At 45.0% G+C, this 57,435-nt stretch carries 55 protein-coding genes (1 of these 55 only partly in view); 27 read left to right on the top strand and 28 right to left on the bottom strand.

Annotation, left to right across the window (positions count from 1 at the left end; all coding sequences use genetic code 11):
• Positions 1–615: the end of a DUF4139 domain-containing protein gene (locus tag ACTXGE_RS07255; protein ID WP_443542747.1), read on the top strand. The gene continues 1,017 nt to the left of window position 1, outside the view; 615 of the gene's 1,632 nt are visible here — the last part of the coding sequence; its start codon lies beyond the left edge, outside the window; the stop codon is at positions 613–615.
• A 44-nt stretch (positions 616–659) separates the two neighbouring features.
• Positions 660–1,481 (top strand): NRDE family protein, encoded by an 822-nt coding sequence (locus ACTXGE_RS07250; protein ID WP_443542748.1) that lies wholly within the window; start codon positions 660–662, stop codon positions 1,479–1,481.
• A 304-nt stretch (positions 1,482–1,785) separates the two neighbouring features.
• Here ACTXGE_RS07250 and ACTXGE_RS07245 read toward each other — a convergent pair whose 3' ends face one another.
• Positions 1,786–2,307: an RNA pyrophosphohydrolase gene (locus ACTXGE_RS07245; RefSeq protein WP_317200062.1), complete on the bottom strand. Its 522-nt coding sequence runs from the start codon at positions 2,305–2,307 to the stop codon at positions 1,786–1,788.
• 440 nt (positions 2,308–2,747) lie between these two features.
• Between ACTXGE_RS07245 and ACTXGE_RS07240 the strand changes: the two genes are divergently transcribed.
• Both ACTXGE_RS07240 and ACTXGE_RS07235 read left to right on the top strand, forming a co-directional pair.
• Complete coding sequence (locus ACTXGE_RS07240) at positions 2,748–3,161, top strand: OsmC family protein (protein ID WP_443542750.1); 414 nt, start codon at positions 2,748–2,750, stop codon at positions 3,159–3,161.
• A gap of 10 nt (positions 3,162–3,171) precedes the next feature.
• Positions 3,172–3,597: an MAPEG family protein gene (locus tag ACTXGE_RS07235; RefSeq protein ID WP_443542751.1), complete on the top strand. Its 426-nt coding sequence runs from the start codon at positions 3,172–3,174 to the stop codon at positions 3,595–3,597.
• Between the two features lie 100 nt (positions 3,598–3,697).
• Here ACTXGE_RS07235 and ACTXGE_RS07230 read toward each other — a convergent pair whose 3' ends face one another.
• The gene (locus tag ACTXGE_RS07230) at positions 3,698–4,726 is read right to left on the bottom strand and encodes a tRNA dihydrouridine synthase (protein WP_443542752.1); all 1,029 of its coding nucleotides are present in this window, start codon (positions 4,724–4,726) and stop codon (positions 3,698–3,700) included.
• A 95-nt stretch (positions 4,727–4,821) separates the two neighbouring features.
• Positions 4,822–6,318 (bottom strand): UvrD-helicase domain-containing protein, encoded by a 1,497-nt coding sequence (locus tag ACTXGE_RS07225; protein ID WP_443542754.1) that lies wholly within the window; start codon positions 6,316–6,318, stop codon positions 4,822–4,824.
• Positions 6,319–6,334: 16 nt separating this feature from the next.
• Between ACTXGE_RS07225 and ACTXGE_RS07220 the strand changes: the two genes are divergently transcribed.
• Complete coding sequence (locus ACTXGE_RS07220; RefSeq protein ID WP_435949794.1) at positions 6,335–6,469, top strand: hypothetical protein; 135 nt, start codon at positions 6,335–6,337, stop codon at positions 6,467–6,469.
• Positions 6,470–6,523: 54 nt separating this feature from the next.
• On the opposite strand, the gene tatC is transcribed toward ACTXGE_RS07220, so the two are convergent.
• From tatC to ACTXGE_RS07195, 5 genes are all read right to left on the bottom strand, one after another.
• Positions 6,524–7,363: a twin-arginine translocase subunit TatC gene (gene tatC, locus ACTXGE_RS07215; RefSeq protein WP_435949793.1), complete on the bottom strand. Its 840-nt coding sequence runs from the start codon at positions 7,361–7,363 to the stop codon at positions 6,524–6,526.
• A complete protein-coding gene (gene tatB, locus ACTXGE_RS07210; RefSeq protein ID WP_435949792.1) occupies positions 7,363–7,983 on the bottom strand; it encodes a Sec-independent protein translocase protein TatB in 621 nt (206 codons plus the stop codon). The genes tatC and tatB overlap by 1 nt, the downstream gene beginning before the upstream one ends.
• Before the next feature lie 79 nt (positions 7,984–8,062).
• A complete protein-coding gene (tatA, locus tag ACTXGE_RS07205; protein WP_317200070.1) occupies positions 8,063–8,338 on the bottom strand; it encodes a Sec-independent protein translocase subunit TatA in 276 nt (91 codons plus the stop codon).
• An 84-nt stretch (positions 8,339–8,422) separates the two neighbouring features.
• Positions 8,423–9,244 (bottom strand): bifunctional phosphoribosyl-AMP cyclohydrolase/phosphoribosyl-ATP diphosphatase HisIE, encoded by an 822-nt coding sequence (gene hisIE / locus ACTXGE_RS07200; RefSeq protein ID WP_443542756.1) that lies wholly within the window; start codon positions 9,242–9,244, stop codon positions 8,423–8,425.
• A 176-nt stretch (positions 9,245–9,420) separates the two neighbouring features.
• Positions 9,421–9,867 carry a thioesterase family protein gene (locus ACTXGE_RS07195; RefSeq protein WP_443542758.1) on the bottom strand — a complete coding sequence of 149 codons (447 nt, stop codon included), beginning with the start codon at positions 9,865–9,867 and terminating at the stop codon, positions 9,421–9,423.
• 411 nt (positions 9,868–10,278) lie between these two features.
• On the opposite strand from ACTXGE_RS07195, the gene rpmI reads away from it, so the two are divergent.
• The 8 genes from rpmI (at position 10,279) to ACTXGE_RS07155 (ending at position 17,176) form a co-directional block, all read left to right on the top strand.
• Positions 10,279–10,476, top strand: a complete 198-nt coding sequence (gene rpmI, locus ACTXGE_RS07190; protein ID WP_317200073.1) for a 50S ribosomal protein L35 — start codon at positions 10,279–10,281, stop codon at positions 10,474–10,476.
• Positions 10,477–10,531: 55 nt separating this feature from the next.
• Positions 10,532–10,888: a 50S ribosomal protein L20 gene (gene rplT / locus ACTXGE_RS07185; protein ID WP_317200074.1), complete on the top strand. Its 357-nt coding sequence runs from the start codon at positions 10,532–10,534 to the stop codon at positions 10,886–10,888.
• Between the two features lie 199 nt (positions 10,889–11,087).
• A complete protein-coding gene (gene pheS, locus ACTXGE_RS07180) occupies positions 11,088–12,143 on the top strand; it encodes a phenylalanine--tRNA ligase subunit alpha (RefSeq protein WP_443542760.1) in 1,056 nt (351 codons plus the stop codon).
• Positions 12,144–12,237: 94 nt separating this feature from the next.
• A complete protein-coding gene (gene pheT, locus ACTXGE_RS07175) occupies positions 12,238–14,664 on the top strand; it encodes a phenylalanine--tRNA ligase subunit beta (RefSeq protein WP_443542761.1) in 2,427 nt (808 codons plus the stop codon).
• 146 nt (positions 14,665–14,810) lie between these two features.
• Positions 14,811–15,110 (top strand): integration host factor subunit alpha, encoded by a 300-nt coding sequence (locus ACTXGE_RS07170; RefSeq protein ID WP_435949788.1) that lies wholly within the window; start codon positions 14,811–14,813, stop codon positions 15,108–15,110.
• A 373-nt stretch (positions 15,111–15,483) separates the two neighbouring features.
• The gene (locus tag ACTXGE_RS07165) at positions 15,484–16,089 is read left to right on the top strand and encodes a hypothetical protein (protein ID WP_443542763.1); all 606 of its coding nucleotides are present in this window, start codon (positions 15,484–15,486) and stop codon (positions 16,087–16,089) included.
• Between the two features lie 93 nt (positions 16,090–16,182).
• Positions 16,183–16,707, top strand: a complete 525-nt coding sequence (locus ACTXGE_RS07160) for a BLUF domain-containing protein (protein WP_317200079.1) — start codon at positions 16,183–16,185, stop codon at positions 16,705–16,707.
• 31 nt (positions 16,708–16,738) lie between these two features.
• Positions 16,739–17,176 carry a BLUF domain-containing protein gene (locus ACTXGE_RS07155; protein WP_435949786.1) on the top strand — a complete coding sequence of 146 codons (438 nt, stop codon included), beginning with the start codon at positions 16,739–16,741 and terminating at the stop codon, positions 17,174–17,176.
• Positions 17,177–17,255: 79 nt separating this feature from the next.
• Here the strand turns inward: ACTXGE_RS07155 and ACTXGE_RS07150 are convergent, their stop codons facing one another.
• Positions 17,256–17,606 (bottom strand): hypothetical protein, encoded by a 351-nt coding sequence (locus ACTXGE_RS07150; RefSeq protein ID WP_435949785.1) that lies wholly within the window; start codon positions 17,604–17,606, stop codon positions 17,256–17,258.
• A gap of 398 nt (positions 17,607–18,004) precedes the next feature.
• Between ACTXGE_RS07150 and ypfJ the strand changes: the two genes are divergently transcribed.
• The gene (gene ypfJ, locus ACTXGE_RS07145; RefSeq protein WP_317200082.1) at positions 18,005–18,892 is read left to right on the top strand and encodes a KPN_02809 family neutral zinc metallopeptidase; all 888 of its coding nucleotides are present in this window, start codon (positions 18,005–18,007) and stop codon (positions 18,890–18,892) included.
• Positions 18,893–19,017: 125 nt separating this feature from the next.
• Here the strand turns inward: ypfJ and ACTXGE_RS07140 are convergent, their stop codons facing one another.
• From ACTXGE_RS07140 to trxA, 3 genes are all read right to left on the bottom strand, one after another.
• Positions 19,018–19,251 (bottom strand): hypothetical protein, encoded by a 234-nt coding sequence (locus tag ACTXGE_RS07140; protein ID WP_317200083.1) that lies wholly within the window; start codon positions 19,249–19,251, stop codon positions 19,018–19,020.
• A 241-nt stretch (positions 19,252–19,492) separates the two neighbouring features.
• Positions 19,493–20,761, bottom strand: a complete 1,269-nt coding sequence (gene rho, locus ACTXGE_RS07135) for a transcription termination factor Rho (protein WP_317200084.1) — start codon at positions 20,759–20,761, stop codon at positions 19,493–19,495.
• 465 nt (positions 20,762–21,226) lie between these two features.
• Positions 21,227–21,553: a thioredoxin gene (gene trxA / locus ACTXGE_RS07130; RefSeq protein WP_317200085.1), complete on the bottom strand. Its 327-nt coding sequence runs from the start codon at positions 21,551–21,553 to the stop codon at positions 21,227–21,229.
• A 291-nt stretch (positions 21,554–21,844) separates the two neighbouring features.
• On the opposite strand from trxA, the gene ACTXGE_RS07125 reads away from it, so the two are divergent.
• Positions 21,845–22,558, top strand: a complete 714-nt coding sequence (locus ACTXGE_RS07125; RefSeq protein WP_443542767.1) for an RluA family pseudouridine synthase — start codon at positions 21,845–21,847, stop codon at positions 22,556–22,558.
• An 85-nt stretch (positions 22,559–22,643) separates the two neighbouring features.
• On the top strand, positions 22,644–24,221 hold the full coding sequence (locus tag ACTXGE_RS07120; protein ID WP_443542818.1) for a flavin-containing monooxygenase: 1,578 nt from the start codon (positions 22,644–22,646) through the stop codon (positions 24,219–24,221).
• Here the strand turns inward: ACTXGE_RS07120 and ACTXGE_RS07115 are convergent.
• The gene (locus ACTXGE_RS07115; RefSeq protein ID WP_443542769.1) at positions 24,218–25,159 is read right to left on the bottom strand and encodes a D-2-hydroxyacid dehydrogenase; all 942 of its coding nucleotides are present in this window, start codon (positions 25,157–25,159) and stop codon (positions 24,218–24,220) included. The two genes, ACTXGE_RS07120 and ACTXGE_RS07115, sit on opposite strands and share 4 nt — an antisense overlap.
• Before the next feature lie 343 nt (positions 25,160–25,502).
• On the opposite strand from ACTXGE_RS07115, the gene rapA reads away from it, so the two are divergent.
• The gene (gene rapA, locus ACTXGE_RS07110) at positions 25,503–28,397 is read left to right on the top strand and encodes an RNA polymerase-associated protein RapA (protein WP_435951072.1); all 2,895 of its coding nucleotides are present in this window, start codon (positions 25,503–25,505) and stop codon (positions 28,395–28,397) included.
• A gap of 217 nt (positions 28,398–28,614) precedes the next feature.
• Complete coding sequence (locus tag ACTXGE_RS07105; protein WP_317200088.1) at positions 28,615–29,517, top strand: acyl-CoA thioesterase; 903 nt, start codon at positions 28,615–28,617, stop codon at positions 29,515–29,517.
• 198 nt (positions 29,518–29,715) lie between these two features.
• On the opposite strand, the gene mutY is transcribed toward ACTXGE_RS07105, so the two are convergent.
• The 6 genes from mutY to ACTXGE_RS07075 form a co-directional block, all read right to left on the bottom strand.
• Positions 29,716–30,936 (bottom strand): A/G-specific adenine glycosylase, encoded by a 1,221-nt coding sequence (mutY, locus tag ACTXGE_RS07100; RefSeq protein ID WP_443542771.1) that lies wholly within the window; start codon positions 30,934–30,936, stop codon positions 29,716–29,718.
• A 312-nt stretch (positions 30,937–31,248) separates the two neighbouring features.
• On the bottom strand, positions 31,249–31,620 hold the full coding sequence (locus tag ACTXGE_RS07095; RefSeq protein WP_443542773.1) for a hypothetical protein: 372 nt from the start codon (positions 31,618–31,620) through the stop codon (positions 31,249–31,251).
• Positions 31,610–32,608 carry a PAAR domain-containing protein gene (locus tag ACTXGE_RS07090; RefSeq protein WP_443542775.1) on the bottom strand — a complete coding sequence of 333 codons (999 nt, stop codon included), beginning with the start codon at positions 32,606–32,608 and terminating at the stop codon, positions 31,610–31,612. The genes ACTXGE_RS07095 and ACTXGE_RS07090 overlap by 11 nt, the downstream gene beginning before the upstream one ends.
• Before the next feature lie 362 nt (positions 32,609–32,970).
• Positions 32,971–33,924: a ribosome biogenesis GTPase YlqF gene (gene ylqF, locus ACTXGE_RS07085; protein ID WP_443542777.1), complete on the bottom strand. Its 954-nt coding sequence runs from the start codon at positions 33,922–33,924 to the stop codon at positions 32,971–32,973.
• 75 nt (positions 33,925–33,999) lie between these two features.
• The gene (locus tag ACTXGE_RS07080) at positions 34,000–37,065 is read right to left on the bottom strand and encodes a DUF2339 domain-containing protein (protein ID WP_443542779.1); all 3,066 of its coding nucleotides are present in this window, start codon (positions 37,063–37,065) and stop codon (positions 34,000–34,002) included.
• A gap of 166 nt (positions 37,066–37,231) precedes the next feature.
• The gene (locus ACTXGE_RS07075; RefSeq protein ID WP_443542781.1) at positions 37,232–37,969 is read right to left on the bottom strand and encodes a dienelactone hydrolase family protein; all 738 of its coding nucleotides are present in this window, start codon (positions 37,967–37,969) and stop codon (positions 37,232–37,234) included.
• 137 nt (positions 37,970–38,106) lie between these two features.
• Between ACTXGE_RS07075 and ACTXGE_RS07070 the strand changes: the two genes are divergently transcribed.
• Positions 38,107–38,637, top strand: a complete 531-nt coding sequence (locus ACTXGE_RS07070) for a YcgN family cysteine cluster protein (protein WP_443542783.1) — start codon at positions 38,107–38,109, stop codon at positions 38,635–38,637.
• A 45-nt stretch (positions 38,638–38,682) separates the two neighbouring features.
• Here ACTXGE_RS07070 and ACTXGE_RS07065 read toward each other — a convergent pair whose 3' ends face one another.
• A complete protein-coding gene (locus ACTXGE_RS07065; RefSeq protein ID WP_443542785.1) occupies positions 38,683–39,957 on the bottom strand; it encodes an Lnb N-terminal periplasmic domain-containing protein in 1,275 nt (424 codons plus the stop codon).
• A 278-nt stretch (positions 39,958–40,235) separates the two neighbouring features.
• Here ACTXGE_RS07065 and ACTXGE_RS07060 point away from each other — a divergent pair, with 278 nt between their 5' ends.
• The 4 genes from ACTXGE_RS07060 (at position 40,236) to ACTXGE_RS07045 (ending at position 45,564) form a co-directional block, all read left to right on the top strand.
• The gene (locus ACTXGE_RS07060; protein ID WP_317200096.1) at positions 40,236–41,135 is read left to right on the top strand and encodes a transporter associated domain-containing protein; all 900 of its coding nucleotides are present in this window, start codon (positions 40,236–40,238) and stop codon (positions 41,133–41,135) included.
• Positions 41,136–41,315: 180 nt separating this feature from the next.
• Entirely contained in the window at positions 41,316–42,902 is a 1,587-nt protein-coding gene (gene lnt, locus ACTXGE_RS07055) for an apolipoprotein N-acyltransferase (RefSeq protein WP_443542788.1), read from the top strand.
• A gap of 148 nt (positions 42,903–43,050) precedes the next feature.
• Entirely contained in the window at positions 43,051–43,503 is a 453-nt protein-coding gene (locus ACTXGE_RS07050) for a hypothetical protein (RefSeq protein ID WP_443542789.1), read from the top strand.
• 240 nt (positions 43,504–43,743) lie between these two features.
• Positions 43,744–45,564 carry an aminopeptidase P family protein gene (locus tag ACTXGE_RS07045; protein WP_443542791.1) on the top strand — a complete coding sequence of 607 codons (1,821 nt, stop codon included), beginning with the start codon at positions 43,744–43,746 and terminating at the stop codon, positions 45,562–45,564.
• A 79-nt stretch (positions 45,565–45,643) separates the two neighbouring features.
• Here ACTXGE_RS07045 and ACTXGE_RS07040 read toward each other — a convergent pair whose 3' ends face one another.
• From ACTXGE_RS07040 to ACTXGE_RS07030, 3 genes are all read right to left on the bottom strand, one after another.
• Positions 45,644–46,435 carry a hypothetical protein gene (locus tag ACTXGE_RS07040; RefSeq protein ID WP_443542793.1) on the bottom strand — a complete coding sequence of 264 codons (792 nt, stop codon included), beginning with the start codon at positions 46,433–46,435 and terminating at the stop codon, positions 45,644–45,646.
• Between the two features lie 134 nt (positions 46,436–46,569).
• On the bottom strand, positions 46,570–47,913 hold the full coding sequence (fabF, locus tag ACTXGE_RS07035) for a beta-ketoacyl-ACP synthase II (RefSeq protein WP_443542794.1): 1,344 nt from the start codon (positions 47,911–47,913) through the stop codon (positions 46,570–46,572).
• A gap of 257 nt (positions 47,914–48,170) precedes the next feature.
• A complete protein-coding gene (locus ACTXGE_RS07030; protein ID WP_443542796.1) occupies positions 48,171–49,454 on the bottom strand; it encodes an anhydro-N-acetylmuramic acid kinase in 1,284 nt (427 codons plus the stop codon).
• 119 nt (positions 49,455–49,573) lie between these two features.
• Here ACTXGE_RS07030 and tyrS point away from each other — a divergent pair, with 119 nt between their 5' ends.
• Together tyrS and ACTXGE_RS07020 are read left to right on the top strand one after the other, a co-directional pair.
• Positions 49,574–50,785, top strand: a complete 1,212-nt coding sequence (gene tyrS, locus ACTXGE_RS07025; RefSeq protein ID WP_443542798.1) for a tyrosine--tRNA ligase — start codon at positions 49,574–49,576, stop codon at positions 50,783–50,785.
• A 43-nt stretch (positions 50,786–50,828) separates the two neighbouring features.
• Entirely contained in the window at positions 50,829–51,065 is a 237-nt protein-coding gene (locus tag ACTXGE_RS07020) for a DUF1653 domain-containing protein (protein ID WP_443542800.1), read from the top strand.
• An 83-nt stretch (positions 51,066–51,148) separates the two neighbouring features.
• On the opposite strand, the gene ACTXGE_RS07015 is transcribed toward ACTXGE_RS07020, so the two are convergent.
• The 3 genes from ACTXGE_RS07015 to ACTXGE_RS07005 form a co-directional block, all read right to left on the bottom strand.
• Complete coding sequence (locus ACTXGE_RS07015; protein WP_443542802.1) at positions 51,149–51,985, bottom strand: alpha/beta fold hydrolase; 837 nt, start codon at positions 51,983–51,985, stop codon at positions 51,149–51,151.
• Between the two features lie 176 nt (positions 51,986–52,161).
• Positions 52,162–53,103, bottom strand: coding sequence for an alpha/beta fold hydrolase (locus tag ACTXGE_RS07010; protein ID WP_443542803.1), 942 nt, complete (start codon positions 53,101–53,103; stop codon positions 52,162–52,164).
• 54 nt (positions 53,104–53,157) lie between these two features.
• On the bottom strand, positions 53,158–54,057 hold the full coding sequence (locus ACTXGE_RS07005) for an ABC transporter substrate-binding protein (protein WP_443542805.1): 900 nt from the start codon (positions 54,055–54,057) through the stop codon (positions 53,158–53,160).
• A 160-nt stretch (positions 54,058–54,217) separates the two neighbouring features.
• Here ACTXGE_RS07005 and ACTXGE_RS07000 point away from each other — a divergent pair, with 160 nt between their 5' ends.
• Positions 54,218–54,892, top strand: coding sequence for a hypothetical protein (locus ACTXGE_RS07000; protein ID WP_443542807.1), 675 nt, complete (start codon positions 54,218–54,220; stop codon positions 54,890–54,892).
• Between the two features lie 35 nt (positions 54,893–54,927).
• On the opposite strand, the gene ACTXGE_RS06995 is transcribed toward ACTXGE_RS07000, so the two are convergent.
• Together ACTXGE_RS06995 and upp are read right to left on the bottom strand one after the other, a co-directional pair.
• The gene (locus ACTXGE_RS06995; RefSeq protein ID WP_443542808.1) at positions 54,928–55,674 is read right to left on the bottom strand and encodes an SDR family NAD(P)-dependent oxidoreductase; all 747 of its coding nucleotides are present in this window, start codon (positions 55,672–55,674) and stop codon (positions 54,928–54,930) included.
• Positions 55,675–55,700: 26 nt separating this feature from the next.
• A complete protein-coding gene (upp, locus tag ACTXGE_RS06990) occupies positions 55,701–56,336 on the bottom strand; it encodes a uracil phosphoribosyltransferase (protein WP_435949759.1) in 636 nt (211 codons plus the stop codon).
• 136 nt (positions 56,337–56,472) lie between these two features.
• On the opposite strand from upp, the gene ACTXGE_RS06985 reads away from it, so the two are divergent.
• Positions 56,473–57,177, top strand: coding sequence for a DNA glycosylase (locus ACTXGE_RS06985; protein ID WP_443542811.1), 705 nt, complete (start codon positions 56,473–56,475; stop codon positions 57,175–57,177).
• The last annotated feature ends 258 nt before the right edge of the window (positions 57,178–57,435 follow it).

The following is a 57,435-nucleotide window of genomic DNA, read 5'->3' as shown; positions in this document are numbered from 1 at the left end:
AACGGTATTATCGAGTACCGTCTGCCGCAGCGCGTAAGTATTCCAAGTGATGGTAGACGCGTGCGCACTGTACTCGATGAGCAATCAGGAGCAAGCAAGCTATGGCTGCGTAGTACGCCAAGTATAGAGACCGCAGCGTACTGGTATGCCTCAGCACCATTTATTACCCCAGCTTGGGTGGATGGCTCATTGCAACTATACCGTGATGACAATTATGTCGGTCAGTCGCGTTATAGCTATCAGACGCTAAAAGAGCAAGGCATTGGTTTTGGAATTAATCCCAATATTCTCGTCAAGGAGATCAAAGACGATGACAAACAAGGCGATAAAGGCGTGTTTAATCGCACCCAGACACTAACCACCACCCAAGCGTATCAGTTTACCAATCAGCATAATAAGGCGCGTCAGCTACAAGTATTGGGCAGCGAGCCTGTCAGCCGCGATGATGATCTCAAGGTCACGGTAACCCATACGCCGCCTGTCACTGAGCGCAATTGGAATGATAATCAAGGTATGGTCGCTTGGGAATTTACGCTACCTAGCAAGCAATCAAAGATTATACAATCGACATCACAAGTGAGCTATCCTGCGGACAAAATATTGACGGGTAATTGATATCTGGTTTTAGCCATTTACGCTTTTATGAATAAAGGATAACTATGTGTATTGTCGCTATCGCTTGGCAGCTATTTGACGATCTGCCTTTGGTTTTACTCTCTAACCGTGATGAGTTTTTGGAGCGCCCGACCACGCCTGTCCATCAGTGGGATGATGCGCCTATATATGCCGGGCGAGATAATAGGAGCGGCGGCACTTGGCTTGGCATTCATCAAAATAAAGATGCTAACGCCATACAACAAAATGGGCGCTGGGCCGCCGTTTTGAACTTTCGTGATGGCGTGCAAGCACGAGAGGATGAGCGCTCGCGCGGTGAGCTGGTGACTGAATTTTTGCGCGGCACTCAAAGTCCGATGGAGTTTGCACGGCAGATTAAGTTGCAAGAGTACGCAGGGTTCAATCTTATCGTCGGGGATGCGCAGCAAGCTGTTGCCGTCAATAATCGTGGTCATGCCCCAACGCCACTGTATGCAGGCTTGCACGTATTATCTAACGGACAGTTTGAGGACAACTGGTTTAAGACCCAAAGGCTACGTGGTCGCTTGCGTCAAGAAGTCTTGCCACTTATCGCTGAGGATAGTCATCCTGACTACTGGCAAGCGGCGGCGTTCAATGTCATGTCCGATGTAACGCCTGCGCCAGTAGGGCAATTACCAGAGACGGGAGTGGCGACAGATATCGAGCAAGCGCTATCCTCTATTTATATAGAGCCTGACAATATCTTGGCACTAACTAATGGCCTCATGCCAAGTTACGGCACGCGGACACAAAGCATCTTAACCTTGCATAATAAGCAGGATGAGTCAAAAATAAAGGCGCAATTGATTAGTCTTGAAACTGATAACCTTACTTCTAGGGTTTAAAGTAGTTCGGGAAATTTACGCTAATACTAATCTTTGTAGGCTGTGGCTTTAGCCCAGCTCAATACTTTGCAAAAGCAAAATGCTGGGCTAAAGCCACAGCCTACGCAAACATTGTCAAATAGTTGATGCTTTTTAGACCTATCACTTTTGATAAAGTTAATCGTAATTTCTAGGTTAGTATAAATTCAACAGACCCTAAACTATAAAATTTTTATTTTAAATAGATAGGTCAACATAAAAAATGCCCGCCATAATATCTGATTGTTTAGATATTACAGCGAGCATTTTTCGTTTGTGCAAGCGCTTATTCCATCAGCAAATGATTGTTCTGCTCAGGAATAATCAGCTCTTGTCTAAGGGGTAATTCGCGTGCTAGCTCCTGAAGCGCACGGCGGTAAACCCCGCGTTTAAAGTGAATCACTTGTCCGAGTGGATACCAGTAGCTGACCCATTGCCAATGGTCAAACTCAGGTTTTCCTTCATCAAAGCGAATGTGTTGTGTATTTGGCTCATCTAAGCGTAGCAAAAACCATTTTTGTTTTTGCCCAATACATAAAGGATGCTGTCCGTGGCGCACGTAGCGCTTGGGTAGACGATAGCGTAACCAATCTTGCGTTACCGCTAATAAATCGACATGACGTGGATGCAGGCCGACCTCTTCCCAAAGCTCACGATACATCGCGTCCATAGGAGTCTCGCCGCGATCGATACCGCCTTGCGGAAACTGCCAAGCGTTGTGACCTATACGTTTTGCCCACAGGACTTGTCCTTGTGTATTTGCCAAGATGATACCGACATTGGCGCGAAAGCCGTCTGCATCTATCATGACTAAACCTTTTAAATGTGATAAAAATAGCTCATTTTAAAAAGTATAATGATAGCCATCATAATTATTATAAGGTGATGGCTGTCTATACTGAGTCAAAATGAGATTCATTACCACCATTAAACCAAGAAACCGACAAAATGTGTAACGCTATTTTGCTATAAAATGTTTCACAAATTTAATCTTTTAAAATCAGTGGTTTACGCGCGATATAAATTTAGAGTTATTCACTCAGTTTCATCATAAAAACAACCAAGTCATCTACTAAAAATCTATCCACTTCTAAAAGCTACTGCTTACTCCAAAATCGATTGAATCATTAACGACATGTGACAATCACGTCATAAAATCTGGTTTTGGCTTGTGCTACACTAACCAAAGTGCAAGTTTAGACTCGCGTAGATAACATTGAGATAGCGATTAATAAAGGACGATAAATAATGTCAGAATCAAAAGCAAGCGTCATATGGCAAGACAACAAAGCCTTTATGGGCGTATCACCATCAGGGCATGACGTACAAATCGACGCCGACAAAGAAAAAGGTGCAAGCCCCATGGAGCTTATACTATTGGGACTTGGTGGCTGTGCCAGTTATGATGTGGTCGCTATTTTACAAAAGTCGCGCCAAGACGTCAGCGATGTCCGCTGCGAGTTGACCGCTCAGCGTGCCCAAACTGTACCTGCTGTTTATACGGCTATTCATATGCATTTTGTGGTCACAGGCAAAGACGTGTCTGACAAACAGATCGAACGCGCTATTAGGCTGTCAAGCGATAAATATTGTTCCGCGAGTCGAATGCTAGTGCAGGGCGGGGTAGATATCACTCACGATTTTGAAAATATCGCAGGTTAGGACAAACCCAATGAACATAATTTTTGGATTGATGTCTGATACTGCAGCTTCTGCAATATGGGCAATGGTGGTAGCTAGCCTGTTGCCTTTAATAATGGCGATAACTGCCAAAGCTTTTGGCGGTTTTAGATTGGCTGATAACGCACATCCGCGCAGATTTTTGCAAGATACGACTGGACCTGCCGCCCGCGCAAATGCCGCCCAGCAAAACAGTTACGAGACATTGCCTGTGTTTTTGGCAGCAGTAATCGTCGCTATGCTGTTCTTTGTACCGCAGTCTATTATCAATGTATTGGCATGGTTATATGTGCTGATACGGGTAGGTTACTGCGTCGCTTATATCACTAATTTGGCGACGTTTCGCTCGGTACTATGGGTGCTATCGATGGTCTGCTCACTAATGCTGTTTTATTTAGCAATTAGGATGAGTACTTAAGAAGTAAGTTGTTAGCACAGAGTGAGGCAAATCTGTTACTAGGTACTCGCTCTTAATGTCTTAAAGTTTTAACGGCTTAAAGTTTTAATGTCTTGTAGTTTTACTGATAACTGCTTTGTTTTATCGCCTCAATGATAGCGTTTTTGTTCTTTTCACGTTTGATACTATTCCATAACGGCTGAGCCTCGCTATAGCCTTTGGTCAGCATACCAAGCCACTGTTTGTAGCGACCAACGAGCACGACATCATTCTTCGCTTGCCCCTGCAAAAATGCAATCTGATGACTGGTTAAATCCTGCCATGCCAGATGAGTATGGTCTGCGTTGTCTTCTTTAACATCAACTTGAGCAACCAGATCGGGACGCGTCACCGCACCGCGACCGAGCATCAAATGATTAGTCCCTGACTGCGTCATACAGTTTTGCGCCTGCGCGCTTGTCCATATCTCACCATTAGCAATGACTGGAATTGATAGCTCATTAAAGCTCTGTATTTTGTCCCAGTAGGCAGGCGGCTTATAGCCTTGAGTTTTGGTACGGGCATGAATGGTTAACCAATTTGCGCCACTAGCGTCGATCGCTCCGCGTATATCATCTATACGACTAGTATCGGTATAGCCGAGACGTATCTTCGCTGATACGGGAATATCAGCAGGCACCGCTTTTCTGACTGCGCTGATAATGTCGTACATGACTTCTGGTTCATCAAGCAGTACTGAGCCGCCGCGATGACTATTGACGGTCTTGGCAGGGCAACCAAAATTAATATCGATAGCTGGCGCGCCAAGCTCGCAAGCGAAAGCGGCGTTTTCTGCCATCAGATTTGCCTCACTACCGAGCAGTTGAATATGAATAGGCGTACCAGCAGTCGTCTTGGCATCCTGATGCAGCTCTGGCACGTATCTATAAAACACATGCGCTGGCAGCAAGTGCTGAGTGACGCGAATAAATTCACTAACGGACCAATCATAAGGACGCCCTAAATCCGTCGCTATCTGAGTTAGAATCTGCCGCATTAAAGGGTCAGTTAGGCCTTCCATTGGGGCTAGAAGGCGGACGGGATTGTTGAAAAGTTTTTGAATATGGTTCGGTTGTACTAGCAATAAGGTCTGCTGATTGTCGTTATTCATCGGTATGTATTCGTTGTTATCTATCGAAAGTATTTATAAGATTGGAAAACTAATGGCCACGTTTTTAACACTACTTTTAAAGTGACCAACGCTGCTTATTTACTCAAAATTACCTTTTTCCCCGACTGCAATCCTAATATCAAATCTTTAATATGATGAATATCTAAATTGGCTTGCGCGCGCGTACAAGCAACATACAACAAGCGCAATTCTTCAGGGCTAATCTTAATGCCGTTAGTGGTGACATCATAATAGAAGTCATCATCGAGCTGAACTTTGCCCCATTCTAGTCCTTTAGCTTTGTGCGCGGTAGAGATGACATAATCAGCATTCTCAATTCGTGTCAGACTATTAACTGCTTGGGTGAGTACATTGGTGCCATGATCATCGACCAGCTTGACTAAGGTTTTGAGATCGCTACCCTCATTGGTTTCTGAGTACTCTTGCACATCCGACCAATTGTAAAAGTAGGCAAGCTCTGGCACTCCATAAGCGGATTTACCATTTTTAAGGTTCTCAGCCGCCTGACAGAACTTTAGCATACGATCAGTATCTGCTTGCAAGGCTACGCGGTGTCCAAGTTTCAGTCCTGTCAGTAGCTGCGCCATGGCAGCTGCATTGGTTCGACAGAGTATCGCGTCCTTTTTACTATGTACTAACCCTTTTTCTGTAGAGGACTGCTTGGCAGGATTACCTTTTAACGGCACGTCCTCTTGCAAGGCTTTGAGCAAAGTATTGGCCACCTCAGCGATAGGTTCACCAAATCGAAACGACTGCGTCAGTAGAGTTTGCGGCAGCGGTAGCTTTTTCATGGCGTTGACTGCGCCGCGCCACTCATATATCTGCTGATGAGCGTCGCCAACATAGATGACCTGCCGTGGTTGCTGGGTCAAAATCCCCATCATTAGTGGATCGGCGTCTTGCGCTTCATCAAACAAGATAAAGTCGGCAGGAATGCTAGGTTTTGAGAGTGCCCAAAGTTTGAGGTAAATGTCATGACCGATACCCGCAGGATGGCGGGCGTCAATCGATTGTAGCCAGCGCTGTTCGACAGCAGGGTAGAGCATCTCACGCAGCTGCTCGGCGTCTGACTCATCAAGCCAACTTGGGAATAGGATATGTCTTGGCGCAGGGTAGCTGGCATGAGTGCTACAAAAATTACTCACCGCATCACTGACAAAACGTGCCAATCTCGCTGGCGTCAAGGTAATGTATTTGTTGACACCGTCCATCTGCCGACGCACTTGCACCGGCTGCAAGCCCAAATCATCGCCCAAGCGTTTGGGCGAGAACCTAGGCAAGGACAATTTGGCGGTGATATCACGCGCTACGTGCCGATACGCCAATGAGTGAAAGGTGCGGCAATCAACGTGACCGGGGAATTTCGCTCGCGCATCGTTAGCGATTGCTTTGTTAAAAGCTAAGTATAAACCGCGCCCGCGCAAGCGCTCCCCGATAAGCTTAAGCGTCGTCGTTTTACCCGCACCTGCATAGGCCACTACTTTAAATGACTTTTGATCCATCGCCATATTAAGTGCATTTAGCTGCTCATCGGTGGGGTCGGTCATATAAGCGGGCATAGATGCAGACATAAAGGTTACCTAAGGTATGAAAGCTTATTTGCTCAAGCTAAAGTATTGGAATATGGGCAAAACAGCAGGGGCAAAAAAAGCCACTGTATTGGCAATGGCTGAGGTGCAATTAAAGGTAAAAATAAGCAAAAGCAAACGGGTGAAAAGCTAAGCTATAGTAGCAGATTGCGCGCCCTACTTTAAGTCAAAAAACCCCTAAATTCACCTACTTATCTAATTTAACGGCTGCTGTCGAATCAGCATTAGGTTCTTTTTTTATCAAAATTTTTGCCAAAAATAGTCCCAGCTCAAACAATAACCACATCGGAAACGCGAGCATTAGCATAGAGACGCCATCAGGTGGCGTGACTACCGCTGCAATCGCAAAACAGCCGACGATGATATAGCGGCGTTTATCTTCTAAGCTGTCAATGGAGACAATACCAGCTAATATCAACAACAAGGTCACTACTGGAATCTCAAAGGTTACGCCAAAGACCATAAATAGCTTTAGAGCAAAGCTTAAATAACTATCGATATCTGTCATTGGCAGCACATTTTGCGGTGCAAACACGATAAAGAATTTGAGCACGCCTTTGAGTACCACAAAATAGGCAAAAGCTACGCCTGCATAGAACAAAACAATAGAAGAAAATAGAACGGGGATAGCGACTTTTTTCTCTTTTTTATACAGTCCTGGGGCGACGAAAGACCAGATTTGATACAAGATATAGGGCATCGCAAAGAACGCGGCGACAAATATGGTCAAGCGTATCGGCGCCATAAAGTTTGAGGTAATGTCAGTTGCGATCATCGTCGAGTTGGCAGGTAGCTGCGCCACTAGCGGATCTGACAAAAAATCATACAGCTCACGGGAGAACCCAACCAGCGCCAAAAAGATAATCAAGATAGCCGCGCAAATCTTTATCAGATGCGCTCGCAGTTCAATCAAATGCTCAGTAATAGGCATATCGGCAAACGCGCCTGACAAGTTACCTGTTGAGGTGAGCTCCTCATCAGTTGCTATTTTTTCTTGGCGACTTTTTTGCCGCTTAAATAGCTTCATCAGTCAGCCTCCGAGATATTTTTAGAGGCGTAGGTATCGTTATTAAAATGAGAGGTTTTGTTCAAATCAACGTGTAATAAGACGTCCGCTTGATAGTTAGGCAAATAGGGTGGGGTAGGCAGTCGCCGCGCCTTATCATAAGCTCCGAGCCGAAACCACATGTTCTCCCACGGACGCGTAATGATAGGTTGAGCGTTTTGTTCGGTGTTATGACTTGCTAGCGCTTCTTGATCTTGCGAGTGGTAGCTGTAATCAGCTTGGTTAGGTACAGACGGCTTGATGTCGTCTGTAACACCGTCATCTACTTCATCGTCTTTGCCGCTCATATCTTTATTCTGTGACGATTCAAACTCTTTCATGCTACCGCGCATCTCTGCCATCTCGCGGCGCATATCCGCTTCTGTCTCACGGATTTTAGCCAGCTCTTTTTGCATCAGTTGCCGCGTTTCAGCCAGATCAAGCTCCGCTTCAATCTCTGATTGCAGCGTTGATATCGTACGGCGCAATTTGCCATACCATTGACCTGCCGTGCGCGCCGCTTGTGGCAATTTTTCTGGCCCCAAAACAATCAAAGCAATCACGCCAAATAAGAGAAGTTCAGAGAATCCAATATCAAACATAGTCGTTAAGCATAGTAATCAAGCATCACAGGTTGAAGGCAAGTGTTAGCACAAGCAAGCCTTTTATACTTTAGGGTTCTTACACTTTGGGGTTCTCGTTATCAGTACTAATAGGAGTCGCCACTTCGTCTACTCTCGTTCCTACATTTGCGCTATCACTCTGTTGCGTGCTGGCGTCATGATCAAGGACACGGTGCTTTTTTTGATGCTCGATATCTTCATCTTTGACCGCTTCTTTGAAGCCTTTGACCGCCCCGCCTAAATCTTTGCCTGCATTTCTAAGTTTGGAGGTGCCAAATACAATCACCACCACGACTAACAAAATAAGCCAATGCGTAATAGAAAAACTGCCCATAGTCGTATCCTTATGTCCTAATAAAACGTGTTTGCATTATAGCATCTAAAGTATTTAGTTATGCTGAGGTTATCATTATCCAGGTTAGCGCGATGCTTTTTCGTCAATACCAGATAAGCCAAAGCGGCGTCCTAGCTCAGAGAGTACAGCCTTGGATTCTATATCGAACCAAGATAGCCCAATCAAAGTATGAAACCAGACATCAGCCACCTCATATACAAGCTCATTATGCGCTTTATCGTATGCTGATGAGTCGAGGCTTTTATCGCAGTGCGCCAAATCTTTGGCAGCGATGATCGCTTCTATCGCTTCTTCCCCAACTTTTTCTAAGATTTTATTTAATCCTTTAGCATGCAGACTGGCAACATAAGAGTGCTCTGCGCTTGCACTTTTACGCTCAGCCAAGACCTGATCTAGTTGCGTTAAGATGGTGTTTTGTTGCAAATTACCATCATCTTTATCATTTGCGACAATTGTTTTAGGGTCAGTAGAATGAGCAGACGTTGTACTATAGATAGCAGCGGGATCTTTGATGACTTTGTCCACGCTTTGCCATTTAGGCTCTGCTCCTGACATATCTAAACGCTGATAAAAACACGACTCGCGCCCCGTATGACAGGCGATACCACCGATCTGGGTGACGCTGAGGACAATGACGTCTGCATCGCAATCTAGGCGAATATCGTGTACGAGCTGCGTATGACCTGAGGTCTCGCCTTTATGCCACAGTTTGGCACGTGAGCGTGAGTAGTACACAGCCGTTTGTGTTTGCGCCGTCAATTGCAATGCCTCAGAGTTCATCCACGCCATCATCAAAATACGTCCTGAGGTGTGATCTTGAGCAATCGCAGGAATTAGGCCTGCGCTATTGAAGGTTATGGCGTCAAGCCAAGCAGGTGAGGTCATAGTCTAAGGTCTTATTATAAACAGCAAAGGGAAGGTGCTAAATGAGCAAAGGTTTGAATAATAGATACTTATTACATTTATCTTTGTCGCTTTAGTATTTTAGAGAAGTTTTACCAAAGTGCAAATGCTAAAGTGTCAAAGGATAGCGAAGATAAGAGTTGTTATTTATAAGTAGGTCAAGATAAGAGGTGCTTTGGTACAAGTGATTGTTTGAGCACATCGTTGATGGTAGTAAGCTTTTGCAAACGGTAATCATAGTTGACAAAATGCTGGCGAGAATTAGCGATCAAGGAGTTATCAGACATACGAGTCACTCGTATGGCTATACTGCCGCCTTCGTCATCTATTTGCTCAATACCCACTTCAAAAAGTAGAGCTTCACGTACTCGTGCACGGCTAATAACGTGTACTTGCAATTTGTCAACGACCAAGCCTTGATTGTTTTCGCTAATCTCTTTAATACCTTTAAAATGCAAAAACTGTTCTCTAGCTTCCACCATCAACGCGGTTAAAGACTCAAGAGTTAGATATTGATTTGTATTGACCTCAATAGCTCGCACATGTAGCAAGGTTTCAAAAACGAATACTCTGCTATCAAATATCAGCGGTTGGCTTGACACCATTTTCTCCTAAGTATGGTTTGAGGTAGGTACTTTTATAAACGGGTACTTATATACAAGCATTTATACAAACAAGGTAGATTTAGTTGCTATTGTAGATACTAAAAAACGATGCTTAAAAAAACAATAATAAGTACAAGCGCATCGTTTTTAATGATAAAAAATTAAGTATACCTGATACAAAGTTTGCACGATGATTAAATATGAATAAAAGCTTAGATTTATCTTGAATTAATCACTCTATACTCTTTCGTTATGACTCTCAAAATTTCTTTGGCAAAACAGCGTACTATCTGCTAAAATAGCGCCTCCCACCTCGAGGCAAATAGCAGTTTAGTGATTATGAATATAATCACTGGGCATTACTCACTATTTGACGACCAGGTTCTAACACAGAAAAAGAGGCACATCATCATGAAAGTTAAGATGAAAACCAGAAGCGGTGCAGCAAAACGCTTCAAAAAAACAGCGAACGGCTTTAAGCGTAAGCAAGCTTTCAAAAGCCATATCTTGACCAAGAAATCACCTAAGCGTATTCGCCAGTTACGTGGTCTTAAGTTGGTAAGCAAATCTGACGAAGCAGCAGTTCGTCGTATGTGCCCCTACATCTAATAGATCTTTGTAACTCGATACAGCTTATTTTATCTTAAAATTCTTGGAGTAATTTATGGCCCGTGTAAAACGTGGTGTACAGGCAAATCGCCGTCACAAAAAAATCTTAAAGCGTGCAAAAGGCTACTACGGTGCCCGTTCACGTGTTTATCGCGTAGCGGTACAGGCAGTGACCAAAGCAGGTCAATATGCTTATCGTGACCGTCGCAACAAAAAACGCTCTTTCCGTCGTCTTTGGATTGCCCGTATCAATGCTGGTGCACGCTTAAACGGTTTAAGCTATAGCCGCTTTATCAATGGCATGAAAAAAGCCAACATCGCAATCGATCGTCGCGTTTTAGCTGACATCGCTATGCATGATGCTGCGACTTTTACAGCCTTGGTCGAAAAAGCAAAAGCGGAACTAGCATAACTATTAGTCTGTCTTTAGAGGCTTATATGCTAAGCATCTATTAGATAAGAGTAATATGCGTTATTAATAAAAGCTACCGCTGGTCGGTGGCTTTTTTTATATCAGATCATCTACTGGGGTAGAGCGTTTGCAAAATTTGCTCAAACCCCTACAATGACTTACCACTAATCATTTGTCTTAATCAGGAATAACACGTCTTATGACTAGCCCTGCTGCCACCCCCGATTTGTCGGCGCTACCGACCCTGTCCCCAGAGCTGAGTGAACTCAATGAGTCTCAGCTTAATGAGTTTGCTAGCGCCGCTGAAGCTTTAGTAGTGCAAGTCACTGATGTGCGTATTTTACAAGATGTGCGCGTACAATTGACGGGCAAAAAAAGCGCGTTAACGGGCTTCTCAAAGCAGATGGGTAAGCTTAGTAGCGACGACAAAAAAACCTACGGCGGCTGGTTGCACGGGGTGCGTAGCCGTATTCAAGAGGCATTGACCAATCAGCAGCAAAAGCTGGAAGTCGCGGCATTAAATGCCAAGCTGGCAAGCGAGAGCATTGATATCACTTTGCCAGCTCGCGGCGCTCAAAAAGGCCATCTGCATCCGGTGACGATGATTACTCAGCGTATGCAGCAGTATTTTGTACAAGCCGGATTCAATGTGGCTACAGGCCCTGAAGTTGAGAGCGATTATTATAACTTTGAAGCACTCAATATTCCCTCGCATCATCCAGCGCGTGCCATGCACGATACGTTTTATTTTGATGCGCACTATCTATTACGTACGCATACCAGTCCGGTGCAAATTCGTACGATGGAGCAGACAGCGCCGCCGATTCGGATTATCTGCCCAGGCCGCGTATACCGCAATGACTCAGACCAAACTCATTCGCCGATGTTCCATCAGTTAGAAGGCCTTATGGTCACCGAGTCAAGTACCTTCGCTGAGCTAAAAGGCTTGATTAGTGAGTTCTTAGAGGCATTTTTTGCTAAAGAATTGACTGTGCGTTTTCGTCCGTCATTCTTCCCATTTACTGAGCCTTCAGCTGAAGTCGATATCTTAGATGATAATGGCAAATGGCTTGAAGTTATGGGCTGCGGCATGGTGCACCCGCAGGTGCTGACCAACTGCGGTATTGATAGCGACAAATATACTGGCTTTGCTTTTGGCATGGGTATTGAGCGCTTTGCCATGTTGTATTACGGCATCGATGATTTGCGCCTATTTTTTCAAAACGATGTACGCTTTTTAAAACAGTTTGGCTAATGTTGATATGACAGGTGCTCCTTGTTTATAAAATAAGGTAATGTGCCAACCTTTAATTCAAAATCTTTATTATAAATTGCAATCCGAGATATTTATGAAAATTAGCGAACAGTGGCTACGTCAGTGGGTAAACCCCAACAATAGCAGTGAGCAATTGGCCGAACAACTCACTATGGCAGGGCTTGAGATTGATGATCGTTTTGCGGTTGCCCGTGCTTTTTCAGGCGTTGTCGTTGGCGAAGTTATCAGTATCCGTCCACATCCTGATGCTGATAAATTGCGCGTCACGCAGGTCAATATTGGCGGTGCTAAGCCGCTACAGATCGTCTGCGGTGCGCCCAATGTCACTGTCGGTATGAAAGCGCCTGTCGCAACCGTTGGTGCCATACTGCCAAGCGATGATGCCAGTAATGGTAAAGCAGGCTTTAAAATTAAAAATGGCAACCTACGTGGTGTCGATTCTAACGGTATGCTATGCGGTGCATCTGAAATTGATTTGGTTAACGATATTGACGGTTTGCTTGAGCTACCGGCTGATGCGCCGATTGGCATGGATATCCGTGAATACTTAGGTTTAGACAATCAAATCTTCGATATCTCTATCACGCCAAACCGCGGTGATTGCTTTAGCGTACGTGGTATTGCACGCGAGATATCAGTCATTAATGACTTGCCTATGCAGCAGCCAGAGATTCCTGCCAATGGCGCATTGACGGATAACGATACTGATCATACTACGCCAGCCGTAACGGTGAGCGCAGTTGAGGCGTGTCCACGCTATCTCTTACAATCAATTAGTAACATTGATCGTAGCATCGATACACCGAAATGGATGACTGATGCGCTCGTACAGTCGGGATTACGCTCGCATAACTTCTTGGTTGATGTGACCAATTATGTATTGATGGAACTCGGTCAACCGCTACATGCGTTTGATGCTGATAAGATAGAAGGCGATATTGTGGTACGTTTAGCACAGCCACAAGAGACGATTACCTTACTCAATGAACAAACCATTACTTTAACCGGTGATGAGCTGCTTATTGCGGATGATAAAGGCGCGCTTGCACTCGCGGGTATCATGGGCGGTCAGCGTAGTAGTGTCACTGATAGCACCACCAATATTATCCTAGAAAGTGCCTTTTTTAATCCATTAGCCATCGCTGCACGCGCGCGCCGTTTTGGTTTGCATACCGATGCCTCACAACGCTTTGAGCGCGGTGTCGATTTTGAATTGCCAGCGCTTGCTTTGGCACGTGCTACTGATTTGATTACCAGTGTCACGGGCTCTCAAGCAGGACACATCGTAAAAGCAGAAAGTAGCGACAACCTGCCAGCACGTGCGCCCATCTCTTTGCCAATTAATAAAGTACGTGATGTCATCGGTATTGAGATTGAGCCTGCGGTCATGGTGCGTATCCTGACCCAATTAGGGTTTGAGGTAGAGCAGCAAGCAGATGCTCTAATCTGCACGCCGCCCTCGTATCGTTTTGATATGAGTATCCGCGAGGATTTAATCGAAGAGATCGCTCGTATCTATGGTTATGATAATATTCCAAGCGTCTTGCCGCACTTACAAGTGAGTATGGATTATGACGATACCGCAGATCTTACGCATGAGATGAAGCTGGCACTCGTTAATAATGGCTACATGGAAGCGATTAGCTTTAGCTTTAGTGATGCAAAATTAGAAGCGGTGCTTGATGATGAAGCATTAGGAGAAGTGTTGGCTCTTGCTAACCCGATCTCTAACGACTTAGCCGTCATGCGCCGTACTTTGCTGTCAAGCTTATTACCTTGTGTTCAATATAATCTCAATCGTCAGCAGCCACGTGTACGTTTTTTTGAGACGGGTTTAAGTTTTGTCGGTCAAAGTGTTAGCGATTTGGTTCAAACGCCAAGTATTGCCCTGGTGGCTGTAGGTGATGTTTGGGATGAGCAAGCGTATCAAAACCGTGCTTTAGACTTTTATGATATCAAATACGATATTGAGCAGTTATTGCCAGCGCAAATTGACAGAGCGCGCATTCGCTATGAGCGCAGTCAGCTATCCTTTTTGCATCCAGGACAAAGCGCTAAGCTGTATATCGATGATAAATACATCGGCTGGATAGGCCAGATACATCCCAATACCGCAAAGCAGCTAGATCTACCTGCGACTTGGGTCGCGCAATTGTCACTAGCACCGTTATTGACACTTGCTCGGGAGCAACATGCCATTGATACCCCTAGCAAATTTCCGCAGATACGACGCGATATCGCTATTTTGGTAGATAGCGATATCAGTTTACAAACACTAGAGTCAACGATACGCGGCGCTGCAGGTGAGCTATTGAGTGATATGTGGCTGTTTGATGTCTATCAAGGTGACAAAGTACCAGCAAATCAGCGCTCACTCGCTTTTGCTTTAATATGGCAAGATAGCATACAAACGTTATCTGATGAGGACGTAAAAACGACGACTGACAAAGTTGTGCAAGCGCTCACTGAGCAGCACGCTGTCCAGCTACGCGATAGTTAAGAGTCAACTATCCGTTTTAATCATCAAAAATAGCTAACTATTTATTAATAAAGGATTTTATTAAAAAGCCAACTAAAATCCTTTATAATAGTAGGTAATAGACAATATTTTGACCACCCCATTAGCGCTAACATAGGAGCTATATTGTGAGTACCCTGACAAAATCTGACATGATTGAGCATTTGATGAGTCATATGAACCTAACACGTCAAGAAGGGCGCTGCTTAGTAGAGAATTTCTTTGATGAGCTGGCTGACAACTTAATTGAGGGACGTGAAGTCAAGCTCTCAGGCTTTGGCAATTTTGAGCTAAAAGACAAAAACAGTCGACCAGGGCGCAATCCTAAGACAGGAGAGCCTGTTGCTGTCTCAGCCCGCCGAGTAGTTACCTTTAAGACAGGGCAAAAATTTCGTCAAAAAGTCGATGAGCATTTACTCGAAGTCTAGTCATCCTTCAACTTATAGCGTTGTTTTACAATATTAGTACTCTGCGCACACCTTCTATCATACTCTTTTGACCTCTCATACTTATAAAAGTAGCCTACATTAAGTCTTTAGTGTAGGTTGCTTTTTTTTATGCTACTTTAATAATAATTATAATTATTCATTTTAAGTTTGTTTTAAAGCTATTAAATCTTGTAGTTTGATTTAAATACAATAGCTATTTGTCTTTATGGTTTTAAATTTAAAATTCGCCTTTGGCTAATGAACGCCTGAGACACAAAAGTTGGCACGTATTGTGCTCTGTAGTTTACAGTTTAGTTTAAACAGCGTTTTGATATAAAAACGCTGCTCTTAACATTGATATTGGATGTATAAAATGAAATATGGTGATGTTTTTCAAAAAAGTGAAATAGGTCGCGATGAAATCAAAAATCATAGCATAGGGGTATTGCCGCGAGAGGCTAGAACTTTGCTGATTATGATTGATGGCAAAAGAACCTATCAAAACTACTTAGATACTTTAGATCAAAGCAAAATGTTTGCAAGTTTTGGCGGAGTAACCCCATTATTTGAGCTACTTTTGGAGTTTGATTGTATCGAAGTTGCTGGCGCCGCAAAAAATGCAGCGTCTACTGGCGTACAAGAAGTCTCAAGACCTTCTCCTATTGCTAGACCAAATATACAAAATAGCGAAGCTGAGTTTGAGCGAACGTTTAATACTCAAAATCCAGATGATCTGACCGCTATAGGCAATGTGCCTAAGCCTAAAGCGTTAGATGCCAATTATGATATGTTGAAATCAGATTTAGCTACCTATATCGAAAAAAACGCGCCGCCACAAGAAGCTTGGGGTTATCTGTTGAATTTAGAGCAATGCGATGATACCGCGCAATTGATGGCTTTAGCTCAAGAAATCAAAAGCTCAAGTAGTGAAAAATTAGCACGAGGTATGGATGATTTTATCAAAAAAATGAGACGCTAATTATTAGGCAAAAGTCCTGGCATCTAAATTGCAGTTATGTGTGACGCTGCTGTAACACCCAAACAAATATGATCGAATGAACTGGAGTACTTTATGGAATTGGCTGAGCTTTCACAAGCGCAAAACGCACAAAGGCTACACGGTGAGCACATTATTTTGCGCCTCACTTATATTAGTCGCTACAACAATCATAACGAAAATGGTGAGGTGACGCGTATTTTAGCGCAAGCACAGCAGAATAATGAGCGCAATGGTATTACGGGCGCATTGGTTTTTAATCACAATTATTTTTTGCAAAGTATTGAAGGCTCAAGACCCGTAATCAATGAATTATTGAGAAAATTGGTCAAAGATGATCGTCATTTTTCGTTGCAGATCATTGAATGCTCCGAGGTTGAACAACGACGCTGGAATAAGTGGTCGATGAAATACCTCATTCCAAGTGATGAAAATAAAAGCTTAGCGCTCAAATATTCTACAGGAACGCAGTTTAATCCGTATCTGATGAGCACTAATCAAATTATGTTATTGATCGATACATTATCAGCACTTGATGAACAAGAACAAGAGGCGCTAAATGCACCGAAAAAGAAAAAATCTTGGTTCTCAATCAGCTAACTAAATTTTATAATCTATAAGAGGACAACCCATGGCTCAATCTACTTCAGATGCTCATATTCTGGTGAGCATGACTTATGCTAGCCGCGCAAATCCTGATGTCTCAGCTAAAGACTTCAACGAGATATTGCAGCAAGCGCAGCAAAATAATGCTGCTAATGGTATCACTGGTATGCTTATCTTTAATAAGAATTACTTTTTGCAGACTATTGAGGGACCAAGAGCGCAGATCAATCGGTTGCTGTATAGTTTGATGGCAGATCAACGCCACCATGATTTGCAAGTTCTTGAAACTCATGAGCTCAAACATAGAGAGTGGGCCCAGTGGTCAATGAACTATGCATCACCTACGCAAGACAATGCTGCTATTTATCTCAAGTACTCAACGACTATAGATTTTAATCCGTATCTTTTGAGTGCAGAGGCTGCAAGTGATCTGATGCGTGATCTTAATGCGCAAAAAGTTTAAAAACATTCAGGCATAAAAAAAGAGAGCTTTCGCTCTCTTTTTTCGTAGTTATCATTGCAACAATTAGCAATAACGACTATTACTCAACAACAACAACTTCGTCAGAAGCAGCAACGGCTGGATCAGTTTCGCTAGCGACGTCCATGCTAGTAGTCGTACCGTCTACAGGTACTTCAGCATCCATCTCGTCAGTAGCAGTAGCAGCTTGAGCTTCAGCGATGTCAGCTTCAGCAGCGACAACAGCAGCTTCAGCATCAGCAGGTACAACTTCGCCATCAGCAGCAGCTTCGTTTAGCTCTTCTTGAGCGTCTTGTACTTCTTCTTGTGCGTCAGATAAATCTTCAGCAGCGTTTTCAGTATTGCTATCACAAGCAGTTAAGCCCATAGCAGCAGTCATAACACCAGCAAGTGCAAGTAATTTAAGGTTCATAGGGTATTCTCCAAAAAAATGAAATGTTTAATAGCAACAATAAAAAGTTGAATATTCGAAATATCGAATATCAACTACTCTTAGTTGCAGCTACTCAGCTTTCACGCATTCTATATCTTTTCTATCTAAATAGGAATAGGCTTTACAATTAAGTAACAATAAAATAAGTGGTAATATTTGCTACTTACTGCCTATACTATTAAAGGCTTATCGGCTCATATTAAGCAAGTGAGTTTCTACGAAAGTGAAATAATATATTGATTTGATTTGTTGTATGATCTACTACTATTAACCTCTGTGCTATAAGTATAAAAAACATCAAATAATAATATTAGCGACTGTAGTATAAAAAGTTATCAATTGACAGTTGCCCCTCTCTTTTATTTAAGGACACAATTATGAAATGGCAAAATAGGCGTGGCAGCTCAAATGTTCGCAGTAGTCGCGGCGGCGGCAAAATGATAGGCGGCGGTATAGGAGGTATTATTATCGCTGGAATCTTATGGCTAGTATTTGGGGTCAATCCTATGACTGCGCTACAAACGGGTCAAGTAGTCACAGGTGGCGGTAATAGCACCTCTACTGAACCTGCGACAAGTACCGACCGAGATACTCAGTTTGTCAAAGTAGTATTAGCAGATACAGAAGCCGTTTGGCATCAGATATTTAACGAGGCGGGTAGTACCTACAAAGAGCCTTCGCTAACCCTATTTGAAGGTCAAGTAAGCTCAGCTTGCGGTAGTGCCACCTCAGCCACAGGGCCCTTTTATTGTCCAGGGGATCAAACTATCTATCTAGATACCTCGTTTTTTGTAGAGATGCGTCGCAATTTAGGTATCAGTGGCGATCAGCAAGGTTCAGGGGATACTGATAACCAAGGTAAAGCGGGCGACTTTGCGCAAGCTTATGTCATCTCGCATGAGGTGGGTCACCATGTGCAGACGCTTTTGGGTATCTCGCAACAAGTCAATGAGGCTCGCCGTCAGGTCACAACAGCACAGGCCAATCAGTTATCTGTACTACAAGAGCTACAAGCCGACTGCTTCGCTGGCGTTTGGGCCAATCGTAATCAGCAGCGCGTACAGTTTTTGGAGCCAGGGGACATTGACGAGGCTATGAATGCAGCCAGTCAAATCGGTGATGATCGCCTAGCACAAGCGAGTGGCGGGGCAGTAGTTCCTGATAACTTCACTCATGGCAGCAGTCAACAGCGGGTTAGCTGGTTTACTCGTGGTCTTGAGTCGGGCAATATTCAATCTTGTGATACCTTTAGTGGTGGACTATAGCGCAATCATTATTATCTCTACTATTGGTCTCTCTATAGATGTTATCCATAAAAAAGCCTGCAATATATTGCAGGCTTTTTGTAGTTATTTACATACTAATCATTTAAACATTAAGTGTTTAAATCTTAGTTGTTATCAAGAATATAACCACCAGCTCCGCCAATAGCTGCGCCAGCTAGTGCGCCGCGAGCGATATCTTTGCTATCGCCTTTGCTTCTGATAAGAGCACCAGCCGCCGCGCCAGCAGTCGCACCTTTAGCGGTGTTGCTTGCATTACCAAAAGGACCTGAGTTACAGCCCGTCATAACGAGTGCTGAGCTGACCATTGCTGTCATTGCCATAGATTTAGCGAATTTCATACCATTACCTCTCAAAGTGTCAAAATTAAAGTACAAAGCTTATTATGATAGTAAGCTTGTATTCACTATAGCCAATAGTAGCTGCTAACCTTCTATTTAGTCGTAGTAAAAACGCTACTCTTTGCTAATAGGCTGTAAGTGTTGTTTCCAGTATGTGTCGCATGCAGGTAGCCTAAACTTAAAAAAAGGACTGCAGCAAACAATCCTTTTTAGTTACGCTTTGATGCATAGACGTAGCCACTTAGCTTTGTGGTTTACGCTTCATCTTGTCAAAGAACTCATCGTTGGTTTTGACTTCTTTTAGGCGATCTAATAAGAACTCAGTCGCTTGCACGCCGTCCATAGGTTGGAGTAGTTTGCGTAATATCCAAACCTTGCGCAGCATGTCCTCATCCATCAAGCGCTCTTCGCGGCGGGTGCCTGATTTTTTGATATTAATCGCTGGGAAGACACGTTTTTCAGCCAAATCACGCTCAAGGGTAATCTCTTGGTTACCCGTACCCTTAAACTCCTCAAAGATAACGCTGTCCATCTTGCTACCCGTATCGATAAGTGCAGTTGAGATGATAGTCAAGCTGCCGCCTTCTTCGATATTTCGCGCTGCACCAAAAAAGCGTTTTGGGCGCTCAAGCGCATTGGCATCAAGACCACCAGTGAGCACTTTGCCTGATGACGGAATAACGGTGTTATAAGCGCGGGCCAGACGAGTAATCGAATCGAGCAAAATGACTACGTCTTGTTTGTGCTCAACCAAGCGTTTGGCTTTTTCGATGACCATATCAGCGACTTGAACGTGGCGCTGTGGCGGCTCATCAAAGGTCGACGCCACAACTTCACCGCGTACTGTACGCTCCATCTCTGTCACTTCCTCTGGACGTTCATCGATTAAGAGTACGATCAAATAGCATTCAGGATTGTTGCGCGTGATGGATTGGGCGATAGATTGTAACAGTACCGTTTTACCCGCTTTTGGTGGGGCGACGATAATAGAGCGCTGACCTTTACCAATAGGGGCGATTAGATCAATCATACGACCGGTCAGATCTTCGGTAGTACCATTGCCAAGCTCAAGCTTGAGCTGCTCGGTTGGAAATAGTGGGGTCAAATTCTCAAAGATAAGCTTGTGACGTGAGCGATCTGGAGTATCAAAGTTGATTTCGCCGACTTTTAATAAGGCAAAATAACGCTCAGAATCCTTTGGTGGACGAATAGTACCTGCGATACTATCACCAGTCTTTAGACTGAATCTGCGGATCTGGCTAGGGCTGACATAAATATCATCAGGTCCTGCCAAATAAGAGCCCTCAGAGGAGCGCAAAAAGCCAAAACCGTCTGGAAGCACTTCTAAAACGCCATCACCATAAATGGCTTCGCCGTTTCTAGCATGAGTCTTTAAGATAGCAAAGATAATGTCTTGTTTGCGGCTACGCGCCATATTATCAAGACCCATCTCTTTGGCGATAGCCAACAGCTCGGCGATTGATTTTTTCTTTAATTCAGTTAAATTCATAGAGAGGTCATTAGCAGTTTATCGAGCGGGAGGGCCAGATGTGGCGTAGTCCGCAAAGTTGATTAAAGCAAGAGTAGTATAGCGATATCATGCACAAAATAAGCGTTTTGGGCTATAGCATGTAAGAAGTATTAGAGTACAGCGTATAAAAGCTAGGCAATAGAAAATAGATGAGAGTCTATAGCAGAGCTCAATTGTCGTCGTAGGCATTATTTTGTATTGATTGCTGGTCATAAAGACAGCGGTGTTTTGTGGTAACAACACGAAGAGAATAACGATAAGGAACCTAGAAAAACGGCTGCGTTTCTCTTGTCAGCAGACTATACGGTTAATGGCAGGGTATTGTCAATTATTTTTGCTAAAAAAGTCTTATAATCCATTTTTTTGTATAAAAGACAACCAAAAAGCCATTATCTATGACAGATAATGGCTTTTTATAAATTAACGATGCAGCTAATAATAAGATTATAGATGCTTGTCTAATACTTTGGCCAGCTCGCCTTTAGGCTGCAGACCCATCACTGAGTCTACTTTTTCGCCGTCTTTAAAGACAAATAGCGTTGGAATGTTGCGAATACCAAAACGGCTCGCCGCTTGTGGGTTATTATCAACATCCACCTTAACGATTTTGACTTTGCCTTCGTATTCGCTTGCCAAGTCTTCTAAGATAGGGGCGATCGCTTTACAAGGACCGCACCAAGTAGCCCAAAAATCAACAAGTACAGGGACGTCGGCTTGCAATACATCTTGGTCAAAATTGGCATCGGTAGTGTTTACGATTAGGTCTGACATAATATTCTCTCTTATTTTATTATCGGTAAAATCATCTAAGATGGTGATTAAGTAATCAGTAGAGTGATGACTTGTAATATGTAATAGGCTAGTTATATTAGCATGTTTGCACATTCTTGACAGACACAAGTAGGTTGAATTGGCTAACAATTACTATTGATACAATAAATCGAAACACAAAAGTACAGGTTGTATGCTGTCTGTCACGCATTGCCTTATCTTTTATCTTAATTCTCAAATATCATGTACTTTATATTATCTTTAATCTCTCAATACAAGTAACTGACCTTTATGTTTTTCTCTGATGCTAGTATCGCTGCGCTTAATGCGCAAGAAATCGCCTATCCGCCTGAATTTTTTCAACAGTTTGCCAAGGACGTTACTGTCTATGAGGACGATGATATTTGGGTAGTGGACAAGCCCGCTGGACTATTGAGTGTCGATGGTAAGACATTAAAGGTAAGTTTGCTTGCCAGACTTGAGCGCGCCAATCCTGCGGTAAAGCTCATTCATAGACTAGATATGGATACCTCAGGTCTACTGATATTTGCCAAAAACGCGGCTGCGCAGACGCATATTGGTAAGCAGTTTATTGAGCGCTTACCGCAAAAAAAGTATCAAGCTAGGGTGTTTGGCAAGTGGCAAGAGGTCGGTGCAAAAGGCGAGATATCAGCGCCTGTTCGCTATGAGCCAACGCTCAAGCCGCGCCATATCGTCGATCGTGACTGGCCAAAACATGCGCTAACCCTATATGAGGTGTTGGATTTTGAGGTATGTCAGGGGCAGACAGTCACTCGAGTCGCACTCAAACCCGTGACAGGTCGCAGTCATCAGTTGCGCGTGCATATGGTGCATGTCGGTCACGTCATTATCGGTGATCCTATCTATGCCGAAGGCTCAGCACTAACTGTTGCGCCAAGGCTCAATCTTCATGCCGAGCATCTGCGCCTAAAGCATCCTGTCCTAGGCGCTTGGATGGATTGGGAGAGTCCAAGTCCTTTTTAAAGTGTTGCATGCAGATACTTTTTATCTGTAATCACACAGACTATACCAAAAATACTATGCCAAAAATAACAATAAGGTTTAAATGATGACAGCGATATTTAAAAGAATTAAAAATCAAAAGAAAACACCGCTAGCAGCAGATTATGATGTACTGATCATTGGCGCTGGCATTGCAGGTATCGATATGGCTTGCCGCTTACAGCAAGCAAAAAATAAACCCCTGTTTCGCCCAAAGTCTACAAAAAAGAGCAAGCAGCAAGCAAAAGTAACACAGCGCTTTATAGTGTTAGAAAAGCGCGCTGATCTAGGCGGGACGTGGGATTTATTTACTTACCCAGGTGTCCGCTCCGACTCTGATGCGCTAACCTTTGGCTATAGTTTTCGGCCTTGGCTGGATCATAGAGTACTGGCTAAGGGCCGTGATATTAAAGCGTATCTAGCCAGAACGGCACGCGAGTTCAATGTCACCGAGCACATCCGCTATCAACACGAGGTCAGACAACTATCTTGGTCAAGTGAGGATCAACTGTGGTCTGTCGTCATTAAGAACCATGTGGACGGTAACGTATTTACCCTGAGCGCAAAGTTCGTCGTCGGCGCCACAGGCTACTATGATTATGAGCAGGGATATCGACCACACTTCAAAAACGAAGAGGACTTTAAAGGTCAAATCGTACATCCGCAGCACTGGCAAGATACTGATTATGACGATAAGAAAATCGTTATCATCGGTAGCGGGGCGACGGCGATAACGTTGCTACCTGCGCTAGTCGATGAAAATAGTGAGCAAAGCGCGCGTCATGTCACTATGCTGCAGCGCTCGCCAACTTATGTGGCAAGTGTATCAGGGGATGATCATGGTATTGATTGGCTATCTGGTAGATTCTCACCGCTCTCAAAGGAGCAAGCTTATAGAGTACTGCGCACGCGTAATATCGTCAGGCAGCGCAGCCTATATGAGCTGGCTATTCGCGCGCCTGAATTTATGAAATCACTGCTAAAAAAGGGCGCGCAAAAAGAGCTAGAAGGTAGCGATGTCGATATTGCGCATTTTATGCCCAAATATAATCCGTGGGATGAGCGCCTATGTGCGGTGCCAGATGGTGACCTGTTTCAAGCGCTGCGCCGTGATAGCGCCACTATCGTCACCGACCAAATCAGCCACTTTACCCAGACAGGTATTGCACTGCTATCAGGTGAGCACTTAGATGCTGATATTATCATTACAGCAACAGGACTAAATCTACAAGTATTGGGCGGGGCGGCGCTATATATCGATGGGCAAGTGGTCGATGTCGGCTCGCGCATGACGTACAAAGCGGTGATGTTAGAGGGGATACCCAATATGGCAGTGATGTTCGGCTATACCAATGCGTCGTGGACGCTTAAGATAGATTTGGCCTGCCAGTATGTTATTAGGCTGCTCAGTTATATGAATCGTCATCGCTATCAAGTCGTCTGTGCTCAGGCAGATAGCAAAGTAAAAATACAGCCTGATACCGTACTGGGCTCTCTCTCGGCAGGCTACGTCAAGCGCGCCAAAGATAAGCTACCCAAACAAGGGAATCGTTATCCTTGGCGCGTGACTAATAATTATGTAACCGATCGGGTGATGCTAAAATATCGTCGTATCAAGGATGACTGGTTGCACTTTAATCGCTAATATTCTTCGATAAAATCAGCGACTTGTTTACTCAAAATTTGCCACAGCATCTTTTGTGCGCTCTCGCTGCCCCAAGCGTTATGCGGGCTAAAGATCACGCGTGGGTGCTCGCTTAGACCTAGTAGCGGATCATTATCGGCGATAGGCTCCTCTTCGAACACATCGCTTGCATAACCGATAATTTGCTCATTATTAATGGCAGTAGCGAGGGCCTGACTGTCGACAATACCGCCGCGCGCTACATTAACGAGTAGGGGCTTGCGGGTCATTTTTGTGAGTGTATCTGCATTGATCAAATGCTGGGTATCTTCGTTTAATGGACAATGCAAACTAATTACATCAGCTCTAGCTAAAACGTCATCAAAAGCCGTATATTCCTGACTTCGAAGCGTGCGCCCTTGATGCTCAGCCCACAGCACGGTCATCCCAAAGGCGCGAGCAATCTCACTCACGCGTTTGCCAATAGTACCAACGCCAATGATACCTAGTGTTTTGTCTTCTAAATCGATAAGCGGTATATCGAGCAGACAAAAATTACCGTCATCACGCCATGTGCCATCAGCGACTTTTTGATGATAATGAAGACTTGCACGCATAGCGTTTAGCATCAGCATAAAGGTGTGTTCAGGCACGCTTTTGACTGCGTAACCAGCGACATTATAAAGCGTCACGTTATGGGTATCACAAGCGTCTTGATCGACGTTATTCATACCCGTAGCCGTCAGTTGAATGAGCTTTAGGTGAGATAAACGACTAATAACCTCAGCATTGATTTGCACCTTGTTGGTTAAGATAATGTCCGCATCTTGGCAGCGCTCAATGATGATAGAGGCGTCCGCTGGCGTATCGTCATAAGTAATATAGTCGCTGACGCCTGTCGGTGCGGGCAAGTCTATACCTTCAGAGAAGGTACCTTTGTCTAAAAAAACAGCTTTCATACAGGTTCCTTATTTATTATTAATTTATCGTTATTAAGCTTGGTTTAGTAGGTCTTAATGTAGCATGGCTGACATAAAACGAAAAATTCAAAATAGTATAGCTATAGAGATTTTATAGTAGTAGATTGTCTAAAAAGCTATTTAACCGACCAGTAATACTCCTTATAGATATGCTCTTGAAAACGCAATACTGCGCACTCATCTAGCCGCTAACGCTATATAATGATGAGCCATTTTGACACAAGCAAATATGTCATTTTTTACCTTATAAGTCTTGTTCGCAAAAATAGCCGCCATCATCTACTATTTATTACTCAAGTACAAAAGATACCGCCTTATGACTATGACGACCGCTGCATTACACAGTACCGAATTTGCCGTTGGCCAACGCTACCTATCTGATACCGAGTCTGAGCTTGGGTTAGGGGTGGTCATCGACCTCGATGATCGCTGCGTGCATATCTTGTTTCCACAAAGCGAGGAGACGCGCGTCTATGCCAAAAACTCTGCACCGCTATCGCGCGTGGTGTTTAAAGTCGGCGATAGTATCTGCGATCAAGACGGCAAAACCTATACGGTAAATCGTGTGGATGAAGTGATGGGCGTGCTCAAATATGGTGTTGAGGATAATAGCGAGGGCGCAATCAAGCCTATTATGGAAACCCGTCTTGCCGCCAATATCACTCTTGCTAAGCCCCTTGAGCGTCTGCTCGCAGGGCGCATTGAGCGCGGAGATTGGTACGAGCTGCGCCAAGATATTTTGCGTATGCAAGCGGCGCTGGCAGGTCACCCGCTCAAAGGCTTGATGGGGGCGCGCGTCGACATTATTGAGCATCAGCTCTACATCGCGCACGAAGTCGGCAAACGTATCGCGCCGCGTGTCCTGCTCGCTGATGAGGTGGGACTGGGTAAAACCATTGAAGCGGGACTCATCATCCATCAGCAGCTGCTCACAGGAAAAGCTGAGCGCGTGCTCATCCTTGTGCCTGATAGTTTGCAGTATCAGTGGATGATTGAGCTGCGCCGCCGCTTTAACTTGAACTTTGCGCTGTTTGATTTGGTGCGTACGGCGGCGATTAAAGAGCATGACCCTGAGCAAAACGTCTTTGCCACCGAGCAATGTATTATCGCGGGTATGGATCTACTCCTTGACCATCCTGATCTGTACGATCAAGCAATGGAAGCTGGGTTTGACCTATTGGTCGTTGATGAGGCGCATCACTTGCACTGGGACGAGACGCAGGGTGGCAATGAAAAATACGACCTAATCGCAGATTTCGCCGAAGAGACGCCTGGGGTGATGTTACTCACCGCCACGCCTGAGCAATTGGGCGCGCAGAGTCACTTTGCCCGTTTGCGTCTGCTTGATCCTGATCGTTTCGATGATTTAGATGAGTTTATCGCAAGTCAAAGCGCTTTTGCTCAAACAGCTGCCGTTGCTGGCGTGCTCATAGAAGATAAGCCGCTAAGTGATAATCAAATTACTGCGCTGAGTCAGTTATTAGATATCAGTCTCGATGAGCTTGCGCCTATTAACGACGATGATAAGCTGCGCACGCACGCACTAAATGAGCTATTAGATCGTCACGGTACAGGGCGTATTTTGTTTCGCAATACTCGTGAAAGCGTTAAAGGCTTTCATGGTCGTAGCAGCCAAGCACATCCGCTGCCACTGCCTGAGGCTTGGGTGGATAGCTACCAGACGACTGGTAAGTTACGTGAGCAGCTGTGGGGCGAGGAAAATCAGCCCGATGGCGGCTGGCTTGAGGATGATCCGCGTGTGCCGTGGCTTATTGATATTTTAAAAGGTGCGCTCAAACAACAAAAAGTGCTCCTTATCGCCCGTAGCGGTGCTACCGTCGAGAGCTTAGAGGCCGTATTGCGCCTGCATGCCGGTATCAAGACGGCTATCTTTACTGAGCAGATGACGCTACTTGAGCGCGATCAAGCCGCTGCCTTCTTCGCTGATAGCGAGGGCGCGCAGATACTCCTGTGCTCTGAGATTGGCTCCGAGGGACGTAACTTTCAGTTTGCAAGTGATTTGATCTTATGGGACTTACCCGCCAATCCAGATACGCTCGAGCAGCGCATTGGTCGCTTGGATCGTATTGGACAAACACAGCAAATCATGCTGCATATCCCTTATGTAGAGGGCACCGCGCAAGAGCGTTTGTATCAGTGGTATAACGACGCGCTCAATATGTTTAGCCAGATATCACCGACAGCACAAAGCGTACAAGAGCAATATATAGCTCAGCTTAAACCGCTGTTAGAAGGGGCGGATACTGCGGACAACCGCGCCAGACTGCAAACGCTTATTACCGATGCTAAGCAGCTGCGCCTGGGACTTGAGGCGCAATTACAGGCGGGTCGTGATCGCTTGCTTGAGTACAACTCGTGCCGTCCTCGTGTTGCTGGGCGTATCGCAAGTGCCATGCATGAGTTTGATGGGCATAATCTATTGCCGCAATTTATCGAGCGCTTCTTTGCCTCAGCTAATATCGATCATAATATTCAGCGCGATGGCTCGTGGGTGATTGCGCCTATCGATAGCACTGAGATCAGTGACTATATCGATGGTCTACCGCTTGGTGATGAAGACGGTATGAGCTTGACCTTTGAGCGTGAGCAGGCGCTTGTGCGTGAAGATATCGAATTTATCACTCATGAGCATCCACTCATGCAAGCCATCTATGAACTGGCGAGCACCAGCACCTTTGGTAATACCACGGTTGCGATGCTAAAAAGCAATGCTATGCCGCAAGGTATGGTAATGCTGGAGGTTAACTTTCGCGTAGAGGCGATTGCGCCCAAACTATTGAACTTGCCGGCGACATTGACCACGCAAAACATTCGCGTATTTATCAGTGAACAAGGCAGTGATCTATCCGCGCGTATCAGTAGTGATATGATCATGCCGCATATTGAGCGTTTGGACAAAAACCGCGCCCGCCAAGTCATCAAGGTACGCGGCGATATCATTGAGCAGCGCTATTATGAAGCTGAAGAGATTGCACGTAATCAGCTCGGGGAGATCGGCGCGCAGGCAAGTGCACGTTTTAGCCAGCAGTGGACGCGTGAGATCAAACGCCTAAAACACCTACAAACCATCAATCCAAATGTGCGACCAAGCGAAATCGAGCGCCTAGAGCAACTCCAAGCGCAAGGTGAGCAAGCACTGGCAAACTTGTCTTTGGTGCCTGATTCTATTCGCGTACTAGTCGCAGTCAAACCTTAAGTAGAAGATAGAGAATATTAAAAACGATACTATTGTTACCAAAATAAGAACACGGCCTAGTCAGGTTTATACTAATGACTAGTCTTTTAGTCGGTGGTCAAATCCATTAGTATTGGTTACTATACTTGGTTTTGGCGGACTAGCAGTAGGTAGTGCTGGCGTCGCAGTATTCTCGAAGGCCGATAGTGGTCAGCAGAAAAAAAGGAAATGTATCGTCATGCCTGATCATGCAAAACTTATAGATGAGTTGCTAGAGACTGTCGCCTTAACTGAGGTCAGTCCTGATGTATTTGAAGGTAAAAGCCACGATTATGTTGGCTCTCGTATCTTTGGCGGGCAAGTGCTCGCGCAGGCGATTATGGCGGCCGCGCATACCTTAGGCGAAGACAAGCCTTGTCACTCATTGCATGGGTATTTTTTGCGTGGCGGTGATATCAATCAGTCGGTCATCTATCAAGTGCGCCGTCTGCGTGATGGTCGCAGTCTATCTGCGCGTGAAGTCACCGCTATTCAGTACAAAGAGGTCAAAGGCCGTGCGCCTGTTGAGCAAGTTATCTTTTCGATGATTGCCTCGTTCTCACCGATGGAGGGAGGGCTTGAGTATCAAGAGGATATGCCTGTGTATCCGCCGCCTGAGGATTTGCTCTCGGAGCAAGATCTCAAAGAAGAATACGTCGGCAAAGTGCCAGAGGCGCTCAAAGCGCGTTTTATGCGTCGTCGTCATGTCGAGATCAAACAAGTCAAACCGCGTGATCCTATCAACCCTGAACCGTCCAAACCCAAACAAGCAAACTGGCTACGTATCCGCGAGCTTGGTAATCAGCCTATTGCGATTCAGCAGGCACTACTCGCATTCTCATCAGATTTTTATCTGGTAGGTACCGGGCTCATGTCGCATGGCGTCAGCTTTATGACTAAAGGCTTGCAAGCGGCTAGTATTGATCACTCCATGCATTTTCACCGTCCGTTTGATCTCAATAATTGGCTGCTTTATGACATGTGGAGTGATACCACCTCTAATGCTAAAGGTCTCAATCACGGTCAGTTCTGGCAAGATGGCAGTCTCGTTGCCACCGTTCAGCAAGAAGGACTCATGCGTTTGCGAGTACCAAAGTCCTAAAGGCTTTATGTATAGTAAATACTAAATACAACAGATAAATTTAATTTTAACGCGCAACTGATATCAATTTTCCTTGCGTGCTGTGTCTACGCTGCTCGATGCTGCGCAATATTAATATCAGTTACGCTGTATTGTTTTTACAATGGACTGACTATACTCAAATAATTTTAGAATGTGGGCTGGATTTTTTAGACTAGCTTAGTCCTCCATAATCTTAATCATAGCGCGTGGTAGTCCGAGATTATCTTGCGCTTTTTGTTTATCTAGCCACTTAAAGTCTATATTTGCTGCACTAAGTTTATCGTTTAAATCGATGATTTGCGTCAGGTTGATGTCAAGTTTTTGCGGCTGTAAATACCAGTGAAAATGGGTCAAAGAGTGTTTAATTGGCGCGTCATCTAATAAGGTATTACTCACTGATTGCGCTGCTAAGTCATTCTCTGCTAGCCATTCATTAACAATTTGCTCGGCGGTAGTAAACTCACTCTCATATAATTTTTCATTGCGGCGTACATCTATTTTTGGCGATTGATCTTCTAACGACTTAGCTAAGTTGCTAGCCTCAACCTTCTCTACAAACTGTAGCGGTAAGCTCCACAGTCCGCCCCAAATCCCATTATCAGGGCGTTGTAGCCATAATATCTCGCCATTCTCGTTTTTAACCAATAACGCATTACTAAACTTGCTGGGTTTGGGCTTTTTTTTGGCTTTGACCGGATAATCCGTTTCGCGACCTTGAGCGTGCGCGATACAGTCCGTCTTTAACGGGCATAACGAGCAAGCAGGACTACGGCGCACGCATAACGTTGCGCCCATATCCATCATCGCTTGCGCAAAAAGACCTGACTGCTCCTTTGGGGTTAAGCGCTCTGCCAATGCCCACAGCTCTTTGGTCGTGGCGGATTTGGTAATATCACCTTCTATACCAGCCCAGCGCGTCAGTACCCGTTTGACATTACCATCACAGATCACGCCATATTTATGGAGTCCCATTGCCATAATCGCGCCAGCTGTTGACGGACCAACGCCTGATATTGCCTCCCAACCCTCTAGAGTTTGCGGATAACTGCCAGTCTCATCGATAACCTCAACCAATTGCTTCGCGCCTTTGTGCAAGTTGCGCGCGCGAGCGTAATAACCCATACCTGCCCAATGCTCAGCGATCACCTCCCAGTCCGCTGCCGCTAAATCATGTACTGTCGGAAACGAGTCCATAAAACGTGCAAAGTAGGGCAGGACGGTCTTCACCTGCGTTTGCTGAAGCATGACTTCAGATAACCAAACGATATAAGGATTGGGCGTGTCGGTTTGATGCTGTTGCCAAGGTAAGTCGTGGCGACCGCTGGTTTCGAACCAGTTTAGAAGGTGCGGGGCGAAGGTGCTTAGAGCGGTATCAGACTGAGAGAAGGGAGTAGGCAAGCGTATTCCTTATGAATTAAAATAATATTTTGTAGGTGATGACTAAGGTCATTTATGGGGTGTAATGAGAGTTGATGCAAGGAGGTAATGAGTGTTCATTAGTGCGCTGGCCATACTCTACATAAGCCAATCTCAGAAGCATAAAAAAGATTTAAAGCAGCAAAAAATACCTACTATCAGTAACGAACAGATAGGTAATATAAGACAAGATATAAATGACTTCGATAGGTGACCTATAAGCATTTAAATCCTTTTAACAAAGTCGGTAAAGTATTTAATGTAGTAAAAATGACTTTGTAGTGACTAATAAATTTAGTCTGCCCAGCTCAAACATTTATCTCCGTTTCTAATGAGATAAGCTTTAATTTGAAAATTATAGTATTTAGCGTATAAATCTGCCAAGATGTTGAATTGATGCTGCTTATAATTTTCATATCCATGTGTAGTTCCTATTATTGGAACAATATCGTCATCGCTAACGCATCCTCGCTTTATTTCGGGAGTGTAGGGACCACCACTGTAAGTGGCATAAACGTGTAAATTACCCTTTGAAATCGCTTTCAGAGCATCAGCTGTAGGATCTGCACTGTACAGATAATCCGAACTAAATGGTTGTTTAACTTCACTGCTACAAGCAACTGCTAAGCAAAAGAACAAAAACAGTATAATTGATTTAATTACCAAAACTTCCTCCATGCTCTGCGTTTGGATGACGAACAATAGAATTTTTGTATAATTGCCTCATAATAGTATTTTGATGGACTATTGATAAATGGTTGTAGAAAAGTTTACCGTGAGTGCTATAATTCTTTATATGTCCAAGTTCATGTGCAAGAACCTCTGTTAAGTTAGGTTTATAGACACCTTTACCATCCGCACGATCTGCACGTACAAAGTAAGGATCTTCATCCTGCATATTAATCTCTACATCCATAATAACCTTATCAACCCTCTCTGTTTGTTTCCAAATTGCCCACCATTCAGGTTCGTTGATAATTTCAGATGTCATTTTAGGTATAGTTTGACCAAATACACCATTACCCTTTCCTAAGGTAACGCCAAGAATTCTATCGTCATTCTGTATCACTGATACTATGTACTGGCCATGAGAGGTAGATATAATTTCATCAAAGGCTTTTTGTAAGTCTTTATCTCCTCCAAGGTAAAATTTAGTTGTATCTAATTTACTTTTACCTGTATTAGGACCTGCCCAAAGTCCACCGTCTTCCAATGCTTGTTTAGTAGATACTTCGACCCAAATCAATAAATCATCATCAGATATAACTGTCTCAGAGCTTTCATCAGGAGCTGTAAAGCTTGCAAACACCGCCTCAGGATCTGACTTAGGAAAAACCAAAGGTGCTGGTTGTTCAAACATTGGCGCAGGCTGCTCAACGCCCATTACCTCAAAGTCCGACTCCACAAATGAGTGCTGAATAGCGATGAGGGTAGCACCGCAACTTGTCACATCACCGCCGCGTGCGATCGGTGCGCCGTCTACAATAAAAGTAGGGTCGCCCGTGAGGATAGTAGTGAGTTTTTTGCACTTTTTACAGACGACTTTATCGCCTTTACGTGAGACTTGAACGCCGTTGTGAGTCGTATGTGGGGATCCAGTAATGACTTCGCCGCCGTGCGTAGTGGTTGCGCCTACTGTGATATAAGCTGCCATAATGTTATCCTAAAGAATGGTCTTAAGAGTTAATTCATTAAATGGACTTGCATAAAATATTGCTTAGAGACTCAATAGTTAATCAGAATAGTAAACAAATATCAATTATATTTTGAGTAAGGTAATTGCGCTAAAGGAGGGAGTGCACGCTACATTTACGGTCGATAGTGAAAAAATCGTGATGTCACCGCTAGCCCCGATTGACGCGGATATACTGACGGTTTGAGTGAGTTGCAATAGCTAGGTTTTGAGGGGGCTACGCGGAGCAAGAGACACATCAAACCTAAGCTAGTGCCTCAATCAGACTGACAGATAGAAGCGAAAAGCGGGAGTGGCTACTTTGTCGAAATGACCCTTTAAAGCTACTTCCGATTCTTCCTTGCCCGCTTTTTACGCAAGCGTTTTTCTTCTAGTTTGGCTTCTTTTTTCGCTTCTGCTTGTGCGCGTAACTCCTCTACCAATAATAGCTCCGCCTCGCGCATTTTGGGTGTTTCAAGCGTAATATGGCCTAGCGTACCACTGCGCAGCTCATTGACCAAAATCTCAGACATACGGTAAGTATCAACGATGCCGCCTTTTTTTAGTAGACCTCGGTTGTGTCCTGCAACCTCAAAAAACTCCCAATCGGTTTGCGGTAAATCCTCAATCTTATAGCGCTCTTTGAGCAGATCAGGATAGGCTTCAAGCAAATACTCAGCGGTGTAACCTGCCACATCAGCGAAGTCAAATGCGGTGTCTTTGATGCCGCCTGTAGCTGCCAAGCGATAGCCTGAATTTGGGTTTTCAATCTTTGGCCAGAGCATGCCGGGCGTATCATAGAGCATGATGTCGTCATCGATTTTGATCAGCTGCTGCGACTTGGTAACGGCAGGTTCATCGCCCGTTTTGGCAATGCTGCGCCCCGCAAGAGCGTTAATCAGTGTCGATTTACCCACGTTGGGTATGCCCATGATCAGCACTTTGATTTGTCTGCCCGTGCCTGCTTTATTGGGCATTAATTGCTTACATAGCTGTACGATGCGTTTGACTTCGCTAGATTTGTTGTCGTCACAAGCGATGGCTTTGACTTGATCTTGACTCTCTAAATATTCAATCCATGCCTGCGTCTGATTGGGGTCGGCAAGATCGGCTTTATTCAGGATTTTGATGACCGGTTTTTGTCCGCGCAGCGCTGCCACCATGGGATTTTCGCTACTGTAGGGAATGCGCGCGTCGATGACCTCGATGACCACATCAATCTCTGGCATGATCTCTTTGATCTCGTTACGGGCTTTGTTCATGTGTCCTGGGAACCACTGAATGCTTGGGTTATTCATCGAGACAACAGCCTTGTAGTTAATATTTTTAAAGACGTTTAGTTTACTACATCACGCACATCATGTTGCTCTAAATCAAGGCTCTGGAGTATTCTCGGCTTCCTCAGGTGGCAACGGTGCAAGATAACCGATAAGCAGTATCAAACTGCCTGCGCCGATAAAAGAGATGACGCGCCAAATCGCCTCGGTTTGTGACAAATCGACGAGGACGAGTTTGAGCACCACGACACCCAACAAGCCGATACCCATAAACCAAAGCGTACGATGCCAGCCGCGACTGGCGATAATAGTGGCAAGTAGGGCAAGGAGCGTCCAAATAATGGTCAAGCCCGTCTGTACTTGCTCGCTTTGCCACGCGCCTATAGGCTGATAATCCCAAAGTGGCGTACCGATAAAGGCGTGTAGCGTTCTGATAAGCATACTAGAGATGACCCAAAAGCTGATAATCCCCAAAATCATGAGTAACGGTCTGCTGATAAAAGGCGGGCTAGAAGAGTTATCAGCGTTTTGTAGATAATCGTTTTGACTTAAATAATAAGCCAGCCCGCTATAAGCTAAGATGAGCCATAACGTTACATCGTATAAATTAAACAGCGGTACATAAGGCAGATTCCAAATTATCCCATCGTAAGAGAGGTTAGTTATGATGACCCAAAGCAAGGTTAACGGTGCAAATATCGCCGCGCAGCCTATCAAGGCGTCATGCCAATCAAACCAATAAATAGGCGCTACTATTTTATCACCACGGTTTTTACTACTCTGTAAGGCGACTATTATCAGCGCAGTCATCAGACCAATCGGCACTAGTAAAGTGATAACGCCGTGCGAGCTGGGCAGATAATAATGAACAGCAGCGGTTAGTACCAAAATACCGGTACCCAGCCAACTGGCATCATGATAAGACGAGCGTTGAGTGATAGCTGTGCTCTGATGATTATCGGTTGCATCATCATGCCACGTCTTTAACCATAGCTGCCCCGCAACTAGCCAACCTATGAGTAATAAGGCAAAAATGAGCCAATGCGGCGGCGTCCAAACAGTATTAAACTCAAACTTTTGCGGCAGTTGCAAAATAAGCATCGCATAAAACACGATTAGCAGTCCGTGAGTGAGCTGCCTAATCTCTCGCCACCCGTGATAACGGTTGACGAGCCAATAAACGCTCAGGCTAAATAACGCCGAGAGCGCAATGATAGTCGTCGTCGCCAATGACCAGTCGCCAAGCCATTGATCAATATCAAGCATTAATACATAAAGTGCCCAGACAACGGCAGTCAGCGTCAAAAACCGTATCAGTAGCGGACTACGCCACACCAAACTAAAAGCCATGCTTTGGCTATTGATAGTGCTCAGCCACTGACTAGCGGCCTGAGTGCTGATACCGAGCCGCCGCGCGTATGTCGATGCCAAATCAAAACCAGTATCGCTAATCGTATTATCAGCAGTAGGTGTCAAAGGGCTATCCAAAACGGCAGGCGAGTTGCTGGCGCGTAGGATAAACAAGCTGGCTAGATAACTCATAGCCGAGATACTCAGCGCTAAAGTAGGGTAGTCTTGAGATGAAAAAAATAGGTTCGCAATCAGCATGCCGATACTGATGAGCTGCAATAGTAGACCAAACAATACCGACCATGCCCGCAGGGAGCGCCGCCCAAACCATACGAGAGCCAGCCCCTGTACCGACCAGCCAAACGCAATCCACTGCGCATCTAATGCCAGCGGAATCACTAAGGCTAAAAAGCCAAACCCTAATGCTAGCATGCCCTCGGTAATGAGTGCATAACCTTGGCTACGTCGAATAAATAACCAACCTAATACGAGATAAACTGCTGCGAGAATGGCACTGGTAATCGTCAAAGCGCGTTCGATATCACCAAGCAAAGCGGCAAATAATCCAAAGGCTAATAGGGGTACACAGAACAATAATCCCGTATCTATTGGAAACAAATAATTGCCATTGAGGTTGCTGTTATTAATGTTGCTATTATCGGCACGGCTAGAGCTATCGTTATACAGCGCTTTTTTGCTATTGGCGTTATAGTGGATGATTTGCTGCGCGTAGCGGATAACAACAAACAAGTAGAGCAATACATGCAGAGCAACTAGTAGCACCAGTGACCAGCGCTGCGTCTCGATAGTGGTGCTTAAATTCTCACTGATGCCCCAATAGCTAATACCCAAATAGTAGGCCAGCCCAAAGGTCACAATGACGCCAAACAAGTTAAGGGCTTTCCACGTGCGGTAGTGAGCAATGATGGCAATTGTCACGTTGAGCAGTAGATAGTAGCTGAATAAAGTAGTCAGACTACCCGTGTCGTTACTGGTCAAAATAGGCGCAAAAAACCCGCCAGACAAGGCGAGTAGCGCTAACGGAAAGGCGTTTTGACGTACGGCTAACAGGATGGTGATAGCGGATAATAGCCCAAGCCCGATAAAGCTTGGCAAACTTGGCAGCACGAGATAGACGCTATAGGCAAAAAAGGTCGTTAAGTACGCAATAGCCAGCCCTGCGCCTTGTAACGTAATACCATAAGCAAAACGGTTCTTCGCCAGTTTAAGCCCCAATCCTGCTAATCCTAACCCTATCACTCCGATCGCTAGGAGTTTGGACTCAATAGAGATTTCGATATAGTCACTGAGCAAGCGTAGTAGCAGTACCACGCCAACGAGCAGCACCAAAACTCCGACGCGCACGACTAAATTACCACCAAAGAACCAGTTTTTGATCGAATGAAATAAGGAGGTGACAATAGGCAACGATTGCTCGTCTGGGTCTGTAACCTTTGGCGTTTTGATGAAAGTAGGGTCAGTGTGATCGTATTGAGTATCAGGATCAGATAACAGCGCGACTTGTTCGAACAACGCATCAGTTGAAGGCTCATCATTTAAATGATTAGAGTCAGTGGCTGATTGTGAAGGAGATAAAGCAGATTGCGGTAACGGTGGAGGTACGCTAGTAGCACTCAAATTGTTATCAAGGGTAGTACTTGGCGGTAAATGGCCAGCAGTATTTTTTTGCTTATTGAGCTCTATTTGCAGACGCGAGATGTCACCGCGCAATTCAAGCAGTTGCTTATTTAACTTGTTATGCAGCACAACGATGATAAGCAGCAAAATAGTAAAGCCAAACCAACCTAGCATTGCGATTACCTTTTTTGATAATAAACTAATGATGACGCTATTTTAAGATAAACACAACTTGGTAAATTTCCTTGAACTCGTTTATATACAAAATGCTGTGACACATAAAAAAACAGAGCAGGATAACCCTGCTCTGTCTTAAGAAAATAAGACTCTAACAATTCACTTACGACAAATTAGCTTGCATAAAGTCCATCATTTTATCCCAGCTCTCATTCGCCGCTTTTTCGTTATAACCCAAATCGATATCGTTTTTGGCAGCGCGCTCGTCCGCATGTGGGTTGGTAAAACCATGCTTGGCATTGTCATAGACATCGACAGTGTAATCGGTGCCTGCGTTGTCCATCTCTTTTTTAAAGTCCGCTACCGCATCCATAGAGATCATAGAGTCCTCTGCGCCATGAGCGACGAGTACTTTTGCGCTAAAGTTATTGTCAGCAGGTTGCTTGGGTGCCAAATTACCGTGGAAACTAGCAACGGCCTTTAATGGCATGCCTTCGCGCGCCATATCGAGGACGACTTTACCGCCAAAACAAAAGCCAATTGCGCCTAGATTGTTACCATCGACAGCCAATTGATCGCTAAAGTCATTTAAGATCAGGCGGCAACGTGACATAAGCATGTCTTGATCTGCAAGTACTTGCTCCATCCACATATTGGCCATAGCAGCATCGCCTGTCAATTTGCCTTCGCCGTATACATCCATGACCACAGCCGCATAGCCTGCTTTTGCTAAACGCTCAGCTACAGATTTTGGATGATCGACCACGCCCCACCATTCTGGCGCGACCATGATACCTGCAACTGGGTTGTCATCTGTGGCGCTCTCTGGGAGTGCTACATAGCTAATAAGCTCGACGTTGTTTTCGGTAGTACTGATTAACTCAAAAGTCTTAATTGACATTTTATTATCCTTCTTTGTGTTATAACATTTTTAATTAAAAATTATCATTGGTTTGACCCGTACTACCTTAGCGCCCATCTCACTCAAAAACAGCTATAATACTGTAACGCTCTTTATCAAAATGCTACTACAATTTTATGACTATCAATTTACTAAGTAAAAACACTGTGAGCTTACCTGCGCACTCAGAACCCAAGACTGAGATTTTGCGCCCACAGTTTTGGTCAACCTATACGCTTGATGAGCTAAATCACAGCGAATGGGAAGCGCTGTGTGATGGCTGTGGTAGCTGCTGCTTGATTAAGTTTATGGACAATGGCGATGACGAAGAAGAGGTTGAGTATACCGATGTCGCTTGTAAGCTCATGGACTGCGCCACAGGCTACTGTCAGCACTACGCCACACGCCAGCATTATGTGCCTGACTGTATTCAACTCACGCCTGATAAGGTGCCGACGATGATGTGGCTGCCTGAGCACTGCGCGTATAAAAGGCTATATAAAGGGCAGGCGCTACCAGAATGGCATCTACTTCTAACCCGCGATGCGGTCGCAACCCAGCAGCAAATGCGCGCGGCCAACGTGGGCGTAGCAGGGCGCTGCGTATCTGAAACGGGCATCTTGGATGAAGAGATGGAGGATCGCGTGGTAACTTGGGTGACGCCTTAGGTTTTTATTTAGTCTCGTCTAATATTTTAGTTTTAAAGACGATTTTTACTCCTGTGACGCTATCGCCGCCGATTTTGCTTTAGTTTCAGCTTCTATTTGCGTGTCAGCCAGAGGCGGAATAGGAATGCCTTGGCGAATTTGAGCTGAAAAGTCACTATTTTGATCATCTGCTACGCGCTCAATCTGATTATCAAACCCTTGAACTTTGGGATTGATATGAGTGCGCTCATACCAAGTATCCATCGACCAAGGCTGACCACCGTTATCAGGGTTAGCATCGAGCATACCGACATCAAATAGATAGTTGGGCAACCAGCCTGAGACCCAAATGCGATAATCCCACGGCAGACGATCACCACTGACGATACGCGCCATATAAAAGATAATATTGGTGCAGTTACTCACCAAAGTGTTGTACCAAGCAGGCTTGGCATTAAGCTCATCTGCAGCAGTCAAATAAGACTCAAAAAGAGCTTGGACTTCATGTCGTTGCAAATGGCTAATAGGAAACAGATATACCTGCTCGCCGCGCGCATTGCTACGGGTATAGATGATATCACGCTCCTCAGAGGCGATAAGACTCAGCTCATAACGGCGAAAAAAACCTGCCAGCGCTGAGAACGACTCACCCTCTTCTTTACGAATCTCAAATGAAAACGATAGCGGCTTGTCATCCTCAAAGCGAAAACTGACCAAGGTATGGGCGATCAGTGGCCCCATCCAATAAGAGTTGGATACATCGATACCAGATAGTTTAGACATATCGACCACTCGCGTCTCCCAGCGCTCGGTGGCATCGACATCGGTGTGCCAATCAAAGTTACGTACGTTGTAAAAGGTAATAAGGTTAGGGTTATTAATATCACGCTCATAGGTGACCCTTTGGCTCACCTCAGGCATCCAGTCGCGCTCTTGTTTGGGTTCAATAGAAAAAAACCAACTCAGACCGATTATCCATACTACGCCATAGCTAACAGCGAGTAGTCTTCTGGTCTTTTTGGGATCTATAGAGTGCTCGCCAGCTTGATTCGTCACCTTGTTAATGAGCTTTGATAAGTACTTTATCGACAGCAAAGGTATGAGTAAGCCCAAGGTGATAGCAGTTACCATCCAAGTGATTGGATGGTACGCGCCGAACTGATACCAAATTGCGAGCAGTAACCAAACGGCAGATAGGATAAGCGTCAGTGCAATCAAAACCCGTACCAGATAGTGCCACCATCTCAGGTTTGAGCGTCGATTATCCGGCCCCTTATTAGGCGTAGAGCTGTCAGTGGTACGATATGATAATAGACGAGTAAAAAACGAGCGTAGTGACATAAGCGTTGAGTAACTCGGTAAAGGGGTGATGACAATGTGTCTGACACGTTATGAAGTTTATAACACACTGACAATACAATTTGGATAAATTTGTCGTTGAATGTCTGTTAGCCTTACGATAAAGTGAAGCTAATTTCAAAACGTCATTTGTTTACAGTTATACACATAGAATCCTTTACTTCGTTGTAATGACATCCTTTAGGTCCCATTACTAAAGGCTACTAAGTTAGATACGACTTATTTTAAGATCATCAACCAAGAGGTTAAATCACATCACCATGTCTGACGACACACCTAGCCCGAGTAGTTGGTCGATGCGCGGCTTAAAACGCTGGCTATCGACCGCCCCTGAAACCCGTGATGAATTGATCGGTTTGGTTCAACAATCGCGTCAATTCTTAGAGCCTGATACAGTAGATATGTTAGAGGGCGTTTTGGATCTACCTGCCACTCAAGTGCGCGAGATTATGACGCCGCGTCCGCAGGTTGTCGGTCTCCATGAGAGTACGAGTCTGGCTGAGGTGATGGATATCATCCTCGACACTACCCACTCGCGCTATCCGGTGTTCGATAGTCAAGATGATGATGCGGTCATTGGTATATTACTTGCCAAAGATCTAATTCCCATTTTAGTGCATATGCTACGCGACCAAGATGACAAAATCGATAGTAAACGCTTAAAGGACTTAGTGCGCCAGCCGCTATATATCAGCGAAAATGCTCGCTCTGATACCTTGCTGCGCTCCTTACAAAGTACGCAGGTGCATATGGCGATTGTAGTTGATGAGTTTGGCAACTTTGGCGGCGTGGTTACGATGGAGGACTTGTTAGAGGAAATCGTCGGTGACATCGTTGATGAGCACGATGACTTTGATGAAGACAGTGACATCAATAATATCGTCCCTGACCCTGATAAGCCTAATACTTGGCGAGTACAAGCCTCGACTGTGATAGAGGATTGTAACGACGAGCTGGGTACTCAATTTGATGATACTGATGTCGATACGATGGGTGGCCTTGTGATGCAGACTTTGGGCTATGTTGGTGACCTAGAAGGCGAGAGCGTCAAAATAGACGACTGGCAAATCACCATCACCGATGTTGAAGGGCGCTTTATTCAAAATTTAGAGCTGACCAAAGTCGGCGGCGAGCAAAAGATATTGATTGGTAGTCATTGAGCACAATGTTAATAATTAAAAAAACACGATTGCGATCGTGTTTTTTTTGCATTTTAAAAAGTTATGTTACCGCTTATTTGTTGTACGACTGCGCTTATGTCTCTATTGCTTCAATTGAGACATTATCTGCTATGATAGGCGGATTTTATTATCGCCACTTTTTGGGTTTTGGATACTTGTATGCGCTTATCTACCACTGATTTACAAAAACGCTTAAATCCAGTCAAGACTAAAGGGTTGCCGCTTGCATTAGCGCTTATTCTTGCTTGGCTGGCGGGTGCTATGTTTACCTTAGCGCTTGCGCCTTATGGCATCTGGCCACTCGCTGTGGTATCGCCTGCGATTTTGTATGCGCTACTTATGCCGCAGATGAGTGGTCGCCGCGCTTTTATCATCGGCGAAGCGTATGGGATGGGACTGTGGTGCGTGGGAGCGTTTTGGCTGTATACCTCTATCCATGTCTATGGCAACACGCCTATGTGGCTTGCGCTGATATTGATTGCGATTATGGGCCTTGGGATGGGGCTTTTTCATGGGTTCTTAGCGCTGATATTTAACCGATTTGTCGGTCGCCAGCCGTTTTCCTTTGCCGCGCTTTGGATATTACAAGAGTGGCTAAAAACGTGGCTGTTTACTGGTTTTCCTTGGTTATTTGTTGGGTACGCTTTTACCGAGCAGTATTGGCTCTCATCCTTAGCGCCTGTTGGCGGCGTATTTACTGTATCCTTTGTCGCTGTATTACTGGCAGCGAGTATGGTTGAGCTACTGCGTCGCCGCGGTGGTTATATGGTCGCATCGATAGCGCTCTTAATCATTAGTACTTCGCTGTGGCTGATCAATCCGCAGTGGACTAAGCCTAAGGGCACTCCTGATCTATCAGTGTCCTTGATTCAGGGCAATATTCCGCAAGACCTAAAGTGGCTCACTGAGTTTCAGGTAGAGACGCTCAAAATCTATGCGACATTGACGCGCAGCGAGTGGGGACGCGACATTGTTTTGTGGCCTGAGTCCTCCATTCCTATGTTTCAAACAGAAGCGGTGCCCTTTATCAATGAGATGGTCAAGATGGCCAATGAGACCGATACCACTTGGGTTACTGGTATCCCTTACAAAGATGAAGCGGCGTTTGATCCTGCTACGGACGAATACGCCCCCTTTTATAACAGCGTCATTGCATTGGGTAGTGAAGCTGAGGGCATGTACAAAAAGCAGCGCCTAGTGCCGTTTGGCGAGTACATCCCGTTTGAGGGTATGCTCGATATCCTGCCCGATCTGGCAGGTAGCCAAGATATTTTGAGCTATAGCGAGGGTAGCGATCAGCAGGCACCGCTACGCGTACGCGGTCATAATTTAGGCGCCGCTGTGTGTTACGAAGTCGCTTATCCTGATACCACGCGCAAAAATGCTATCGGCACTGACTTTTTATTGACCATTTCTAACGACGCTTGGTTTGGTACCTCAGCAGGACCCTTGCAGCATCTGCAAATGGTGCAGATGCGTGCACTTGAGAATGGACGCTGGTTTATGCGAGCGACCAATACAGGGGTGACGGCTATTATCGATCATAAAGGCCGTATTGTAGAGCGCGCGCCGCAGTTTGAGCGCACCGTATTACGCGGTGATATTCAAGCGCGAGTCGGCAACACGCCGTTTATGCGTTTCGGTCATTATCCTATTTTGATTATTATCGCTATATTACTGTTACTGAGCTACGTAGGCCGTCGCAGCAGTACTCGCACTCAAGCACAACACCCTAGCAAGAGATAACAAGGGTTAGCTTATTACTGCCAAAGACAGTTGCGGGCTAAATTTTTACGAATAAGTCCTTTAAATAGGTAAGGGTTTTCACAAATCGGTAAAAATTGCGATATAATAGGTCAAATTTAAAATATTTTTTGTCCAAGGTGGATAAGGTATGTCAGAAGATATCATCAACAACAATCCAAAAAAAGAGTTCATGTTCGCCCTAGTTGGCGTAGGTATGTTCTTAGCTATCGTTTTACTTATTGGTATATCTGCCTTTTTGCGTCCAGCAGGTGAGCATATCACTGCCGAGGCGACTGAGGAATCGGTTGCGGCTGAAAACGCAGAAGCTATCGTTGCTGAAGATACGGCTGAGCCTGCGGCTACTGATGGCGCAGAAGATACAGATTTGGGCGCTGGAGAATCAGCGGCACTAGAGGATCAAACAATAGGCGCTGCAACAGTGACACCAGATCCAAGTACGGGTGACTCTATCGTTGCAACTCAAGCAGCTGAGGCCACAGCAGACGGCGTTGTTAATCAAGAAGCCGTCGCCGAAACTGACTTGGTCGGACCTTCTGATCAAGTCGCAGGTACGGTTAATCCACCAGTAGCTGCGCAATAGGTTTTTGAGTCAAAAGTATCATTTAGACGTTGTTTCTAAGCCTTAGCACCATAAAAACTCGCCTTCATATTATGATGGCGAGTTTTTTGTTGTCTCGTTTTATAATAAAGAGTGCTTACAAATAATCAGTGTTTATAAATAGGCGCTCATCCCCAGATAAGCACTATAGCCAGATAATCATTATAAACAGATACTATCGCTATCTCATTATGACAATGTTACTAATAAAAAAGAGGTTCTATGTCCACTCAAGCCCTAACATCCAAAGCCAGTATTCAGCAGCGTATTAGCGAAGTACAAGCTACTCTTAAAGCGCAAGATCTCTCTGCGCTTATCGTCCCAACCGCTGATCCGCATTTATCTGAGTACTTGCCTGAGTATTGGCAGGCACGCGTATGGCTATCAGGGTTTACAGGCTCCTCTGGTACATTGGTCGTGACCGCTGATTTTGCAGGCCTGTGGACAGACAGTCGTTATTGGGTACATGCCGCGAGCGAGCTTGCAGATACAGGTATTGAGTTAAAAAAGCTGGCTTTGGGTGAGCCTAATCATGTTGAATGGTTAGCCGATCAGTTGCAAGATGGCGATAGCGTGACAGTTGATGGCAGCGTGCTCTCTATCAGCGAGCAGGATAAACTATTGGACGCTTTTGCTGGTCAAGACATCACTTTAATCACTGATCGAGATGTCCTTAGTCAAGTGTGGACAGATCGTCCTACGCTACCTACAGCTCAGCTATATCAGCATGAGGCGCCGTTTGTCTCGCAGTCTGCGGCGTCGAAAATAGCAGCCATTCGCGCAGGCATGACAGATGCAGGCGCGACTCATCATCTGCTATCTAGCCTAGATGATATTGCTTGGCTCACTAACTTACGCGGCTCTGATGTCGACTACAATCCTGTCTTTTTATCACATATGCTCATCAGCGCAGACAAAGCAACGTTGTTTATTGATACTCATAAAGTCAGCAGTGATATTGAACATTCTCTCAAAGAGAGCGGTATTGCCTTAGCAGATTACAAGGATATCAAAGATGCACTAGGACAATTGACCTCTGATGATTTGCTGCTACTAGACCCAAGTAAAGTTGCAGTCGGCACCTTATCTAAGATTGTTGATAACGTGGGCTTCATTGAACAAATAGCACCGAGCACTATGCTCAAATCCATTAAATCTGAGGCTGATATCGAGCATATCCGCGAAGCTATGCGTCAAGATGGCGCGGCGCTTTGTACGTTCTTTAGCGACTTTGAAGCGCGACTAGATAAAGGTGAGCGTTTGAGCGAATTGGACGTTGATCGTATGCTCATTGAGGTGCGCAGTCAGCAGCCAAATTACGTCTCACCGAGCTTTCCGACGATTGCAGGCTTTAATGAAAATGGCGCTTTGCCGCATTACCGCGCTACACCAGAGAGTTTTAGCTATTTGGAAGGCGAGGGTGGCTTGCTACTTATCGATTCAGGTGCTCAATATCAAAACGGCACTACCGATATCACCCGTGTCGTCGGCATTGGCGCTGTCACTAGTGCACATAAACGCGACTTTACGCTAGTGCTCAAATCGCATATTGCGCTTGCGCGTGCAAAATTCCCTGAAGGCATCAGCTCGCCTGCTATCGATGCGATTTGCCGTGCGCCATTATGGCAAGCGCAAATGGACTACGGCCACGGTACAGGACACGGCGTAGGTTATTTTTTGAATGTGCACGAGGGCCCGCAAGGCATCTCTTATAACGCCAGTAATACCAAAGAGCGGGCGATGCGGACAGGAATGATCACTAGTAACGAGCCAGGATTGTACCGTGAGGGCAAATGGGGTATTCGTATTGAAAATTTAGTAGTCAATACGCCAGTATCTGAGCCCAGCGAGTTCGGTCAGTTTTTGCAGTTTGAGACAGTAACCTATTGTCCAATAGATACGCGTTTAATTGACGAGTCACTGCTGGATCGAGTAGAAATCGATTGGTTAAATGACTATCACAGTCAAGTCTACAATGAGCTACAAGATCGTATTGAGGGAGCAGCTTTAGAGTGGCTTACCCAGCGTACGCAAGCTATTTAACCTTTAGATTTATAAAAAAAGGCGCTGTCGTTTAGATGACAGCGCCTTTTTATTACTAGTAGTCTAAGTAGTATTTAGATTATTCTTTATTATCTGTATCACTAAGAGGTGCTTTGTCTGGAATAGTTCCATCATTTTGCGTATTTGCTTGATCGGCGCTAGACAAGCGCTGGGTCACCTCAGCTCGCATCCAAGATTTAAGATTCTCAGAGATTTGCATCATTTGCTCGCTAACATAGTCGTCAATACTCGTTTCAAGCTCACGAATCAGGCTTTCGTGATCAGCATTTAGTTTACTGTCATTTAAAGACAAATGAATAGCGGTATGCGTGCGCGCATTTTGGGTTATTGCGCTTATGCTGTTGTCATTCGTCGCTATATTCTGACCATCTGAAACGTTTGTTTTTCTATCGGCGTCACTAATATCAGTATTAACATCAATATTAGCATCGGTACCCGCGGTGTCATTGTCTATCGTGTCTTCAACTATAGATTCACGCGCCCTAGCCTCTTGCTCATCTGCCTCTTCTTGTCGTTTGCGCTTGTTGTCCGCTTCTTTTGCCTCCAAAGCTTTTTCTTCTTCTTGCGCTTTTTTAGCCTCTATCTCTTCTTGTTCTTTTAAACGTAAGGCATCGGCAGCTTGCTTATCGGCAATGGCTTTAGCGATGGCTTGTTCTGCATGATGATTTTCGTATAATTCATCAAGATGGGCGTCCAAATCATGCGTGTCAAAGACAAAGTCTTCAAATGAAGTCTCAGGCTGGAGTAAGGTTGTGATATCAGTGAGCTCTTGAATAATAGCTGCGCGTATCAGCTCAGGCGCATATGTCCAGCGCTGGTAGAATTGTTGAGAGAATGAATAGCTTGACATGATATCTTCCATAAAGTGCTAAAAATTACCCCTTATCATACGCAAGTCGGATAAGGGGCTGCAAGAGGACAAACGTAGTAATCTAACGCGAGCATTGCGCTAAGACAAATCAAGCACCAATCTAAGCGTTTAAATCAGGTCCAACGCGCAAAGAGTAAAGAGCCGTTAGTACCACCAAAGCCAAAGCTATTGGACACCGCATACTTTAGATTATCGACTTTGCGTGAGGTATTGGCCACATAATCTAAATTACAGTTATCCTCGATATCATCTAAATTAATCGTTGGTGGAATGTGCTGATGCTGTAGCGCTAAGACGGTAAATATTGCCTCGATACCGCCTGCTGCACCTAGCAAGTGACCGGTCATGGATTTGGTTGAGCTGACGAGTATGCTATCTTTGATATCGGCAAATACTGTCTCAATCGCTAATGATTCTGCAACATCACCTGCAGGAGTACTGGTACCGTGAGCATTGACATAACCCACAGCGGACGGCTCGATGCCAGCGTCGTTGAGCGCATTTTGCATGGCTCGAGCAGCGCCACTACCGTCTTCGGGAGGCGCGGTAATGTGACTGGCATCATCACTCATACCGAAACCGACCAGTTCTGCTAAAATATTGGCGCCGCGCGCTTTGGCGTGAGCAAGGCTTTCGAGCACCATGACGCCTGCGCCGTCCCCTAAGACAAACCCGTCACGCCCCTTATCAAACGGACGCGAAGCCTTTGTTGGCTCGTCGTTGCGCGTAGAGAGCGCATGCATTGCGCCGAACCCTGCGATACCTAATGGACTTGAGCCTTTTTCGCTCCCGCCTGCCAGCATGACGTCGGCATCGCCATGAGCTATGAGTCGTGCGGCCAATCCGATAGCGTGCGTCGCTGTCGTACAGGCGGTGGATGTCGCTAAGTTTGGACCTTTTAAGGTATGTTTGATAGCCACAAGACCTGCTGCCATATTGACGATAGAGCCTGGAATAATAAAGGGCGAGACCTTTTTTGCGCCTTTATCTCGTAGCATATCGCGGCTGTTTTCAATAGTTTGAATACCGCCAATACCTGAACCCAAAATCACCCCAAAGCGCTCTTGATCGACATCTTTGACCGGGCTGTCAGCAGCGCTTATCTCATCGATGTAGCCTGCATTGTGTAGTGCCATAGAAGTGGCCGCTACCGCATAATGCATAAACTCATCGTAGCGGCGTGCGTCTTTAGGATTCATGTAGTGCTTGGCGTCAAAGTCTTTAACCGTACCAGCGATTTGCGCGCGGTACTCTTCAGGGTCAAAATGGGTGATAGGCGTAATACCACTCTCACCATTTAGCAGTCTTGTCCAAGTGCTCTCAACGTCTAGTCCTAAAGGTGTTATCGCACCCATACCCGTTACAACGACGCGCATCTCATCAGAGCGTTCATGATGCGCAGCTTTACGGCGTTTTTGGTAGGTGGATTGATCTTGATTCGAGGTGGCTTGACTCATATATATCGTCCTATACTTGCAGTTTAAAAATGGGTTTTGTACAGCGCACATGTGTGTTGCTGTACTGAGCGCTTGTCTTCCCTGACTGTAGGGCGCTCATCGATCGTATTGTTCATAAATTATAGCAACTATTATAAAACACATCAGTTTACGCGTGTAAACTTAAATAAGACGAGCCAGTTCGCCATGCAAAATTAATGTGGATAACCTTTTAAAAAGTGTTTAAATTTTTTATTCACAATGAGATCTAGTCTACTCTAAGCAAAACACACCTGACCTAATACCACGCTTTTATTAGCACCTGTTACCGCAGGCAGATTGCCCGTCTCACCCATTAACGTTTGACGCGCAAGCCAAGCAAAGGCCACAGCTTCAACCCAAGTTGGCGCAAGACCTAGAACCTCAGTCGTCTGCACACTAGTATGCGGCAAATGCGCTTGCAACCTCGTTATCAGATAACTATTTAGCGCACCGCCGCCGCAGACATACACAATGCTGTCATCATGAGATTGGATAAATTGATTGATCTGGTCGCTAGCACTCATAGCAGTCAGCTCGGTCAAAGTTGCTTGCACATCAGCGGATGAGTAGCGAATATGAGCCGATGCTTGATCGAATTTTTGTAGCTCATCTTGTAGCCATTCTAGATTAAAGTCCTCGCGCCCTGTGCTTTTAGGATAAGTTTTTGCAAAAAATGGATGCTCTATCAGCTGATTAAGTAGCGGCTCAACAACTTGCCCAGACTGCGCCCAAGCGCCATCGGCATCGTAGTCCCGACCAGTATGAAGCGCGGTCCAAGCGTCCATCAATACATTAGCAGGACCAGTATCATAGCCAGTCACCTTATCTGAGCCAGCAGGCAAGACGGTGATATTAGCAATACCGCCTAAATTTAGCAGGATACGCGTCGTGTGTGCATCTGAGAATAGAGCATGATGAAAGGCAGGTACTAGCGGCGCACCTTGCCCGCCAACTGCCATATCGCGGCGGCGAAAATCACTGACCACGCTGATACCTGTGCGCTCAGCGATAATATTGGCGTCAAGTAATTGCAACGTATAGCCCATCTGCGGGCGATGACGTACCGTTTGCCCATGACAGCCAATAGCTAGCACGGACTCTGCCTCGATATTGGCTCGTTGCAACAAGGTATTGACCGCATCACTTGCAAACTCGCCATATGCTTTGCTGGCCCAGCCAAACCAGTCTAATTCGCTATTGGGCTCGCTCTCTACTGGCGTTAAGGCTTGCACGCCATTAGGCTGACACAAGGCAAGCAGCACTTCTCGCAGACGCGGCGGGAAGTCTCGGCTATAGCTTGCCAATAATTGCATAGGTGCGGCGCTAGAGTCCGCCGTGAACTGACACAGTACCGCGTCCATACCGTCCAAACTCGTCCCTGACATCATGCCGATATATAGACCATCATTGAAGTTCTCGAACAGGGTTTGCTCTAGGGTATCGACAAGCGACATATCCTCGCCATCGCTTAGATCTACGTTGGAGTTTTGATTATCAATAACAGACACAGGCTTACTCATGGCAATTTACCTCAAAAAACGCTAGTATATCTCTCAAATTCTACCATCTTTTACAGGCTACAAGATTCTAATTGGCCCAAACGCGTAAGCCTTTTCATAATGACAATAAAGAGATTCTCATGACCACTCAAACCCATACCTTAGAAGACCAACTTGCCCTAATTGAACGCGGTACGCAAGAGGTGTTATCTAGAGACGATTTAATCGCTAAACTTAAGCTAGATCGTCCGCTACGTATCAAGGCAGGCTTTGATCCTACCGCGCCTGATTTGCATTTAGGTCATACGGTACTTATCAATAAGCTCAAGCATTTTCAAGATTTGGGCCATGAGATTTATTTTTTGATAGGCGATTACACTGCCAAGATTGGCGATCCTTCGGGCAAAAACAGCACGCGTCCGCCATTGACCGACGAGCAAATCAAAGTCAATGCTGAGACGTACGCTGAGCAAGTGTTTAAGATTTTGGATAAAGATAAAACCAAGATCGTATTCAACTCTGAATGGTTCAAAGATATGTCAGCGGGCGATATGATTCAACTCTCAAGCCAGCTGACGGTTTCGCGCATGCTAGAGCGTGATGACTTCTCCAAACGCTACGCGGCGCAAACGCCTATTGCCATTCACGAGTTTCTCTATCCCTTAGTGCAAGGTTATGACTCTATCGCGCTTGAGGCGGACGTTGAGCTTGGCGGTACCGATCAAACCTTTAATATTTTGATGGGACGCACCCTCCAAGGTCGTTATGGTCAAGAGCCACAAGTTTGTATTACTGTGCCAATCTTAGAAGGGCTAGACGGCGTCAATAAAATGTCTAAATCCTTGAACAATTACGTCGGTATTTATGATGCGCCAGGCACCATGTACCAAAAGCTTTTATCCATGCCAGATACGCTTATCCGTCGCTACTTTGAGTTTTTGAGCTTTAAGCCGATGGATGAAATTGAAAGCTTGATGGCGGAGATGGATAACGGTCGTAATCCGCAAGAGATCAAACGCATTTTAGCCGAAGAGTTAATCGAGCGCTTCCACGATAGCGACGCCGCTGCTAATGCGCACAAATCTGCTGGTAACGTCTTAGCCGATGGCGAATTGCCTGTCGATCTGCCAGAAGTTACATTGGACTTAGAAGGTGCGGATGCGCTATTTATCACTCAAATCCTAAACCAAGCACAGCTTGCCAAAAACAACTCAGCAGCCAAAGATATGGTCAAACGCGGCGCGGTAAAAGTCGATGGCGAAGTGGTTGATGCTGGGTTTAGCTTAACCTCAGGGCAAACGGTAGTCATTCAGGCAGGTAAAAAGGCATATGCTAAGGTGACGGTGGGATAAAGCGCGTAGGATTAATAAGGTAAATAAAAAAAAGGCAAGAGGCATGAAGCAAAAATATCAATCCATACCCCAAGGCATCTACCGCCACTACAAAGGCAATCTGTATCAAGTCTTGCATACCGCGCAGCATTCTGAAACCGAGGAGTCGCTAGTAGTTTATCGTTGTCTCTACGGCGAGTATGGCATGTGGGTACGACCGCTTGCGATGTTTGCTGAGACGGTTATGATAGATGACAAAGAAGTACCACGCTTTGAGCTGATTAAAACTCTAGCGGATTGATGATTAAAATACCTTTTTAACATCCCAAAAAAAGCGACCCTATAAAGGTCGCTTTTCTTCTTTGAGTGAAAGTATGACGTCAATTAGCTACCTAAAAACTTAATAAGCGCTTCGTTAAACTCTTTAGCATGCGTGACATTAATGCCATGTGGGCCACCTTCAATGATATGCAATTGACTATCAGCGATCATCTCATGCGAGCGCTCACCACTGACTTCAAAGGGTACGATTTGGTCGGCATCACCATGGATCACTAAAGTGGGTACATCGAATTTCTTTAAATCATCACGAAAGTCAGTGTACGCAAAGGATTTAACACAGTCATAAGTGGCTTTAGCAGACGCGTATGACGCGATATCGCGGTTATACAAGCGCATGGGCTTACTGACCAACAGTTTGCCGTCTTTTGGCGTAAAAAAGTTCTTAGTGAAGTCATTTAAAAAGGCAATACGGTCGCCGCTGACCCCATCCAAAAACTCTTGTACATCCGCCTCTTCTAAGCCGCCATCAGGATTATCATCTGCCTTGAATAAATAAGGCGGCACTGCTGAGGCCAGCACGGCTTTACTCACACGCTCAGAGCCATAGTTGCCAAGGTAGCGCGCTACTTCACCACCGCCCATAGAGAATCCAACGATAGTAGCATCTTGCAAATCAAGCTCATCCATCAGTGCCTTTAAATCTTGAGCTAAGGTGTCGTAGTCATAGGCTTCCCAAGGCTGGGAGGATCGACCAAAGCCGCGTCTATCATAAGTGATGACTTGATATCCAGCTTCGACTAAAGCCATAAGCTGTGACTCCCACGCGCGTCCACTTAGCGGCCAGCCATGAATGAGTACCACAGGTTTGCCGCTGCCTTGAACTTCGTAATATAGATTAACGGGTTGATTGTCTTGAGTATCGACTTTTATATAGGGCATATTCATATCCTTTTGAATGATTATTTTTTTGGTGGCGTTATGTATGATTATCTTTTTATAAGACATCACAGTGGTACGCCAACTCTTAAGTATAAGAGCTGGTTATGTTATTTGCTGTGAGAGGTTGTGATAAATATAGTGTGGTTGTGTGAGCAGGGGTCGTCTCTAAAATCATTTTAAAAGAATGCTTTAAGCACTTTATAAAACCTAACGGGCTCATCAAGTGGTACGGCATGACCTGAGTGCGGTAAAACGATTTCAGTGGCATTGGGCAGCATCTGCGTCACCTTTTGTTGCCACTTAGGATCGTAGAGCTTTGAGCGTCCGCCAATCAGATTGACGACAGGAATAGTCACTTTTTCTAACGCTCCGCGAAAGTCATAGGGCAGCTCCAAATAAGCTTGCAAGCATTGTCTTTTATGATTCCAGATACTATGCTCATAAAGCGCAAGCTTAGGATCGTTTTTGTAGGTTGTCGCTTGCACAAACGCTTTTGAGCGTGTGCGATTAACTGACAGGAGTGAAAACAACCGCTCGACATCGGTAGCATGGCGTTTGAGGGCAAAGGGTAGATGCGTAAAGCTGCCACTATCGGCATAAGGCAAGGTTTTGTCGATGACCTCTTGAAAGATATCGAACACTTCTTGCTGGCGCGTACCAAATAGGCCGCCTTGCCAGTCGGGCTGATTATGAATAGCAGGGTTTTGATCGATATTCAAAAATTGGCTAACTCTATCCACGCCAAAACGTTCGAAATAGGCCCACATGACCTGCGCGCCCATAGAGATTGCCGCAATAGGCAGAGACTCTACTTCTCTGAGCGTACAGATATGCTCAACCATATCATTCATATCCTCAGCGTATTGACGGATAAAATCAAACTGAGTCAAAGCAATCTCTTTGGCCTCACCAAAGCCTCTAAAGTGCGGCAAATAAAAGGTGTGTTTGCCAAGGAGCGGCGTTATAAACGGCAAAAACTCACGCGCATCCATACCATAGGCGTGCAGCAGTAATACAGCTGGCCCTTTTCCAATTACTGAAACAGGTAGCCGCGTGCCGTCAGCTGCTGTGATATTTATGGTCTGTAACTGATATGGCGTGAGCAAGTTTTTTATCATAGCGTGTTTTATAGTTTCCTAAAAATGTTGTGGATAGCAGTGTGATTTAAATGTTTATTGCCACAATTTAGCGTACTCGTCGTCACTGATAGTAGCGATATCTAACTCATTTAACATAGTACGCAGTGCTGACCAACGCTCCTTGTTAGGCTCAATAGGAGTAATCAGGCGACTTAGCGTATCGGTGATAATGTCATCCATTAACGCTGAGGGCTCATCTGCTGTGTAGCCGTAATAAATCTCGCGCGCTTTTTTAGGCTGACTAGTGCATAGTTCAGCCATTTTCATCGTCACTTTGACAAAGTGCTCCATAGCGTCTTTTTTGTTGTCCCACAGACTATGCGTGGTCATCATCTCTAGCGCTGAAAAGTTTGGATAAGGCGATAAGTGCTGATCAATAAAGGTGTATTCAAGTCCGATGTGATTGGCCTCGATGCCTTCAAAGTTATAAAAGCACAGCCAAGCCCCATCGAATTCGCCAATTGCATCGCCTTCTTGCAAGTTCTTTAGATGTTGAAAGTCGGTTTCTACAAATTCAACACTCGCGCGATCCAAATCAAAGCCATTTTGCTTTGCATAACGACGTAGTATCTCAAAACCGATTTTGTTGGTAATAGGATTAGCAGAGGGCGTCGTAATACGAATGGGCTGATTTTGTGTAAACTTATCCACACCGCTTTGCTTCATCATAACCCCGCCGTCGGTCACAAAAAAACAGCCAAGCGCTTTTAAATCAGTGAAGTAATGCTCAAAAAAATGAATCGGCTCATTAACATGAAAGTCGATATTACCTGCTTGTAGCTCGGCAAAACCATCATAGTGTTCAGTCGGCTCAATCATCGTAATATCGAGCCCAGCTTCTTTGTATGCACCAGTATGAATACCGGCGATAAAGGGCAGATGATCAGGATTCAAAAACCATTCTAGTGTCAAAGTGAGCGATGTGTTCGCCATCATATATCCTTATCGTATCGGTTAAAGGTTCAGTGATAACACCTTTTATAACAAAAGCTACGGTAATAGAGGTTAAAAACCGTCAAACTGACCATAGCACAAAAATGTTTTTATAATAAAAATACTTAGTATTGATACATCATAAAAGGGATATAGGTTTATGAGCAGATCGACGTTGTCCGCATTAGATACGAGTCTATATCCGCAAGTTTGGAGGCAGCAGACGGTTATAGATCCGCAAAACTTGCTTATGGCGCTTTTGACAGGTGATATCGAGATTGATCCAAAAGAATTTACTAAGCTATTACTAAAAGACACCGTGTACCAAGAATGGATCAACGCGACTGTATTTGGGCGCTATATTCAGCGCAGCTTTACCGCTTTTTATCGTCAGACCGAAGATAGCTTCAACATGGATATGCCCGCATTGTTTCGCCGTGAGCTCATGCGCCATGCGCAGTTTTTACCTATCAATCAGATATTATTTGTCGCAGGAGATATTCCCAAAAGCGCGCGACTCGACAAGCTTTTCACCACAACGGTCAATCCAGCAACCGCCCTCGATGATGCACAAAAAATAAGCCAAAACGCAGTGAAATCTGGACGATTACTCTCTCAAGAGATTATTATTAATAAAATAAAAGTGGCTGGCAAACAAGTCGTGGGCTTTCCCATACGTCATAATAAGCGTACGAGTGAACGCACACGTAACGAGGTGCTCATCTTAGATTTCAATGACTTGCGTTTGGTTAGCGAAGAGGTTGTAGAAGCAAGCGCTATTAAAAAAAGCAATACAGCCGAGACCATATTGCTTCGATATTATGAATTACGCTGATAGTGTTATCAACAATAGCAGCTTAACTTTTAAGACTAGTCTTTAGCAATCGTTAACCCATTAAAGGTTTGCGCGACTGGCATGACCTCCAAGCGATTGACGTTGATATGCGCAGGCGATTCAATAAGCCAGAGCAAGATATCGCCGATATCTTCACCCGTCATGGTTTTAAAGCCATCATATACCTTTGCTGCTTTGTCATCATCGCCGTGATAGCGCACGTTTGAAAATTCTGTACCCGCTACATTACCAGGCTCGAGATTGGTCACGCGTACTTGCGTACCGAGCAAATCTGCACGCAAATTTAAGCTAAACTGCTTTACAAAGGCCTTAGTCGCACCATAAACGTTACCACCATAATAGGGCCAAGTGCCCGCGATAGAACCGACGTTGATAATGTAACCGCTATCACGCTCAACCATTACTGGCAGGACGGCATGAGTTAAGGCCATCAATCCTTTGACATTGGTATCGACCATTTGCATCCAGTCATCAAGCGCGGCACTCTGGGCAGGCTCCGTACCGAGCGCGAGTCCAGCATTATTAACGAGCACATCGATCTGAATAAAATCGCTTGGCAAGTCTTTGATAATTTGTGCAATAGAGTCGGTATCGCTGACATCCATAACCACGGGCAAAAACAATTCACCTAATTCGTCAGCCATAGCATTTAGTTTGTCTAAGCGACGAGCACAGCCAATAACGCGGTGGCCTTTAGCGACTAATTTTTCAGCCAGCGCTTTACCGAATCCAGCGCTAGCCCCTGTAATCAATATATTCATTATCTGCCCCTCTGCGATGTCAATGTTTATTGTTTACCAAAGATTTTATCGCCCGCATCACCTAGACCTGGAATGATGTAGCCGTCTTCATTTAGATGACTGTCGAGCGCTGCGGTATATATCTTTACATCAGGATGTGCTTCATTGACTAGGCGTACCCCTTCAGGAGCGGCGACCAGCACCAAGGCTTTTATATTTTGACAGCCATGTCTTTTTAGCATGTCAATAGTGGCGACCATAGAGCCGCCGGTGGCGAGCATAGGATCGATGACCAGTGCAGGACGCTTATCCATGTGGCTGACGAACTTCTCAAAGAAGGGTACAGGCTGCAAGGTTTCTTCATCACGTTGCAAACCGACAACTGAGATTTTTGCTGTGGGAATCAAGTCGAGCACGCCGTCCAGCATGCCCAAACCTGCACGCAAAATAGGCACAACCGTTGCAGTCTTGCCGACAATTTGCTCACCATCGATCTCGCCGCACCAGCTCTCCATTGGAAAGGTTTCAATTTCAAAATCATGACTTGCTTCATATGCCATCAGGCGCGCAAGCTCTTTGGTCAGTGTGCGAAACTTATAGGTACTACAGTCCTTTTCGCGCATAAGACTCAGCTTATGACGCACCAAGGGATGATCGATGACCGTAATGTTTAGCTCACTCATAACTACTCTCTTATTAGATAGATTAGGCGCTAGTAGGTTTAACACTAGCTCTTTGTTCTTAATATTGGGTTCTTGATAGTGGATGATGCTCGTATGCTATGATAACAAAAAAACCGCTTTTCTAATGAAGAATGTTATGACCAAACCATCCTCAAAAGCTCAGATCGACAAAGACGATTCTACTAATAACTTAGATAAGGCAAAAACTGCTAGTCCAGAAATAGAAGATCATCCCTTTAAACCTGTATTGCCGCCCAATGCCACCGTTATGATGATGGGCAGCTTCCCGCCGACCTCTGACAAATGGGCGATGCGCTTTCATTACCCCAACTTTTATAATGACATGTGGCGTATTTATGGCGGCGTCTTCTTTGACGATGTAAACCACTTTAGGGTAGGGGATGACAAACGTTTTGATCCTGATCAGATACGCGAATTCTTATTTGAGCGCGGGATCGCTTCTTGTCCGACAGTCAGACAAGCGATACGAGAAACGGGGAATGCATCAGATAAAAACCTTACTGTAGTCACCCCGGTTGATTTGGATCTGATCTTACCGCAAGTGCCAAAAGTAGAAGCATTATTTACCACAGGCGGTAAGGCAACAGAGGTTTTGATTGAGCTATTAGATATCTCCTTACCCAAGTCCAAATACCCAAAAACCAATCAAAGCATGGCTTATCCTTATAAGTGGCAAAGCGATGATTCAGAACTAATAGATCAAAAAGTAAATAAGTTAACTCTACATAGATTGCCGTCTACCTCACGCGCATATCCTCTAGGATTAGATAAAAAGATAGCGGCTTACAAAGGATTTTTTGAAAAGCTGGGTAAGCTATAAAAAGAATGATAGCGTATGGTGAAGTTAGCGAAGCGTAATCCACCACTCTAAACTCTTGATAAACAGGCACAATTAAATTTTCAGCGGATTAAATTAGAATAAACCTAAAACAGAGGTTGACGCCTAACCGAAAGCGCGTATAATGCCACCCAGTCGAGAGGGAAGGCGGATTGAGAATGAGTTATCATTCTAACCAACCAGCCAATAGCGAGAAGTTTCAACCTAACTACTTTAGTAATTAGAAATGAAATTTCAAAC

It is taken from the genome of Psychrobacter sp. T6-4, assembly GCF_052258425.1.
In the GTDB taxonomy this organism is placed as follows: Bacteria; Pseudomonadota; Gammaproteobacteria; order Pseudomonadales; family Moraxellaceae; genus Psychrobacter.
This window is presented reverse-complemented; position numbering and strand designations above follow the sequence as displayed.

What these genes read in the sequence shown, in the direction of transcription:
- ACTXGE_RS07250 (WP_443542748.1), top strand. Translation starts at nt 660, where the DNA reads ATGTGTATTGTCGCTATCGCTTGGCAGCTATTTGACGATCTGCCTTTG.
- ACTXGE_RS07245 (WP_317200062.1), bottom strand. Translation starts at nt 2,307, where the DNA reads ATGATAGATGCAGACGGCTTTCGCGCCAATGTCGGTATCATCTTGGCA.
- ACTXGE_RS07240 (WP_443542750.1), top strand. Translation starts at nt 2,748, where the DNA reads ATGTCAGAATCAAAAGCAAGCGTCATATGGCAAGACAACAAAGCCTTT.
- ACTXGE_RS07235 (WP_443542751.1), top strand. Translation starts at nt 3,172, where the DNA reads ATGAACATAATTTTTGGATTGATGTCTGATACTGCAGCTTCTGCAATA.
- ACTXGE_RS07230 (WP_443542752.1), bottom strand. Translation starts at nt 4,726, where the DNA reads ATGAATAACGACAATCAGCAGACCTTATTGCTAGTACAACCGAACCAT.
- ACTXGE_RS07225 (WP_443542754.1), bottom strand. Translation starts at nt 6,318, where the DNA reads ATGTCTGCATCTATGCCCGCTTATATGACCGACCCCACCGATGAGCAG.
- ACTXGE_RS07220 (WP_435949794.1), top strand. Translation starts at nt 6,335, where the DNA reads ATGAAAGCTTATTTGCTCAAGCTAAAGTATTGGAATATGGGCAAAACA.
- tatC (WP_435949793.1), bottom strand. Translation starts at nt 7,363, where the DNA reads ATGAAGCTATTTAAGCGGCAAAAAAGTCGCCAAGAAAAAATAGCAACT.
- tatB (WP_435949792.1), bottom strand. Translation starts at nt 7,983, where the DNA reads ATGTTTGATATTGGATTCTCTGAACTTCTCTTATTTGGCGTGATTGCT.
- tatA (WP_317200070.1), bottom strand. Translation starts at nt 8,338, where the DNA reads ATGGGCAGTTTTTCTATTACGCATTGGCTTATTTTGTTAGTCGTGGTG.
- hisIE (WP_443542756.1), bottom strand. Translation starts at nt 9,244, where the DNA reads ATGACCTCACCTGCTTGGCTTGACGCCATAACCTTCAATAGCGCAGGC.
- ACTXGE_RS07195 (WP_443542758.1), bottom strand. Translation starts at nt 9,867, where the DNA reads ATGGTGTCAAGCCAACCGCTGATATTTGATAGCAGAGTATTCGTTTTT.
- rpmI (WP_317200073.1), top strand. Translation starts at nt 10,279, where the DNA reads ATGAAAGTTAAGATGAAAACCAGAAGCGGTGCAGCAAAACGCTTCAAA.
- rplT (WP_317200074.1), top strand. Translation starts at nt 10,532, where the DNA reads ATGGCCCGTGTAAAACGTGGTGTACAGGCAAATCGCCGTCACAAAAAA.
- pheS (WP_443542760.1), top strand. Translation starts at nt 11,088, where the DNA reads ATGACTAGCCCTGCTGCCACCCCCGATTTGTCGGCGCTACCGACCCTG.
- pheT (WP_443542761.1), top strand. Translation starts at nt 12,238, where the DNA reads ATGAAAATTAGCGAACAGTGGCTACGTCAGTGGGTAAACCCCAACAAT.
- ACTXGE_RS07165 (WP_443542763.1), top strand. Translation starts at nt 15,484, where the DNA reads ATGAAATATGGTGATGTTTTTCAAAAAAGTGAAATAGGTCGCGATGAA.
- ACTXGE_RS07160 (WP_317200079.1), top strand. Translation starts at nt 16,183, where the DNA reads ATGGAATTGGCTGAGCTTTCACAAGCGCAAAACGCACAAAGGCTACAC.
- ACTXGE_RS07155 (WP_435949786.1), top strand. Translation starts at nt 16,739, where the DNA reads ATGGCTCAATCTACTTCAGATGCTCATATTCTGGTGAGCATGACTTAT.
- ACTXGE_RS07150 (WP_435949785.1), bottom strand. Translation starts at nt 17,606, where the DNA reads ATGAACCTTAAATTACTTGCACTTGCTGGTGTTATGACTGCTGCTATG.
- ypfJ (WP_317200082.1), top strand. Translation starts at nt 18,005, where the DNA reads ATGAAATGGCAAAATAGGCGTGGCAGCTCAAATGTTCGCAGTAGTCGC.
- ACTXGE_RS07140 (WP_317200083.1), bottom strand. Translation starts at nt 19,251, where the DNA reads ATGAAATTCGCTAAATCTATGGCAATGACAGCAATGGTCAGCTCAGCA.
- rho (WP_317200084.1), bottom strand. Translation starts at nt 20,761, where the DNA reads ATGAATTTAACTGAATTAAAGAAAAAATCAATCGCCGAGCTGTTGGCT.
- trxA (WP_317200085.1), bottom strand. Translation starts at nt 21,553, where the DNA reads ATGTCAGACCTAATCGTAAACACTACCGATGCCAATTTTGACCAAGAT.
- ACTXGE_RS07125 (WP_443542767.1), top strand. Translation starts at nt 21,845, where the DNA reads ATGTTTTTCTCTGATGCTAGTATCGCTGCGCTTAATGCGCAAGAAATC.
- ACTXGE_RS07120 (WP_443542818.1), top strand. Translation starts at nt 22,644, where the DNA reads ATGACAGCGATATTTAAAAGAATTAAAAATCAAAAGAAAACACCGCTA.
- ACTXGE_RS07115 (WP_443542769.1), bottom strand. Translation starts at nt 25,159, where the DNA reads ATGAAAGCTGTTTTTTTAGACAAAGGTACCTTCTCTGAAGGTATAGAC.
- rapA (WP_435951072.1), top strand. Translation starts at nt 25,503, where the DNA reads ATGACGACCGCTGCATTACACAGTACCGAATTTGCCGTTGGCCAACGC.
- ACTXGE_RS07105 (WP_317200088.1), top strand. Translation starts at nt 28,615, where the DNA reads ATGCCTGATCATGCAAAACTTATAGATGAGTTGCTAGAGACTGTCGCC.
- ACTXGE_RS07090 (WP_443542775.1), bottom strand. Translation starts at nt 32,608, where the DNA reads ATGGCAGCTTATATCACAGTAGGCGCAACCACTACGCACGGCGGCGAA.
- ylqF (WP_443542777.1), bottom strand. Translation starts at nt 33,924, where the DNA reads ATGAATAACCCAAGCATTCAGTGGTTCCCAGGACACATGAACAAAGCC.
- ACTXGE_RS07080 (WP_443542779.1), bottom strand. Translation starts at nt 37,065, where the DNA reads ATGCTAGGTTGGTTTGGCTTTACTATTTTGCTGCTTATCATCGTTGTG.
- ACTXGE_RS07075 (WP_443542781.1), bottom strand. Translation starts at nt 37,969, where the DNA reads ATGTCAATTAAGACTTTTGAGTTAATCAGTACTACCGAAAACAACGTC.
- ACTXGE_RS07070 (WP_443542783.1), top strand. Translation starts at nt 38,107, where the DNA reads ATGACTATCAATTTACTAAGTAAAAACACTGTGAGCTTACCTGCGCAC.
- ACTXGE_RS07065 (WP_443542785.1), bottom strand. Translation starts at nt 39,957, where the DNA reads ATGTCACTACGCTCGTTTTTTACTCGTCTATTATCATATCGTACCACT.
- ACTXGE_RS07060 (WP_317200096.1), top strand. Translation starts at nt 40,236, where the DNA reads ATGTCTGACGACACACCTAGCCCGAGTAGTTGGTCGATGCGCGGCTTA.
- lnt (WP_443542788.1), top strand. Translation starts at nt 41,316, where the DNA reads ATGCGCTTATCTACCACTGATTTACAAAAACGCTTAAATCCAGTCAAG.
- ACTXGE_RS07050 (WP_443542789.1), top strand. Translation starts at nt 43,051, where the DNA reads ATGTCAGAAGATATCATCAACAACAATCCAAAAAAAGAGTTCATGTTC.
- ACTXGE_RS07045 (WP_443542791.1), top strand. Translation starts at nt 43,744, where the DNA reads ATGTCCACTCAAGCCCTAACATCCAAAGCCAGTATTCAGCAGCGTATT.
- ACTXGE_RS07040 (WP_443542793.1), bottom strand. Translation starts at nt 46,435, where the DNA reads ATGTCAAGCTATTCATTCTCTCAACAATTCTACCAGCGCTGGACATAT.
- fabF (WP_443542794.1), bottom strand. Translation starts at nt 47,913, where the DNA reads ATGAGTCAAGCCACCTCGAATCAAGATCAATCCACCTACCAAAAACGC.
- ACTXGE_RS07030 (WP_443542796.1), bottom strand. Translation starts at nt 49,454, where the DNA reads ATGAGTAAGCCTGTGTCTGTTATTGATAATCAAAACTCCAACGTAGAT.
- tyrS (WP_443542798.1), top strand. Translation starts at nt 49,574, where the DNA reads ATGACCACTCAAACCCATACCTTAGAAGACCAACTTGCCCTAATTGAA.
- ACTXGE_RS07020 (WP_443542800.1), top strand. Translation starts at nt 50,829, where the DNA reads ATGAAGCAAAAATATCAATCCATACCCCAAGGCATCTACCGCCACTAC.
- ACTXGE_RS07015 (WP_443542802.1), bottom strand. Translation starts at nt 51,985, where the DNA reads ATGCCCTATATAAAAGTCGATACTCAAGACAATCAACCCGTTAATCTA.
- ACTXGE_RS07010 (WP_443542803.1), bottom strand. Translation starts at nt 53,103, where the DNA reads ATGATAAAAAACTTGCTCACGCCATATCAGTTACAGACCATAAATATC.
- ACTXGE_RS07005 (WP_443542805.1), bottom strand. Translation starts at nt 54,057, where the DNA reads ATGGCGAACACATCGCTCACTTTGACACTAGAATGGTTTTTGAATCCT.
- ACTXGE_RS07000 (WP_443542807.1), top strand. Translation starts at nt 54,218, where the DNA reads ATGAGCAGATCGACGTTGTCCGCATTAGATACGAGTCTATATCCGCAA.
- ACTXGE_RS06995 (WP_443542808.1), bottom strand. Translation starts at nt 55,674, where the DNA reads ATGAATATATTGATTACAGGGGCTAGCGCTGGATTCGGTAAAGCGCTG.
- upp (WP_435949759.1), bottom strand. Translation starts at nt 56,336, where the DNA reads ATGAGTGAGCTAAACATTACGGTCATCGATCATCCCTTGGTGCGTCAT.
- ACTXGE_RS06985 (WP_443542811.1), top strand. Translation starts at nt 56,473, where the DNA reads ATGACCAAACCATCCTCAAAAGCTCAGATCGACAAAGACGATTCTACT.